This is a genomic window from Bacillus sp. JZ109, from assembly GCF_053903135.1.
In genome coordinates this window covers 3,882,501-3,937,398 of sequence record NZ_CP096388.1, presented here as the reverse complement: position 1 = coordinate 3,937,398, position 54,898 = coordinate 3,882,501, and the positions used below count along the sequence as shown (strand labels likewise).

At 41.0% G+C, this 54,898-nt stretch carries 73 protein-coding genes, 4 tRNA genes and 2 rRNA genes (2 of these 79 only partly in view); 73 read left to right on the top strand and 6 right to left on the bottom strand.

Annotation, left to right across the window (positions count from 1 at the left end):
• Positions 1-511: the 5' portion of a hypothetical protein gene (locus tag M1D94_RS20690; protein WP_456270368.1), read on the bottom strand. It extends 155 nt beyond the left edge of the window; only the first 511 of its 666 coding nucleotides appear in the window; it begins with the start codon at positions 509-511; the stop codon falls past the left edge of the window.
• A 252-nt stretch (positions 512-763) separates the two neighbouring features.
• A complete protein-coding gene (locus M1D94_RS20685; RefSeq protein WP_017696738.1) occupies positions 764-1,093 on the bottom strand; it encodes a helix-turn-helix domain-containing protein in 330 nt (109 codons plus the stop codon).
• Positions 1,094-1,253: 160 nt separating this feature from the next.
• Here M1D94_RS20685 and M1D94_RS20680 point away from each other — a divergent pair, with 160 nt between their 5' ends.
• The 45 genes from M1D94_RS20680 to M1D94_RS20460 all read left to right on the top strand — a co-directional run bounded on the left by M1D94_RS20680 (position 1,254) and on the right by M1D94_RS20460 (position 31,700).
• Complete coding sequence (locus tag M1D94_RS20680) at positions 1,254-1,487, top strand: helix-turn-helix domain-containing protein (RefSeq protein WP_017696739.1); 234 nt, start codon at positions 1,254-1,256, stop codon at positions 1,485-1,487.
• 12 nt (positions 1,488-1,499) lie between these two features.
• Positions 1,500-1,691 (top strand): helix-turn-helix domain-containing protein, encoded by a 192-nt coding sequence (locus M1D94_RS20675; protein ID WP_017696740.1) that lies wholly within the window; start codon positions 1,500-1,502, stop codon positions 1,689-1,691.
• A gap of 64 nt (positions 1,692-1,755) precedes the next feature.
• Complete coding sequence (locus tag M1D94_RS20670; RefSeq protein WP_017696741.1) at positions 1,756-2,289, top strand: helix-turn-helix domain-containing protein; 534 nt, start codon at positions 1,756-1,758, stop codon at positions 2,287-2,289.
• Positions 2,279-2,539, top strand: coding sequence for a hypothetical protein (locus M1D94_RS20665; protein WP_456270367.1), 261 nt, complete (start codon positions 2,279-2,281; stop codon positions 2,537-2,539). The genes M1D94_RS20670 and M1D94_RS20665 overlap by 11 nt, the downstream gene beginning before the upstream one ends.
• Complete coding sequence (locus tag M1D94_RS20660) at positions 2,540-2,704, top strand: hypothetical protein (protein WP_014112369.1); 165 nt, start codon at positions 2,540-2,542, stop codon at positions 2,702-2,704.
• Between the two features lie 419 nt (positions 2,705-3,123).
• Positions 3,124-3,309 carry a hypothetical protein gene (locus M1D94_RS20655; protein WP_017696744.1) on the top strand — a complete coding sequence of 62 codons (186 nt, stop codon included), beginning with the start codon at positions 3,124-3,126 and terminating at the stop codon, positions 3,307-3,309.
• A complete protein-coding gene (locus M1D94_RS20650) occupies positions 3,306-5,279 on the top strand; it encodes a hypothetical protein (protein WP_456270366.1) in 1,974 nt (657 codons plus the stop codon). The genes M1D94_RS20655 and M1D94_RS20650 overlap by 4 nt, the downstream gene beginning before the upstream one ends.
• The gene (locus M1D94_RS20645) at positions 5,279-5,503 is read left to right on the top strand and encodes a hypothetical protein (protein WP_456270365.1); all 225 of its coding nucleotides are present in this window, start codon (positions 5,279-5,281) and stop codon (positions 5,501-5,503) included. The genes M1D94_RS20650 and M1D94_RS20645 overlap by 1 nt, the downstream gene beginning before the upstream one ends.
• Positions 5,496-6,377, top strand: a complete 882-nt coding sequence (locus M1D94_RS20640; protein ID WP_131226991.1) for a recombinase RecT — start codon at positions 5,496-5,498, stop codon at positions 6,375-6,377. The genes M1D94_RS20645 and M1D94_RS20640 overlap by 8 nt, the downstream gene beginning before the upstream one ends.
• A complete protein-coding gene (locus M1D94_RS20635) occupies positions 6,374-7,075 on the top strand; it encodes an MBL fold metallo-hydrolase (RefSeq protein ID WP_456270364.1) in 702 nt (233 codons plus the stop codon). Before M1D94_RS20640 ends, M1D94_RS20635 begins: the two co-directional genes overlap by 4 nt.
• Positions 7,076-7,279: 204 nt before the next feature.
• Entirely contained in the window at positions 7,280-8,038 is a 759-nt protein-coding gene (locus M1D94_RS20630) for a hypothetical protein (RefSeq protein ID WP_144460429.1), read from the top strand.
• A 13-nt stretch (positions 8,039-8,051) separates the two neighbouring features.
• Positions 8,052-8,333 (top strand): replicative helicase loader/inhibitor, encoded by a 282-nt coding sequence (locus M1D94_RS20625; protein ID WP_087992043.1) that lies wholly within the window; start codon positions 8,052-8,054, stop codon positions 8,331-8,333.
• A complete protein-coding gene (gene dnaB, locus M1D94_RS20620) occupies positions 8,308-9,606 on the top strand; it encodes a replicative DNA helicase (protein ID WP_144460431.1) in 1,299 nt (432 codons plus the stop codon). Before M1D94_RS20625 ends, dnaB begins: the two co-directional genes overlap by 26 nt.
• 18 nt (positions 9,607-9,624) lie before the next feature.
• On the top strand, positions 9,625-9,819 hold the full coding sequence (locus M1D94_RS20615; protein WP_144460433.1) for a Fur-regulated basic protein FbpA: 195 nt from the start codon (positions 9,625-9,627) through the stop codon (positions 9,817-9,819).
• 99 nt (positions 9,820-9,918) lie between these two features.
• Positions 9,919-10,410 (top strand): crossover junction endodeoxyribonuclease RuvC, encoded by a 492-nt coding sequence (locus M1D94_RS20610; protein ID WP_144460435.1) that lies wholly within the window; start codon positions 9,919-9,921, stop codon positions 10,408-10,410.
• Between the two features lie 15 nt (positions 10,411-10,425).
• Positions 10,426-11,118: a hypothetical protein gene (locus M1D94_RS20605; protein WP_144460437.1), complete on the top strand. Its 693-nt coding sequence runs from the start codon at positions 10,426-10,428 to the stop codon at positions 11,116-11,118.
• Between the two features lie 177 nt (positions 11,119-11,295).
• Positions 11,296-11,421 (top strand): hypothetical protein, encoded by a 126-nt coding sequence (locus M1D94_RS20600; protein ID WP_265392658.1) that lies wholly within the window; start codon positions 11,296-11,298, stop codon positions 11,419-11,421.
• A gap of 69 nt (positions 11,422-11,490) precedes the next feature.
• Positions 11,491-11,694 carry an XtrA/YqaO family protein gene (locus tag M1D94_RS20595; protein ID WP_014112378.1) on the top strand — a complete coding sequence of 68 codons (204 nt, stop codon included), beginning with the start codon at positions 11,491-11,493 and terminating at the stop codon, positions 11,692-11,694.
• Between the two features lie 40 nt (positions 11,695-11,734).
• On the top strand, positions 11,735-12,013 hold the full coding sequence (locus tag M1D94_RS20590) for a hypothetical protein (RefSeq protein WP_456270363.1): 279 nt from the start codon (positions 11,735-11,737) through the stop codon (positions 12,011-12,013).
• Between the two features lie 6 nt (positions 12,014-12,019).
• Entirely contained in the window at positions 12,020-12,268 is a 249-nt protein-coding gene (locus tag M1D94_RS20585) for a hypothetical protein (protein WP_456270362.1), read from the top strand.
• A gap of 74 nt (positions 12,269-12,342) precedes the next feature.
• Entirely contained in the window at positions 12,343-13,110 is a 768-nt protein-coding gene (locus M1D94_RS20580; protein WP_456270361.1) for a putative phage abortive infection protein, read from the top strand.
• 76 nt (positions 13,111-13,186) lie between these two features.
• Positions 13,187-13,573 (top strand): ArpU family phage packaging/lysis transcriptional regulator, encoded by a 387-nt coding sequence (locus M1D94_RS20575; RefSeq protein WP_456270360.1) that lies wholly within the window; start codon positions 13,187-13,189, stop codon positions 13,571-13,573.
• A 190-nt stretch (positions 13,574-13,763) separates the two neighbouring features.
• Entirely contained in the window at positions 13,764-13,931 is a 168-nt protein-coding gene (locus M1D94_RS20570; RefSeq protein WP_326132490.1) for a hypothetical protein, read from the top strand.
• Between the two features lie 260 nt (positions 13,932-14,191).
• On the top strand, positions 14,192-14,761 hold the full coding sequence (locus M1D94_RS20565) for a hypothetical protein (protein WP_033885254.1): 570 nt from the start codon (positions 14,192-14,194) through the stop codon (positions 14,759-14,761).
• 831 nt (positions 14,762-15,592) lie between these two features.
• Complete coding sequence (locus M1D94_RS20560) at positions 15,593-16,405, top strand: hypothetical protein (protein WP_456270359.1); 813 nt, start codon at positions 15,593-15,595, stop codon at positions 16,403-16,405.
• Positions 16,406-16,454: 49 nt separating this feature from the next.
• Positions 16,455-16,976, top strand: coding sequence for a transcriptional regulator (locus tag M1D94_RS20555; RefSeq protein ID WP_456270358.1), 522 nt, complete (start codon positions 16,455-16,457; stop codon positions 16,974-16,976).
• Between the two features lie 10 nt (positions 16,977-16,986).
• The gene (locus tag M1D94_RS20550) at positions 16,987-18,006 is read left to right on the top strand and encodes a DNA cytosine methyltransferase (protein WP_456270357.1); all 1,020 of its coding nucleotides are present in this window, start codon (positions 16,987-16,989) and stop codon (positions 18,004-18,006) included.
• A 78-nt stretch (positions 18,007-18,084) separates the two neighbouring features.
• Positions 18,085-18,546, top strand: a complete 462-nt coding sequence (locus M1D94_RS20545; protein ID WP_174223687.1) for a hypothetical protein — start codon at positions 18,085-18,087, stop codon at positions 18,544-18,546.
• 176 nt (positions 18,547-18,722) lie between these two features.
• Entirely contained in the window at positions 18,723-18,971 is a 249-nt protein-coding gene (locus M1D94_RS20540; protein ID WP_456270356.1) for a hypothetical protein, read from the top strand.
• 124 nt (positions 18,972-19,095) lie between these two features.
• Positions 19,096-20,094 (top strand): hypothetical protein, encoded by a 999-nt coding sequence (locus M1D94_RS20535; protein ID WP_456270355.1) that lies wholly within the window; start codon positions 19,096-19,098, stop codon positions 20,092-20,094.
• A gap of 45 nt (positions 20,095-20,139) precedes the next feature.
• Positions 20,140-21,018, top strand: coding sequence for a phage terminase small subunit (terS, locus tag M1D94_RS20530; RefSeq protein WP_456270354.1), 879 nt, complete (start codon positions 20,140-20,142; stop codon positions 21,016-21,018).
• Positions 21,015-22,322: a PBSX family phage terminase large subunit gene (locus tag M1D94_RS20525; RefSeq protein ID WP_456270353.1), complete on the top strand. Its 1,308-nt coding sequence runs from the start codon at positions 21,015-21,017 to the stop codon at positions 22,320-22,322. The genes terS and M1D94_RS20525 overlap by 4 nt, the downstream gene beginning before the upstream one ends.
• Before the next feature lie 4 nt (positions 22,323-22,326).
• On the top strand, positions 22,327-23,859 hold the full coding sequence (locus tag M1D94_RS20520) for a phage portal protein (protein WP_456270352.1): 1,533 nt from the start codon (positions 22,327-22,329) through the stop codon (positions 23,857-23,859).
• Entirely contained in the window at positions 23,856-24,773 is a 918-nt protein-coding gene (locus tag M1D94_RS20515) for a phage head morphogenesis protein (protein WP_456270351.1), read from the top strand. Before M1D94_RS20520 ends, M1D94_RS20515 begins: the two co-directional genes overlap by 4 nt.
• Before the next feature lie 39 nt (positions 24,774-24,812).
• Positions 24,813-25,439 (top strand): DUF4145 domain-containing protein, encoded by a 627-nt coding sequence (locus M1D94_RS20510; protein ID WP_456270350.1) that lies wholly within the window; start codon positions 24,813-24,815, stop codon positions 25,437-25,439.
• Between the two features lie 46 nt (positions 25,440-25,485).
• Entirely contained in the window at positions 25,486-26,664 is a 1,179-nt protein-coding gene (locus M1D94_RS20505) for an XkdF-like putative serine protease domain-containing protein (RefSeq protein ID WP_456270349.1), read from the top strand.
• A 31-nt stretch (positions 26,665-26,695) separates the two neighbouring features.
• Positions 26,696-27,631, top strand: a complete 936-nt coding sequence (locus M1D94_RS20500) for a phage major capsid protein (protein ID WP_456270348.1) — start codon at positions 26,696-26,698, stop codon at positions 27,629-27,631.
• A gap of 10 nt (positions 27,632-27,641) precedes the next feature.
• A complete protein-coding gene (locus M1D94_RS20495; protein WP_456270347.1) occupies positions 27,642-27,959 on the top strand; it encodes a YqbF domain-containing protein in 318 nt (105 codons plus the stop codon).
• Between the two features lie 5 nt (positions 27,960-27,964).
• Positions 27,965-28,357 (top strand): protein YqbG, encoded by a 393-nt coding sequence (gene yqbG, locus M1D94_RS20490; RefSeq protein ID WP_456270346.1) that lies wholly within the window; start codon positions 27,965-27,967, stop codon positions 28,355-28,357.
• Positions 28,354-28,716 (top strand): YqbH/XkdH family protein, encoded by a 363-nt coding sequence (locus tag M1D94_RS20485; protein ID WP_225494296.1) that lies wholly within the window; start codon positions 28,354-28,356, stop codon positions 28,714-28,716. The genes yqbG and M1D94_RS20485 overlap by 4 nt, the downstream gene beginning before the upstream one ends.
• The gene (locus tag M1D94_RS20480; RefSeq protein ID WP_456270345.1) at positions 28,713-29,216 is read left to right on the top strand and encodes an HK97 gp10 family phage protein; all 504 of its coding nucleotides are present in this window, start codon (positions 28,713-28,715) and stop codon (positions 29,214-29,216) included. The genes M1D94_RS20485 and M1D94_RS20480 overlap by 4 nt, the downstream gene beginning before the upstream one ends.
• Positions 29,217-29,228: 12 nt before the next feature.
• On the top strand, positions 29,229-29,666 hold the full coding sequence (locus M1D94_RS20475; RefSeq protein WP_456270344.1) for a phage tail terminator family protein: 438 nt from the start codon (positions 29,229-29,231) through the stop codon (positions 29,664-29,666).
• A complete protein-coding gene (locus M1D94_RS20470) occupies positions 29,663-29,854 on the top strand; it encodes a hypothetical protein (RefSeq protein WP_128992160.1) in 192 nt (63 codons plus the stop codon). The genes M1D94_RS20475 and M1D94_RS20470 overlap by 4 nt, the downstream gene beginning before the upstream one ends.
• Entirely contained in the window at positions 29,855-31,255 is a 1,401-nt protein-coding gene (locus M1D94_RS20465) for a phage tail sheath family protein (RefSeq protein WP_456270343.1), read from the top strand.
• Between the two features lies 1 nt (position 31,256).
• A complete protein-coding gene (locus tag M1D94_RS20460) occupies positions 31,257-31,700 on the top strand; it encodes a phage tail tube protein (protein WP_014112406.1) in 444 nt (147 codons plus the stop codon).
• A 295-nt stretch (positions 31,701-31,995) separates the two neighbouring features.
• Here M1D94_RS20460 and M1D94_RS20455 read toward each other — a convergent pair whose 3' ends face one another.
• Positions 31,996-32,100 (bottom strand): putative holin-like toxin, encoded by a 105-nt coding sequence (locus M1D94_RS20455; RefSeq protein ID WP_187952893.1) that lies wholly within the window; start codon positions 32,098-32,100, stop codon positions 31,996-31,998.
• A 146-nt stretch (positions 32,101-32,246) separates the two neighbouring features.
• On the opposite strand from M1D94_RS20455, the gene M1D94_RS20450 reads away from it, so the two are divergent.
• From M1D94_RS20450 to M1D94_RS20365, 18 genes are all read left to right on the top strand, one after another.
• Positions 32,247-32,696, top strand: a complete 450-nt coding sequence (locus M1D94_RS20450) for a phage tail assembly chaperone (protein WP_456270342.1) — start codon at positions 32,247-32,249, stop codon at positions 32,694-32,696.
• Positions 32,697-32,737: 41 nt separating this feature from the next.
• A complete protein-coding gene (locus tag M1D94_RS20445; RefSeq protein ID WP_456270522.1) occupies positions 32,738-32,875 on the top strand; it encodes a hypothetical protein in 138 nt (45 codons plus the stop codon).
• A 2-nt stretch (positions 32,876-32,877) separates the two neighbouring features.
• The gene (locus M1D94_RS20440; RefSeq protein ID WP_456270341.1) at positions 32,878-38,214 is read left to right on the top strand and encodes a phage tail tape measure protein; all 5,337 of its coding nucleotides are present in this window, start codon (positions 32,878-32,880) and stop codon (positions 38,212-38,214) included.
• Positions 38,207-38,866 carry a LysM peptidoglycan-binding domain-containing protein gene (locus tag M1D94_RS20435; RefSeq protein ID WP_003229936.1) on the top strand — a complete coding sequence of 220 codons (660 nt, stop codon included), beginning with the start codon at positions 38,207-38,209 and terminating at the stop codon, positions 38,864-38,866. The genes M1D94_RS20440 and M1D94_RS20435 overlap by 8 nt, the downstream gene beginning before the upstream one ends.
• 12 nt (positions 38,867-38,878) lie before the next feature.
• Positions 38,879-39,859 (top strand): XkdQ/YqbQ family protein, encoded by a 981-nt coding sequence (locus M1D94_RS20430; protein ID WP_456270340.1) that lies wholly within the window; start codon positions 38,879-38,881, stop codon positions 39,857-39,859.
• The gene (locus M1D94_RS20425; protein WP_010330118.1) at positions 39,856-40,122 is read left to right on the top strand and encodes a DUF2577 family protein; all 267 of its coding nucleotides are present in this window, start codon (positions 39,856-39,858) and stop codon (positions 40,120-40,122) included. The genes M1D94_RS20430 and M1D94_RS20425 overlap by 4 nt, the downstream gene beginning before the upstream one ends.
• A 12-nt stretch (positions 40,123-40,134) precedes the next feature.
• The gene (locus M1D94_RS20420; protein WP_072182664.1) at positions 40,135-40,560 is read left to right on the top strand and encodes a DUF2634 domain-containing protein; all 426 of its coding nucleotides are present in this window, start codon (positions 40,135-40,137) and stop codon (positions 40,558-40,560) included.
• Entirely contained in the window at positions 40,553-41,599 is a 1,047-nt protein-coding gene (locus tag M1D94_RS20415) for a baseplate J/gp47 family protein (RefSeq protein WP_456270339.1), read from the top strand. Before M1D94_RS20420 ends, M1D94_RS20415 begins: the two co-directional genes overlap by 8 nt.
• Positions 41,583-42,161: a YmfQ family protein gene (locus M1D94_RS20410; protein WP_456270338.1), complete on the top strand. Its 579-nt coding sequence runs from the start codon at positions 41,583-41,585 to the stop codon at positions 42,159-42,161. The genes M1D94_RS20415 and M1D94_RS20410 overlap by 17 nt, the downstream gene beginning before the upstream one ends.
• Complete coding sequence (locus tag M1D94_RS20405; protein ID WP_186453309.1) at positions 42,158-42,430, top strand: hypothetical protein; 273 nt, start codon at positions 42,158-42,160, stop codon at positions 42,428-42,430. The genes M1D94_RS20410 and M1D94_RS20405 overlap by 4 nt, the downstream gene beginning before the upstream one ends.
• A gap of 3 nt (positions 42,431-42,433) precedes the next feature.
• Positions 42,434-43,537 carry a hypothetical protein gene (locus M1D94_RS20400; RefSeq protein WP_456270337.1) on the top strand — a complete coding sequence of 368 codons (1,104 nt, stop codon included), beginning with the start codon at positions 42,434-42,436 and terminating at the stop codon, positions 43,535-43,537.
• Between the two features lie 11 nt (positions 43,538-43,548).
• On the top strand, positions 43,549-43,878 hold the full coding sequence (locus M1D94_RS20395; RefSeq protein ID WP_440645030.1) for an XkdW family protein: 330 nt from the start codon (positions 43,549-43,551) through the stop codon (positions 43,876-43,878).
• On the top strand, positions 43,875-44,039 hold the full coding sequence (locus M1D94_RS20390; RefSeq protein WP_456270336.1) for an XkdX family protein: 165 nt from the start codon (positions 43,875-43,877) through the stop codon (positions 44,037-44,039). The genes M1D94_RS20395 and M1D94_RS20390 overlap by 4 nt, the downstream gene beginning before the upstream one ends.
• Positions 44,040-44,130: 91 nt before the next feature.
• Positions 44,131-45,024 (top strand): phage-like element PBSX protein XepA, encoded by an 894-nt coding sequence (gene xepA, locus M1D94_RS20385; RefSeq protein WP_186453306.1) that lies wholly within the window; start codon positions 44,131-44,133, stop codon positions 45,022-45,024.
• A gap of 67 nt (positions 45,025-45,091) precedes the next feature.
• Complete coding sequence (locus M1D94_RS20380; protein WP_017696800.1) at positions 45,092-45,370, top strand: hemolysin XhlA family protein; 279 nt, start codon at positions 45,092-45,094, stop codon at positions 45,368-45,370.
• Between the two features lie 15 nt (positions 45,371-45,385).
• A complete protein-coding gene (locus tag M1D94_RS20375) occupies positions 45,386-45,649 on the top strand; it encodes a phage holin (RefSeq protein ID WP_456270335.1) in 264 nt (87 codons plus the stop codon).
• 53 nt (positions 45,650-45,702) lie between these two features.
• On the top strand, positions 45,703-46,674 hold the full coding sequence (locus M1D94_RS20370; protein WP_456270334.1) for an N-acetylmuramoyl-L-alanine amidase: 972 nt from the start codon (positions 45,703-45,705) through the stop codon (positions 46,672-46,674).
• Positions 46,675-47,298: 624 nt separating this feature from the next.
• Positions 47,299-47,883 (top strand): DUF5626 family protein, encoded by a 585-nt coding sequence (locus M1D94_RS20365; RefSeq protein ID WP_181217390.1) that lies wholly within the window; start codon positions 47,299-47,301, stop codon positions 47,881-47,883.
• A gap of 28 nt (positions 47,884-47,911) precedes the next feature.
• Here the strand turns inward: M1D94_RS20365 and M1D94_RS20360 are convergent, their stop codons facing one another.
• Both M1D94_RS20360 and M1D94_RS20355 read right to left on the bottom strand, forming a co-directional pair.
• On the bottom strand, positions 47,912-48,190 hold the full coding sequence (locus tag M1D94_RS20360) for a hypothetical protein (RefSeq protein ID WP_367148158.1): 279 nt from the start codon (positions 48,188-48,190) through the stop codon (positions 47,912-47,914).
• Positions 48,191-49,906 carry a ribonuclease YeeF family protein gene (locus M1D94_RS20355; RefSeq protein ID WP_456270333.1) on the bottom strand — a complete coding sequence of 572 codons (1,716 nt, stop codon included), beginning with the start codon at positions 49,904-49,906 and terminating at the stop codon, positions 48,191-48,193.
• 211 nt (positions 49,907-50,117) lie between these two features.
• On the opposite strand from M1D94_RS20355, the gene M1D94_RS20350 reads away from it, so the two are divergent.
• Complete coding sequence (locus tag M1D94_RS20350; RefSeq protein ID WP_456270332.1) at positions 50,118-51,248, top strand: response regulator aspartate phosphatase; 1,131 nt, start codon at positions 50,118-50,120, stop codon at positions 51,246-51,248.
• Positions 51,248-51,379, top strand: coding sequence for a hypothetical protein (locus tag M1D94_RS20345; protein ID WP_282627626.1), 132 nt, complete (start codon positions 51,248-51,250; stop codon positions 51,377-51,379). The genes M1D94_RS20350 and M1D94_RS20345 overlap by 1 nt, the downstream gene beginning before the upstream one ends.
• A 42-nt stretch (positions 51,380-51,421) precedes the next feature.
• Here M1D94_RS20345 and M1D94_RS20340 read toward each other — a convergent pair whose 3' ends face one another.
• Positions 51,422-51,610, bottom strand: coding sequence for a hypothetical protein (locus tag M1D94_RS20340; RefSeq protein ID WP_186453300.1), 189 nt, complete (start codon positions 51,608-51,610; stop codon positions 51,422-51,424).
• Positions 51,611-51,716: 106 nt separating this feature from the next.
• Between M1D94_RS20340 and M1D94_RS20335 the strand changes: the two genes are divergently transcribed.
• The 8 genes from M1D94_RS20335 to M1D94_RS20300 all read left to right on the top strand — a co-directional run.
• Entirely contained in the window at positions 51,717-51,944 is a 228-nt protein-coding gene (locus M1D94_RS20335; protein ID WP_456270331.1) for a hypothetical protein, read from the top strand.
• Positions 51,937-52,149 carry a LexA family protein gene (locus M1D94_RS20330; protein WP_456270330.1) on the top strand — a complete coding sequence of 71 codons (213 nt, stop codon included), beginning with the start codon at positions 51,937-51,939 and terminating at the stop codon, positions 52,147-52,149. Before M1D94_RS20335 ends, M1D94_RS20330 begins: the two co-directional genes overlap by 8 nt.
• Positions 52,150-52,473: 324 nt before the next feature.
• Positions 52,474-52,548, top strand: a tRNA-Gly gene (locus M1D94_RS20325).
• 31 nt (positions 52,549-52,579) lie between these two features.
• Positions 52,580-52,656, top strand: a tRNA-Arg gene (locus M1D94_RS20320).
• Positions 52,657-52,683: 27 nt separating this feature from the next.
• A tRNA-Pro gene (locus M1D94_RS20315) sits at positions 52,684-52,760 on the top strand.
• A gap of 8 nt (positions 52,761-52,768) precedes the next feature.
• Positions 52,769-52,844, top strand: a tRNA-Ala gene (locus M1D94_RS20310).
• Positions 52,845-53,016: 172 nt separating this feature from the next.
• Positions 53,017-54,566 (top strand): 16S ribosomal RNA (locus M1D94_RS20305).
• 170 nt (positions 54,567-54,736) lie between these two features.
• Positions 54,737-54,898 (top strand): 23S ribosomal RNA (locus M1D94_RS20300) (it continues 2,766 nt past the right edge of the window).
• Together the 16S and 23S rRNA genes with 4 tRNA genes alongside form the textbook arrangement of a ribosomal RNA operon.

Below are 54,898 nucleotides of genomic sequence, written 5' to 3'. Positions count from 1 at the left end.
AGATATCATGTGGTCCATTCTCCATAAGGTTATTTTTATCTACTTCTATTTGTTCCTTTGTGTTTGGGATGACCATAGAAATCCCTTTCCATTTTATAAGTGCATCTCCTGTATTTTCAGCTGTAACAGTTATTTGAATGTAACTTAAAGGTTCATCAAGCTGTTTGGCGACTTTCAGTTCATACATCTGCAGAGTGTCGCTAGGAATATTTGTGCGAGTTAACACTTTTATATTGTCTATTGTCACTTTAAGAGGTGAAATATCGATATGTTTATCTGGATTCTTTATTTTATTTAATTCAACAATCTCCCCGGTATCTTCTTTGTACTTTTGACCGGGTTCAGTTAAAGAACGGTTGTTTCCTGTTTGATATGTATCTTCCTGATTTTCGTCTGCTGTGTCCTCTTTATTGTTTGCCTCGTTTGACGAATCAGAAGAGCTGCAAGCAGTTAAGTATAAACTCATCATAAACAATAATAGTAATAAGATTTTTTTTTTGGAAAACTGCAAGTAATTGTCCCCCTCAATATGAATACACTCTTTGATGATTTAACTTTTCTTTATTTTTTATTTAACTCAATGAATGTTAAACAGTTTGTTTTACAGCACGCATCCATGAAAAACCCTTGATATATCTATGTTTTCAGGGAGTGCAAAAAGTTTTATTTAACACTTAGGTTTCTTTTTGTTAAACAAATGTTTAACAAATGTTTTACCAGAAGAAGAATTAAAGAATTAAGAATTAAGAATAAAGAATAGCTGCTACTGTTCATCGAACCCTTTTTTCAAAAGATAATCCAAAAGTTCTTTTGCTTGTTCTTTAGTGATTTTTCCATCACGACCAGCAATTAGGGTTTCAGGATCATTTAAAAGCTCATCTATTTGAGAGTCGTTTGAATTTCCTTTTAACAGATAGTCTGTTGTGACATCCAAGACCTCAGCTAACTTGATTATTTCTGAATCAGTAATAGGTCGAGTGCCTTTTTCTATACGGTTCATAACAGCATAATTTAGGTCTACACGGCGGGCTAGTTCCCTTTGGGACCAACCTTTTCTTTCTCTTAATAAAACTATCCGATCACCTATATTCATTGTTTTCACCACTTTCTAAGTAAGACAAATGATAACATGTTTCCATTATGGAAATAAAAAAAGTTTCTAAATTGTAAACAAAACTTATTGACATTTCTGTTTTAGAACTGTATTATGTGGTTACAAAGTTTCTGAAACAGAAACGAAAGGAGTGAAAGATATGCAGAAACTCGATTTGGTTTTTATCAAGAAAAGACGAATCGAATTAAAAATTTCTCAGCGAGATCTAGCAATAAAGCTAGGATTAAAAACTGGTTCAAGTTATTTAAAGTATGAGCAGGGTGTTTATGCATTTAAAGCAGATCAATTGCCAACCTTAGCGCAACATTTAAAATGCAAAATCACAGATTTTTTTGCTGAAAACGTTTCTGATTTAGAAACGAACAGTGCTTAGGAGGATTTCATTATGAGCAACAAACCATTAAGCCCTCAGGAAGCTGCTAGTTTACTGAGGGTTCATAAAGAAACCATTTATTCCTTGGTTAGAAATAAGGAAATTCCGCATTTCAGAATTGGAAAGAAAATATTTTTCCGACCTGAAACCCTAAATGCTTGGATAAGCCAATTAGAACAGAACAGTGTTGATGATTCTGCTTAATATCTTTTAACTAAAGTTTACCAATATACGGTTAAAAATTTGGTAGAAAAAGGAGAGGTTCAAAGTGAAATTTGGTAGAGCACCGAAAGCATTAAAAAGCGCTCGTAAAGAGGCGGAACTTACACAACAGCAGTTATCTATGGACGATGAATTATTTCTTTCACGTGAATCTGTATCTCATCAGGAATGCGGCCGCCACAAAGTTCAGCCGGAGGTGGCCCAATATTTTGCTGAGAAACATAATGATCCACGGGCTGCCCTTGAAGCTGCTTCTGATTATACAGGCTGGGGACCCTTAATCTTGGATGGGGAAACAGCTGATTTGCACAGGGTGAACCTTCTTGTTCAATCCAAGATACAAATGACAGAAGCCCTAGATGCCCTACAAAATTCAGTTGAACATATTTCAGTTAATCCCAAAACATTGTCAGATACAAAAATGATTGAAAAATCGATTCAGGAATGTTTAGACGTCATAACAGCTTTAACTCAACTAATCGTTGTTCTCTGTAAGGAATATTCAATTTCATGGGTGAAGATGTGGGGCAAGCATAAAATGAAGCTTTTAACGAGGGGGTTAATCAAAGGTGCTTCTTGAGGACATGGTTTTAAAAATACACTCTGATTCAGCAAGGCGGGAACAAATTTTTATTGAGGAATACTCAAAGAGTTTAATCAAAGCTGTTGCCAACGGAGATATGAAAAAGGCAAATGAAACGGTTAATGAACTTCGCAAATCTGTAAAACAACTAGATCACTACATAAAATCCAAGCAAGACTTCGATCGCATTGTTGAAGTGATTCCGTCAAAAGATTTTTTTGAAAAAAAGTTAGAGGGGATGATTTGAATGAAATTTGTATTATCTGCAAGCCGTTTAATGAAAGCTTCTGAGGTTGTAAATCATTGTCGGGAAGTAAAAAGGAATCCAGCACAGATTCTTCTGGTGAATGCCGAGGCGAAGAAGGCTATTGAAAATATAAAAAAGCAGCAAGCTCCTACACTCACTGCTTAAGGAAAATATAAAACGTTATGAAAGTATTATATCGCTCTTTATTGAGCACGGCAAGCTTGTTCTTGTCGTCAGGCCAGGGGGAGATCCTTTTTATCCATCCTAACCCCCCTTTATTTTACCACCATCCTCTCTCTGGTCTGACGATGCGCACAAGCATCAGAAAGGAGGATTTTCGGTGTTTCACCTGGTTATTCCGCCAAGGAAGTGCCCTAATTGCGGAAAGGTCGAAGAACGATCTTACAAAATTTATTGCAGCAAATGTGAACACAAAATTCCTGATAGTGTTCAGGAACTACTTCAAAAAGCGAAATAAAAAAAGCTCGCTTTGCAGAGCGAGCTGTAGAAGGTGTTACAAACTTTGGTATTGATAGTGTACTGTATCACCTTCCAAAAATCAAATCTTTGGAGGTCTTTGACAAATGAATGAAGTTTTTTACACTGAGCCGTTTAGTGATCATCGTCGCGATCAAATTAATCTTACCACTGTAGGTGGATCAATTTCCTATGATCTTAAGGGGAATCCATGTTTTCACTTTCCGACAGCTGAGGCGCGAAATGAGTATCTTTCTCGCAAGTTTAAAGAGAAAGGACGTGAAGCCAAATGAAAAAGGAAATTAAACTGCTCAAATTAGAACTGCGTAATTTTAAGGGGATTAAACATTTTACTCTCGATACTCAAGGTGAGAACGTCAAGGTCTTCGGTGATAATGCAACAGGAAAAACAACATTATTTGATGCTTTTATTTGGCTCTTATTCGATAAGGACAGCCAAAATAAAAAAGATTTTCAGATTAAAACTCTAACAAAAGAAAACAAGCCTATTAGCGGATTGAATCATGAAGTCAGTGGGTTGTTTTTGATCGATGGAGCTGAATTGTCTCTGAAAAAGGTGTACTCCGAGAAGTGGACAAGAAAGCGGAGTAGTGCTGAAGCCGTATTCTCTGGGCATACCACTGACTATTTTATTAACGAAGTGCCATCAAAGAAAAAAGAGTTTAATGATCGAGTCAGCTCAATTATTGAAGAAGATAAATTTAAACTCATTACTTCTCCATCATTCTTCAATGAGCAATTGAAATGGCAAGACAGACGGAAGATTCTACTTGAGATTAGCGGCGATGTAACAGCCGAGGAAGTATTCAGTAAAAACCCTTCTGTGGCTGCCTTGGAAAGTGTCTTAAATAAACGTTCGCTTGAAGAGCATAGAAAGGTGATCGCGGGAAAACAGCGCGAGATAAACAAACAGCTCGATGCAATACCGGTAAGAATCGATGAAGTCCAGCGCACAGTCGAAGATACATCTGGGCTAGATGAACAAGAATTACATGACGAGATAAATTTTCTTCAAAAAGAAGTTGAGTCATTGGAGGAGAAACTTCGTTCAGCTCGTAATGGTGAAGCTATTTCTGAGAAGAGGAAAGTAATTCTCCAGCTGCAGAATGATCTTCAGGAAATCAAAAATGGTCATCAGGAAAAAGAATACAAAAAGATCAATGAGATTAAAGAGCAGCTATATCCTGTGAAAAGCAAGATTGATGAAATTTCAATGGAGATTAAATCGAATCAGCGGCAGTTATCACTTGAAAAAGACAATTTGGATCGATTAAATACGGAAATCGAGTCGCTGCGCCAGAGTTGGTGCGACAAGAATGAGGAGACGTTTGATCAACATCAAACTGAATGCCCTACATGCGGCCAAGAATTACCGAAAGAAAAAATTGATCAAGCCATTGAAAACTTCAATTTTCATAAAAGCCTAGCTTTAGCTGAAATCAATGAAAAAGGCAAGTCGGTTAAGAGTCAAAAAGAAAAGTCTGAGGATGCTATTCAGGAATTAGAAGCTGCAATATCTAATTTACAAGATGCCTATAAGAGTGAAGAAGAGACTTTATTATCACTTGAAAAAGAATTAGAGGGCGCGCAAAGCAATAGATCAGATATTTCAGCGGATCCAATTTATCAAAATAAACAAGCTGAAATTGAGGCCGTCCGGAATGAAATTCAACATTTAGAATCTTCCACAGATCAAGCCGTTCAATTGATTAAGGATGATATCAATAGTAAAAAACAAGAGATTCTGCTGCTTCAAAAAGATCAAGCGAAAATTGATCACGCAAGGCATGTTAATGACCGAGTAAAACAGCTTGAGCAAGAACAAAAAGAGTTAGCAGAACAATATGAACAGCTGCAACACCAACTCTTTTTGACTGAGGAATTTGTTCGCACTAAAGTGAATCTCCTCGAAGAGAAGATAAACAGCAAGTTTAAATATGCTCGCTTCAAGCTCTTCAAAGACCAGATCAACGGAGGACTTGAAGAGACGTGCGAAACCCTTTATGAAGGTGTGCCATATTCGTCCGGCTTAAACAATGCTGCACGTATTAACGTTGGGTTAGACATCATTAATACCCTTAATGATTACTACGGAATCACTGCTCCTATTTTCGTTGATAACTCTGAAGCGGTGACAAAATTGATCAACACAAATTCACAGATCCTCAGTCTGATTGTTTCCGAGAAAGATAAACAGCTTCGTGTTGAGTTTCAAGGCGAACTCGTTCAGGAGGCAATCTAATGGGAGCCTACTACATTATCGAACATGTTGAGACCAAAACTACTAAATCGTTAATTGTTGCTGACAGCGCACAGGATGCTTACAGCTGTCTTGAACGTGGCTATTATGACGAGTTTGACAGTGAAATCAAAGTTGAAACTCATGTAAGTGTCAAAGAAGCATGTACTCCAAGGGAGAAGCAACTATTATTGACTGCGCCACAAGAGGGGGATTCAAATGAATAGCCAGAATCAATTGGCAATTATTCAAAAAGATATAACTGATGATGTGAACAAAAGTTTAACCAGATTGCAGGACGATGGTTTAGTCCTGCCTTCTAACTACAACGCAAGTAATGCTTTAAAAAGTGCTTTTTTTAAACTGCAAGAAGTAAGAGATAAAAACGGAAAGCCAGCATTGGAAGTGTGTTCTAGGGAATCAATAGCTAACTCTTTGTTAGATATGGTTGTTCAAGGTTTAAGTCCAGCAAAGACACAGTGCTACTTCATAGTTTATGGAAATCAACTACAACTTAACCGTTCTTATTTTGGAACACAAGCTGTGCTTAAACGGCTGACCAATGTCAAGGATATTTGGTCAAACGTAATTTTTGATGGTGATGTATTCGATTACGAGATTGTGGGCGGGCGCGAAAAGCTACTTAAGCATGAAACCAAATTCCAGAACAGAGACAACGAAATTTTAGGGGCTTATGCAGTTATAAAAACAATAGAAGATGAAGAAATATTAACTGTTATGACGCGTAAAGAAATTGAAACTTCATGGACTCAAGCGAAAACAAAGAGCGTTCAAAACAAGTTTCCTCAGGAAATGGCCAAAAGAACTGTTATCAATCGTGCCGCAAAATCTTTTATAAACACAAGTGATGACAGCGATTTACTTGTACAGGCGATTAATAATTCAACAGAAAATGAATATGACAACGAACGTGTAGATGTAACTCCAGCCGAAGTACAGAAGCAAATTGAGGAAAACGCAAATACAGAGGTTATCGATATCGAGCCTATTCCGGATCCACAAACAGAACAGCCAGAGTCCCAACCAACAAAAAAAGATGAGAAGCCCTCAGTCTTTGAATCGGACGGACCAGATTTTTGATTGAAATTACAGCCCTGTCATCGAGTAGTAAGGGGAATTGCTATTGGGTCACCGATGGTAAGACCCCACTTCTTTTGGAATGCGGCATCAACTTTAAACAAATGCAGAAGGGGTTTCAGTATAAAATGTCTCAATTCGCTGGCTGCCTTGTTTCTCATGAGCATGGGGATCACTGCAAAGCAATTAAGGATGTTCTGAAAGCCGGCATTGATTGTTACATGTCTCCTGGGACGGCCGGAGCAATTGGCATTTCTCATCACAGAATAAAGCCTGTGCACGCTAAACAGCCGTTTAAAGTTGGTTCTTGGTCTATTATGCCCTTTGACGTGCAGCACGATGTGGCGGAGCCGTATGGCTTTCTGTTGGCTAATGAGGATGGTGACAAGCTTCTGTTTGCCACTGATACCTATTACATCAAATATAAGTTTCCAGGACTCACTCACATTATGGTGGAATGCAATTACTCGAATGAAATACTGAACGAAAACATCGAAAGCGGCCGTACACCGCCATTTATGAAAAGACGACTCTTACAGTCGCACTTCAGTTTAGAAAACGTAAAAGAGTTTTTGAAGGCAAATGACTTGAGCAGGGTTCAGGAAATTTGGCTGCTGCATCTTTCTGAATCAAACAGCGACGAGGAGCTTTTTAAAGAAGACATCATGAAATTGACTGGAAAGGTTGTTTATATACCATGACTGACAATGACTTAATTGCGGTTCCATACCCTTATTGTTATGTGTCATTGGCCAAGACAGTGGCCCCAGATATGCGTAAGGACACTCTATTAATGTACGTTTCAACCTATTTTCGAAAATATGAACCCGATCTTACTCTTGTGACAATCAAAGGGTTAAAAGCTATCTGCAGAAAGAAATAGCGATGGAAAGGAGGCGAAGCCCTTGGCTGGATGGGTGAGACTATATAAGTCAATGGTCGATCATGAGATTTTTACAGATAATGTCGGCTTTAGGTTGTTCACTTTTTTAATTACCAAAGCTGCGTTTCAGGACGGTATGAAGATTAATGATTATGAGTTGAAAAAAGGTCAGTATATCCGCTCATATTCAAAACTATGTGATGACTTAGCGATTAAAAAGGGCAGAGGTTTAACAAAATTCACAAGAGCCGCAGTAAAGGCTGCAGCTGAAAGGCTTCAGGCAAAAGGAATGATTACTGCAGAGGAAACTGAATACGGAATGCTTTGGACCGTATTAAATTATTCGAAATTCCAAGGTGCTGCTGAAGAACCTGCATATGAAAGTAAGGCTAAAGACAAGCCAAGAGCATCTCAGCTGAAGGACGAGGGCTCGACTTCTTTCCAAAAAATCGAAGATAAATTCACTTCGAGAAAAGGCTCTATATTTTTATCTGCTATAGATACAGCGGCAATTAAAAGGGTCATAGAGGCAGAGATACCTATCGATGATGTTTTGACTTGGATAGATGAAATTTTTGATCAATATAAACCTAAACATCCAGGAGACAAGATAAATTCTTTTTCTTATTGTGAACCAATTATTCGTAATAGATGGGCTGCTAAACAAAGCGAAAAACAGCCTTCTAATGTCTCAGAATTTAGGCCGCGCGGATCGATACAAGAAAAAAGCTTTGCTGCTCTTGAGGATTATGCTAGAGAGAACGGCATTAAGGTGAATTAGGAAGGTGATTACTTTGGAAAAAGCAGAAGCAATGAAATTATTGTTGCGGCTTTCCGCAGCATATCCGCGTTTTGATTTAAGCGGCGAAGTTGGGAAAGAGCGAATTGAGTTGTGGATGGACCATCTTCAAAAAATGCCGTTCGAAGCCGCAAAAACAAAGATAAATGAGCATATTGCAAATAAACCATTCCCTCCAACAATCGCGGAGATTAGCGTCAAACAACCAGAGAAAAATGAATTTTTAGAGCAACAGAAAGAGTGGGAACGAAATGCAAAACATGCTAAAAAACCTTGAAGCAGAAGAGAGCCTGTTGGGCTGTATCCTTGTTGAAGGCGAGCTGATTAAGGAAACCACTTTGGAGCCAAAGCATTTTGCAGATGAGCGACATAAACGGATTTTTAAGGCTATGCGTGATGTTGATTCCTCCGGACAGCCTGTTGAAATGGTGACAGTAGTTACAGAGTTAGGGGATACAGTCGAAGCGATCGGCGGCACCTCTTATCTTGTAGATCTAGCAAGTGCGGTTCCTTCCGTTATTAATTTTGAAACTTATCAAACATTAATCTATGAAGCTTTTAAACTTCGAGATATGCAAAAGACCGCGCTTGATTTTGCGAACAATCCAAGCGATGAGGGTATTTTGCAAGTCTATCAGAAGACCGTGGAGCTGCAGGAGATTGGAATTAAAAATAATCGTACCAAGATGGATGTTTTAACTGAAATATACAACGACATGTATCAAGAGAAAGGCGAAATAACAGGAGTGGAAACTGGGCTAGCTGATCTAGACGCTATGACCGGAGGCTGGCAGGATAGCGACTTAATTATCGTAGCTGCCCGGCCCTCCATGGGAAAAACAGCTTTCGCCTTAAATTTGGCCCAGAATGCGGCGTTAAAAGGTGGGGTTGTGGATGTTTTTTCTTTGGAGATGTCCGACCGTCAACTTGTTAACCGGATGCTCAGCAATTTAGGTTCAATCGAAGGTACAAAATGGAGAAACCCGCACAAGTATTTCAGTGAAAAAGACTATGAAAACGCGAATCGGGCCATCGGTGAATATGAAAAGTTAGACATCTATATTCACGACAAACCGTCACAGTCAGTGGCTGATATTCGTTCTGCCATTCGAAAGACCACAAAGGAACACCCGGATCAAAAGCATTTGGTTGTGATTGATTATCTTCAATTAATCCGACCTATTGGAAAATTTGAAACGAAAAACTTAGAGGTCGCAAGCATAACAGGCGAATTGAAGAACATAGCCCGGACCTTCAATGTTCCAATCATTCTGCTTTCTCAACTTTCGCGCGGTGTTGAGCAGCGGCAAGATAAGCGGCCGATGATGTCTGATCTTCGAGATTCAGGCAGCATTGAACAAGATGCCGATATCGTTAGTTTTCTCTATAGGGATGACTATTACGATAAGCAAAGCGACCTAAAAAACATAGTGGAGATCATTTTTGCAAAACAAAGAAACGGCTCGGTTGGCACTGTCATGGCTGCCTTTATTAAAGAGTACGGCCGATTCTTAAACCTTGATAGACAAATGGAAGCGAAGCTCGCTTAAAAGAAAGGAGCACATATTATGCCTTCAGAAATAACACAGACTGCCACAGACGAGCGGCGGGAATTTTTAACGAATGAGCTTATCAAGTATGGCCAGTATGAATCGGAGGACGGGCAACAGCTGTATGAACTGTCTTTGCCTGAACTGGAGCGGCTACATATTAACGTTAAATGTAAGTTTGGCCGTGAAATGTCCTTCGAGGAGGGAGATTGATGCTCGGCACGCTACGCTCCTTAACATTCATAATCATGAACGCGGATTTAATAATGACTGAAATAGAACAACTGGAAGCAGCTGACGGGAGGTAGAAAATTGAGATTCGTTGGCATTGATCCTTCAACTAAGACTGGGCTGCTTATCCAGGATTCATCCGGAAAAGTAATCGTAGAAGAAGAGATTAAAACAAAGGTGAAAGGTGATCCACAGAGATTTATGGACATTGCCGCTCAGGTCGTTAAATTTATTCGGCCAGGCGATAAGGTTTGCATAGAAGATTTCTCATACGGTTCTACGGGGCGGGCCGTAAGTATCCAATATGGCATTGGCTGGTTAATCAGGGCCAGACTCATTAATAAACAAATAGATTACATTGAAGTGCCCCCTACTGTTGTAAAAAAGTTTGCAACTGGAAAAGGTACAGCGAAAAAAGAACACATGATCATGCCTATTTTTAAGCATTGGGGCTATGAACACAAAAGCGATAACGTGCTTGATGCATATGTATTATGCCAGATTTCACGCGCTTTACACACCAAAGTAAATCTGACTAAGTATCAGCAGGAATCTTTACAAAAAATATCTTAAACGGGGGAAAGCAAAATGGCATATATCGAATTCAAAGGACTTGTAAAAAAGGTAAATCTCAAACCCAAAGGTGTTACCGAGATTGTGTTGGAACTTCCTACCCGAGACCTTGGCCAGAACGTACAAGATCTGTCAGAAATGATAGACAAGGAAGTCGAAACGCAACTTGAGAGTGAAGTGATTCAGTTTAATGTTCAATTCAATGCGAGTACAAACCGACCATTGAAAAATTATACCGTTGATCAAACCGGGATTGTAAACGTAACGGATCCGGAACCCGAACAACTCGAGGCGGATCTCGGGCTTCCTGAAGAAAAGCCGAAAATCGAAGAAAAGCCAATGGAAATTAAGAGAGAAGTCGTTGATTCTTTCATCACTGAAGGCATGGCTCCAGCTATTGAGGGATTCCCTGAAACCATTGCAGAAATCGCGAAACGCCGGATTGAAGGAGAAGCATACAGAAAGCTTGCTAATGAGCTAAATATGTCATGGGGAGCCATTGTAGACCTCATTAATGACTACAGAAAAGAAGTTGCTCCACTCGCTGAAGCTTGGTGGGATTGGAAACAGGATCAAGCTGCAGAAGCGGAGCCTATGGAAGAAGAAAAGCCGTCTGTACCTCTGGATGAAAGCAGTGAATACGATTTGCCTTCAAACGATGAAAAAGAAGAAGACAACCAGGATGAGGGCGAACACGGAGCGGCTTAATGGTTAAAAGGCAGCGGCGTTGGTATTTGCTGTTTCGCATGGAGGATGGACGAGCCGTCCACCTCTATGAGCCTTTGAGAAAATACGAGCTGCTTCAGCGGCTTAAAAATGGATGGAGGGTTATTGGTGGTCTCAAGGAGAGAGTATCTTATAAAACGTCTTACGGAAGATTTCAGGATGGTTCCAGGACACGGACCGGATCTTTCTAAGATGACAGACGAAGAACTTGAAAAGCGATTGAGATTTATAGAATCGGCGTTCAAGATGGCTTGGGAAGAAGAGGACGAGGAAGAGGATATATAAAAAACCGCAGCACAAAGCCCCGGTTTAGTTAATCTCGACAATTAATTATAACACGGGGAGTGCTGAAAAATGAACCGACCTATTGAACTTGAAAACTTACACCAACTTTCCGTTGGAGACTTGATTGAACGAAACAAAATAAAGCTAGTTATTCTTGACGGTAAGGATGGCTGCGCATATTTAGCAGATACACCTGAGTACGGCATTACAAACGTGCATACCAGAGACAATGAATATACAAGAATCCATTTTGACTATGGATTTAAGAAGTAAGCGGAGGGGGTGCCCTCTGCTGTTATTGGGAGGAGCCAATATGAGAGATAAGATTCAGAAAATCGAAAATGAATGCAGTCAGCATATGGGGCTATCTCTGGCCTCAACGGAGTGGCTGATTGATACGGTTAAGCATCAGTTGGTCGTCATCGAGGAAAACAAACGGCAGGAAGAAATAGCAGTCAATCAGTTCAAGCAGGCCCAGCAAGATATCCGACGCTTGAGCGGGGAAAGTAGTAGATATAAAAAGGCTTTACAGCAAGTTATCAAGAATCTGCAGTTCGTAATAACAGCTGCTAAAAATGAATTAGAGAGGTGAGAATAGTTGATACGAATTTATGAAAAAAATGATTCTCAGTTTAATAACCTGGCTGCTGCCTGGTCTAAAATGACTCACCTTGATAAAAACTTGTTTGAAGTGAACGCCATCATTCTGGCATCGGATCATCAAGAGAAAGAGGCGGAAAAATTAGCTGCGGCCTTGAAAGGGTCAACAGTATCGAGAACGGAAAAATTCACTTCTGTTATGCCTTGTATCATGGTTTGTTTGTTATCTGAGGTGAAAAAGGAATAATCTTATTATTTTTATAACAATCCCCTTAAAAAGGATATAATCGAAATACAAAGAGAAAAAGTGGGGGATCTCAATTGAGTGAGAATAATAAAAATGACAAATGGTATGATAACGAAAATACTTTTATGTATGCAGGATTAACAGCATGCGTGGTAGCCGTTATAACACCCTTTTTAATTTTGCTTTTTGTTTGTCTTTCGGGAAAAACAATAGACTTTGATCATTTAGGACCCGTTGGTGATTTTTTTGGAGGCATTACAGTTGGATTGTTTAATTTAGCCAGTATCCTTTTAGTTTTAGCTACAGTTAGAATTCAGGGTAAAGAATTAAGAGAGACGCGCACAGAGTTTGAAACAACAAATGAAACTCTAATAAAGCAACAATTTGATAATACATTCTTTAATATGATAAACCTTCATAATGAAATAGTAAGAACATTAGAATATAAAGATCTATCTGGAAGAGCTGTTCTAATAGATTTTCAATTTAATGTTAAATCAAGGGCTGTTGGATTGTTAAATTTAGATGATGAAATAAATCATTTTTTAAAAGTTTATGAGGATAGTTATAAATCGAGAGCTTTTGTTATAGGTCACTATCTGCGAAATATATATAGAATTGTTAAATTTATTGACCAGTCTGAGTTATCTAATGATGAAAAAAAGAATTACATTGGTATATTAAGAGCTCAACTTTCAACAGACGAGCTAATGATTCTTTTTTTTAATTCTTTAACTGATAGAGGGGAAAAATTCAAAGATCTAATAGTTAAATTTAATTTTTTTGATGATCTTTTAGATGATAATCCTGTATATAAAAGATATAAATCATTTTTAAAATAAATACACATTGCGGACACTAATCTTAGCGATAGCTATAAATTCGGTGTCCGTTTCTATTTCAAAAAGGAGGTACTATATGACTGCAGCAGAGCAATTGTCATTTTTGCCTGAAGTTAATGAAAAAGAAGTTCGGAATATTGTCATTAAAGAACTGAAAACGTATAGATCACTAAAAATTCAAGCAGAGAATAGGAAAGAGCAAAAGGAAAAGGGAGTCATCGGGTTATTCCCTCAGCTGCGGAAAAGCACCGAATATAATGAGCTGAAAGTTAAGCAAATTGATAGAGCTTTAGAGAATTGCCTAGATGAACTTCAATTACAGATCGTGAAGATGAAATACCTCTCACCCAAGCAAAGAACGGATACAGATATTTATATGGAGCTTGGCATAAAATCGGATAAGTTTTATATGTTAAAGAAGCATGCTATCAATGCTATTGCAACAGCTCTTGGAATAATCTAAGGGCTGTTTTTTTGTGCCCTTATACGTCAACTCTGTATTAAGATCTACAATTGCGAGTAATCGTTAGTAGGATAATAGCCAAGGCTTTTTACACTGGTGTACTTAATTGTTGCACGTTAAAATTGCAATAAATTGAAAGGGGGGATGGAATAATGAATCTAAATCAAATTGGATTCAAAGGGGTTTAATCATGAAAACGAATGATAAGAAGAAAGAAGTTCAACAAAAGTATAGAGAAGAAATTAAAAAGAAGAAACAAGAGCAAGAAGATGACAAAAATTATTCTAAAGAAGCAATTATTGTTGTAACCATAATTGTGGTGTTTATCTTTTTGATCTACACGCTTCAAGGATTTTAACAAAATGTTCCCTTTTTCCCCCTGTACTTTTTACCTAAATGTGTTTAATATTGGAAATAGGTAATATTACCAATAAGAAAAGAGGGAGAGATGATGAATAACTTAAATTGGTGGAAAATACTTTTACTAACCTTTCTTTGTTCCTTGATTTTTTCTGTCGTCTTTGTCACTGTTCAACGGATTGATTTAATTCTCAATCCACCGGAAGTACCTGTTAAATCGATTGAAAAAATAAAATGATTCATTTGGGGGAAAAGGGAATGAAAAAAATATTCTTTGTTGGTGCGATTGTTGCAGGGTTCTTTGTGTCTAGTGTTGGTATTAATTCTGTAAGTGCTGAAGAAATCGACCCGATAGGTGATAAAATTGGTTCAGAAGATGGACGAGCTGATGTATTAGATCCTGTCGTTGCAAAAGATGGCCCGGAAGATGGTATTAACGATCAATCTACAGTACAACCGAAGATTAAAAAGATTTCTGATGATGTAAGCCTATTCTCTGTTTTAGGAGCAGGAGAGTGGGATTACTTAGGATCTTCTACGTTTAAAACGCGTTCAAAAACATTTTATTCTGGTGGAGGAGATCTTGGGATTCAAATTTCTCAACCATACATTGGCCCTGGAATCTCATGGCAGTATAAACTTGTAGAAGAAGATCCTGTTCCTTTTGATGATACGGTTTCACGTTTTAGTTTATCTAACCAAAAAGGAACATATGAAGTTGTGTTTGATGTTCGTAGTTTTGTAGATGGGGATAATAAGAAAGCAGAATTACACCTTGAGAAATTAACAAATCCATTAACAAGTGTCTCTACTAAATGGTGGGATTAATGAAAAAGAGCAGGCCAAAGAGTCTGCTCTTTTTATCGTTATTGAATTTTAACTCATATGATACTGAAAAGGAGTGGATTCAATGGGGGGCTTTTATTTCTTTGGTAGCTTGATTTTGGTGTTTTTACTAGGTCTCAGTTTATTGTCTTTCGGGGTTTATAAACTTTGGGAACTTTTTGTTAAAACTAAAAAGTAAGGAGCTTCTTTGGAACCCGTTTTTGATTATTGTAGCCATTTAGGTTACAAGAAAAAATCAATAAAAAGCCGAGAAAATTGGGGGTAAAATTGGGGGTTTTTCAATGCTCAATTTGTCATACGATAGAAACAAGAAAACGAACGTGAATAACAGTCCAAAAAGGAGATACCTACGGACGCTGGTCTTTTGTACATGGGAATTTGTACAGCTGATTAGTGGCCGTTTTTTTATGGCCAAATCAGGAGACGCACCTTTCCTTTATCAAGTGTGCACTCGGATGTATCGAATGACTATGAAGGTCGTTAGCTTCACAGGAGGAGCGGCTGGAGTCTATGCAGTATTGCGCGCGATAGTCACGGGGAACGCAAGCGGTGAGATCCCGCTTGCAAGGAAAGTCTAACGCGGCTCTCCATTTTCTTTGCTTACCTCCTGGAGAAAATCGGCGGGCCACAAATAAATAAAAGCGAATAGCGTAAGGCGGTGTTACTTTTAAGAAAACTTTTAATATGCAAAAATGAGTAGCAAGTATATACCTCGTTTTTTGTATCTTTATGTAAAAAAACCAAATTTTATGTATATAAAACTCGCTTTAAGGATATAATATTTCTTATAACAATATTGAGAGGAGTTTTATTATGAGTATGTTTACAGAAAAAGAGGTAAAGAGAGCTGTCAGGGACTTTAAGTCTGCAGTTGAGGATATTCTGAATGCAAGATATGAAACTTGTGAGATTAGAATAAATACTCTTGTCCACCTAAGCAAAAGTAATCCAGTAATTCAATCTATCCTAGATCCTTTTTATTCAATGACACTTAATTTAGATAATATTCATAGAAATAGTTTAGACTATGGGAAGTTAAATTTACCAGCGGATATAGATATGCAAATTGCTTATCTTTTGAAGATATTTGAATTAGTTTCTAAAAAGGAAATAAACCTTGTAGAATGGGCTTTTGAAATTTACCAAGCTAGACAGTTTGACACAAATATACAACGGTTTATAACTGAAGTGGGCTATCCGTGCTTAAGGGAACTTACTTATAGGATTGAGGATTTGATTGAAGATGAAGTAGAAGGGAAAGGAGAAGTTTCCACGGCATCACTTCAAATTATTAATTATGGGAATTTATCAGCTCAGAATGGAGGTACTATTGCTGTAGGTAAAGATATTCAACAAAACATAAATTATAAAAATTTAAAAGAAGAAATCTTACAGAAGGTGAAGGAGTCTCAAGTGGTACCTTTAGATTCTCTTGTAGAGGTAGAAAGATTATCAGATGAGTTGGAAGAGGAGTTAAATCAACCTGAACCTTCTGAATCTAGATTGAAAAGTTTAGCAAAAAAAGCATATGAAATTGGAGAAAACGGCCTACTTAAAGTGCTAACAACTGTTGTTACAGATCCGCGTTGGGGCCAAGCTGCTGCACATGCCTTATTAAATATTTAAATATTAAAAAGCATTCTTTTTAGGATGCTTTTTTTATTGGAGGTAAAACATGATAATAAAATCCATTCCGGTTAAAAAAATAAACCCCGCTCCCTACAATCCCCGGATTGATCTCCAGCCAGGCGATCCCGATTATGAAAGAATAAAAGCATCTATTGAACGGTTCGGTAATGTCGAGCCGCTTGTTTGGAACGAAAGAACAGGAAACCTTGTAGGTGGCCATCAGCGGTTTAAAATACATATGGAGAATAACCCTTCAGAGCTTACTGTTTCGGTGGTAGATCTCGATGATAACGAGGAAAGAGCCTTAAATATTGCACTTAACAAAACAGGCGGCGATTGGGATGAATACAAGCTCGAACAAGTTTTAAGAGAGCTTGAAGAAAATAATTTTGATCTGTCTTTCACCGGCTTTTCAGAAGGCGAGCTTGAAAGTATTTTAGAAGATCTAACAGAGCATGCGGGGAACGGCGGGAAGGTTACCGATAATCATGAAATTGATCTTGATGATTACGAGGAGAACCAATTTGAACATACCTGTCCTAAATGCGGATTCTCTTTTAATGAGTAGGTGAGCAATAATGAACAGTTATAGATGGTATCTGTCTGATCTGAAAAATGTTGAGCAGAACGGATTGAAGGTTTTTAGTGCGTTTTCATGTGGTGGCGGTTCCTCCATGGGTTACAAGCTTGCTGGATATAACCTTCTCGGAAACTGTGAAATTGATCCGCAAATGATGAAAATCTATAGAAAGAATCACAATCCTAAATACTCGTTTTTAATGGATATCAGGAAATTCAACAAATTGGACGATCTGCCGGAGGAATTATTCGATTTGGATATTTTCGATGGTTCCCCTCCATGCAGCGTTTTTTCAATGGCCGGTGATCGTGAGGATGCTTGGGGAAAGGAAAAAGCTTTCAGAGAGGGACAGGCTAAGCAGTCGCTTGATGATTTATTTTTTGATTACCTGGATGCAGTTGAAAGACTGAAACCAAAAACTTTTGTAGCCGAGAATGTGAAAGGCATGATCATTGGCAAAGCGAAAGGATATGTGAAGCTTGTTATAGAAAGATCGAAAGAAATCGGATATGACGTTCAGGTGTTTTTGTTGAATGCTGCCACAATGGGAGTCCCGCAAAGAAGAGAGCGGGTCTTTTTTATTGGTCGGAGAAAAGATCTGAACCTGCCTCAGTTAAAGCTCTCATTTAAAGAGCGGCCTATCCCTTATAAAGAGTTTAGGAGCGGGCGTGGATCCAGATTGAAAGAGGCATCAAAATTGTATAGGAGATGGGTGAAGAGAAGGCCGTCAGATAGCAACATAGGTGACATAACGAAAAGGACAGAAGGGAAGGAATCTAATTTCAATACGATTTTAGTGAAAAACAGTCTTGTGCCGCCTACTCTTGCAAGCGGTTCTGTCTTTGTACGATATGACGAGCCTTATTACATCTCTGAACGAGACATTATTTTGATGCAATCATTTCCTCTCGATTATGATTTTATGGACGCTTCAGTGCAGTATGTTTGTGGTATGAGTGTGCCGCCTTTAATGATGAAGGGGATAGCGGAGCAGATTCACAAACAATGGTTTTCATAGTATCCAATCTTTAGTGGAAATTTGTCAATTAAAGTATTACAGTGAAATTAAACAAATTATATTAAGGGAGTAAATATCATGGAAACTGAAAAAAATAGTACAAAAAATGTTGTGAAATTTGCAACAGCTGCTATGGCTAGCGTCATGTTCCCGGTGGGACCTACGCTTGAAATAATTAAGTATTTTGATGAGCGGGCAGAGAAGATAAGCGATAAATCAAAAAATTTAAATGAACTAGAAGAACAAGTATTGCGGAAGGAGCTTGCTAATAGAATATCAGAGGCAGAGGCTAAAGCCTTTCAAGAACTCGCTATAGCCAATAGGATTGCACAAGCTCATGAAGTAGAAATTGAGGAGTATTATGATACGCAAGGTGATGGGGCTGCAGGAGTTCAATATAAGGAATCAAATCTGAACATAGGGGCCTCTGGTTCTGGTCGTAAAATTAGCAAACGAGTGTATCGATTTAAAGGTTTCCAAGAGTCTGAACTACAATCAGATGAATTGCAATCAGAAGAGAAGCAACAAACAGAGGAATAGTTAGAACAAACCGTCTTTATCAATAAGGCGGTTTTTTAATGAAAAAAGAGGGTGCTGCTAACACCCTCCCTTTCTAAACAGAGAGAAACTCCCTGTCAAAGAGCGTGATCAAGACGCGGCCGCGTTGTGGGAAACATCACGCTCTCATCTCATATTGTAATGGAGGACTAGGGAGGATGGCAATAGAAAATAGAAACGTATGTTCCCTTTCTGGTGAAGAAAAAGAAAATCTCCTTCTCCTGCATAGTGCCGAGTTGTTAGAGAACATCAGTCAATCTAAAGAGAAATACCGAAAAATTATTCAAGCGGGTATCGCCCAGTGGGTCAAAGACTTCCAAAGTGGCCATATCAAAGTGAATACTGTGGACGATTTAAAAAAGCTCATAGAGCTTGATATAGAGCTTCAGAAAGATGAAGAAATTTAGGTCAAATATTCCCTATGTAAGTTAATTAGTGCATAATAAAGAATGTTAGGAGTTTTTTGGAAAAATCATCGTGATTATTCATACCTAACTAATTATTTATTATTGCTTAAAAGGGGGAGAAATAATGAATCAGTTAATGAATAAAGAAAGATTTTTTGAAAAATATAGAATTAAAGAAGAAGAATTCGAAGGTACTGATTTAAAATGGGACGAATTAAATTCAATTTATAATGACTATATATCTTATAGGCCATTGCTTGAAAGTACGGGAAAAACTATTGCTGATATATTGCGAACGCATAGTTATGCCCATACTGTAAGAATGAGAATAAAAGAGCCAGAACATCTTATAGAGAAATTAATCAGAAAAAAAATTAGAGATAATGGATTTTCATTTGATCTGCAGGATTATAAGTCAAAAATAACAGATTTAATTGGTCTTAGGGTTCTTCATTTATATAAAGATCAGGCTATGTATATTGATGAGATGATAAGAAATAATTGGGATTTAGCAGAGCGAGTTACTATCTATTTTAGAGATGGTGACCTGGATGATACTGCGAAAGCTAAATTAGAAGCAGAAGGGAAGTTCAATGCAAAGAAACATCCTGCTGGTTATCGTTCTTGGCACTATTTAATAAAAAGCCAAATAACTAAAGAAATGACATTAGCAGAGATACAGGTTCGTACAATTTTTGAAGAGGGCTGGAGTGAGATTGACCATCAACTTCGTTATCCTTATTATACTGGCGATCAAATTTTAACAAATCAATTATTAGTGTTGAATAGATTGGCAGGTAGTGCAGATGAAATGGTAGATTCAATAAAAGAAACTTTAGAGCGGTTTCAAAAATTGAATAAAGAGAAACAAGATGAGATTGAAGAATTAAGAAATGAAATAAGACAATTGAATATAGAGAAACAACAATCAGAGTCGCTTTTAGAAAAAGTGACTAAACTAGAAAAAAACCAAAGTTATTTCACTATTCCTGATTATTCTATGAACGCCGCAAAAATTGGAAATAGTGCAACATGGGATCATTCGTTGGTGGGCTTTAATAACTCACTAAGAATATCTGATGATGGACCATTCAGTTTCAGTTTAGAAAAAGAAAAAAAATAAAACAAACTCAAACTCAATTCAGGTTGCGGAGGTGGGTGAAATGTAATGGCGAGACCGCGTGATCCAAGACGTGACGAAGCGTTCCGTTTATGGAAAGAAAGCAGGGGAACCAAGAAATTAAAAGACATCGCGGATGAATTGGGCGTCTCAAGTAGCACCGTCCGCAAGTGGAAAGCAACAGATAAATGGGAAGATGAATTCAAAAGGAGCGCTCCTAAATCGAAAAGGAGCGCTCCTTTCCGTCCTGGTGCTCCAAAAGGGAATAAAAACGCCAAAGGAAATAAGGGAGGAAAAGCACCGCCTGGCAATCAAAACGCCAAAGGGAATAGAGGCGGCGCAGCTCCTAAAGGAAATAAAAACTCTGTGCGTACTGGTGAGTATGAATCAATATTATTTGATTTCATGGATGATACAGAAAAAGAACTGTTTGGCCAGATAGAAACAGACCCGCTCTATCAAATTGATCTAACAATAAGAGAGCTGAGTCTTCGAGAGCGGCGGATGATGCAGAGAATAAGCCGCATAGAGAATGGCTTGAATGAAACGCAACGCCGCGTCCTTCAGCAATTGCGGAAGGTAAAAGACATCGTGCCGACCAAGGACCAGAAAACAGGTTTAGTAAAGCACCAGGCACTTATGAATGAGCGCCTTGTCGTTACCGAAATTGAAGAGGTATCTGAGCCGAGTGTAGATAAGATTCTTCGTTTGGAAGAAGCGATGACCCGCGTTACTGATAAGCGGTTAAAAGCCATCCGTCAGAAATACGAAATGATTCGATCCATGGATGAACAAGAATTGAAGCTACGTGGTATTTATCTTACAAATGAGACCAAGCAGGCAGAACTTGAAAGGCTCACAGCCCGTCCGGTCGATAATTCTGTTCACATTACTATTGAGCGTAAGCATAAGGATGAGGGCAAATGATTAACAAGGAAGTAAATCCACACTTTGAAGATTTTCTTTTTGACTGGAATCAAAAGTTTCAGTTTCTAGTCGGCGGTTATGGATCCTCGAAGAGTTATCATGTGGCGCTCAAGATTGTTCTTAAATTACTGGAAGAGAAGCGGACCGTTCTTGTCGTAAGGGAAGTATACGACACGCATAGGGACTCAACCTTTTCCCTCTTTGATGAAATTATCAATGACCTTGAGATAGATCATATTGTTAGGTGCGTTTCTTCGCCAATGCAGATCCGCTTTCCAAACGGTGGCCGGATCATATTTAAAGGGCTGGATAAGCCGGCCAAACTGAAATCAATCAATAACGTTTCTCTCATATGGATTGAGGAATGTTCTGAGGTGAAGTATGAGGGGTTCAAGGAGCTGCTTGGACGTCTGCGTCACCCGACATTGCCGCTTCATATGATACTTTCAACAAACCCGGTCGGAGAAGATAACTGGACATATAAGCATTTCTTCAAAGATGACCGCCAAAAACGGTTTGTGCTCGATGATAAAGAGCTATACGAAAAGCGGACTGTCGTAATTAATGACACCTATTATCACCACTCAACAGCGGACGATAATTTATTTCTTCCAGGAAGCTACGTGAAGCAACTTGATGAAATGAAAGAATACGATCCAGACCTTTACCGAATTGCTCGGAAAGGTCATTTTGGCGTGAATGGGGTTCGTGTGCTGCCGCAGTTTGAAGAGAGGCCACATGAAGAGGTTATGACAGCAATCGCTAATATTAACCGTCCGCTTAAGCGGGTAGGCATGGACTTTGGTTTTGAGGAGTCATACAACGCCGTTGTCCGGCTCGCTGTGGACCAAGAAAAGAAATACCTCTATATCTATTGGGAGTATTACAAAAATGGAATGACGGACGACCAGACGGCTGAAGAACTAAGTGAATTTGCTGAGACCAAGGAGTTAATTAAGGCTGACTCAGCGGAGCCCAAAACAATCCGATATTTTCAGCAGCAAGGATTCAACATGGTGGGCGCCCACAAATATAAAGGATCCCGCCTTCAATATACAAAGAAGATCAAGCGGTTCAAGAAAATCATATGTTCTGCTCGATGTGAGAATACGATTTATGAGCTGAAGCCGCTCACCTACGCTAAAGATAAGCTGGGCCATATCATAGAAGATGAGTTCACCATAGACCCGCATACACTTTCAGCGATATGGTACGCGCTTGATGATTACGAGGTAACCGATCTGAAAGAAGAATCAAAAGGAAGACCTAAACGGTCAAGACCACGAAGCAGAGAAAGGGGGTAAGTGAATGAGTAAATCTACAGTTAAAGCGCGAGTATTTAAAGCTGCTCCGCCTACTGAAACAACAAAACAGATTTATAAAGATGAATTTGAAGATATGTACGGAGAGAATATCATACCGCCGCCGTATAACCTTAAAGAGCTTAAACACATCGCAGAGTATTCGACGATCTTACAGCAGTGTGTCGATGCGTACAAGACCAATATAGTGGGCTTCGGCTTCGAGATGAAATACTCAAAGGATATCAATTCTGATGAAGTGGATTCTGCAGAAAAAACGGCAGCGGATAAAGAGTGGCAGCAACTTGAAGAATTCATTAAGTATATTCATTTTGATGAATCAGCTGAAACATTATTGGGTTTTAGCATAGAAGACCGGGAAAAGACCGGTAATGGATATATCGAAGTAATTCGAAATGGGAGCGGGAAACCGGCTGGCATTGAACATATGGCATCTGAATATGTCCGAGTTTGCTCATTATCAGAACCTATTGAGGTTCCATACAATTATTTTGAGTCAGGTGCGTTAAAGAAGATCCAGCGTCAAAAACGCTTCCGGAAATATGTGCAGATCGTCAATGGCAAAAGGGTATTTTTCAAAGAATACGGAGATCCTCGAATCTTGAATTCCGAAACAGGAGAATATGATGAAAAAACTCCTTTTGAAAAGCAGGCCAATGAAGTTGTGCATTTCAAAATAGGGAGCGGAGCATACGGGAAGCCTCGGTGGATTGGCCACATCGTCAATTTATACGGCGCTCGTAAGGCGGAAGAGTTAAATTTCATGTACTTCAAACAGGGCCGACACGTTCCCGCTGCTATAACTATTGAAAATGGAATGCTCTCTGAAGACTCATATAAGCAGCTGCAGGACTATATGAACGGTCTTGAGGGTGTGGAAAACGCTCATAAGTTTCTTTTGCTCGAAGCGGAAGGGATAGCCAAGGGGAAAAACATTCAAGGCGATGAAGAAATCACACCAGTTAAAGTGGAAATTAAGTCATTGGCTGAAATCCTTCAGCAAGATGCGTTATTCCTGGAATATGACCAAAAAAGTAGGGACAAGCTCCGCTCTGCCTTCCGTCTGCCGCCGCTCTATACCGGGGAAGCTCAGGACTATAACAAGGCGACAGCTGACACGGCCAGAAAGATTACTGAGGAACAGGTATTTCAGCCGGAAAGAAAATTGATCACAGGTAAGCTGAATGCTTTATTCTTAAATGATCTTGAAATTCATAAGGTTGAGCTGCAGTTGAAAGGACCAGATTTCCGGGACCCTATTGAGATTGCAAAGGTTCTGACTCCTTTTATTAATGCTGGCGCAGTATCGCCAAATGATCTGCGTGATCTTGCTGGACGTATTCTTGGTAAGACACTTGAAGAATGGCCAGAGGAAGAGTACAGCAGACCGATAGGTAAAAATACCGCGGCGTCTGCTTCTGATCCGTTGGCTGCGCTCTTTAAGTCTAAAAGGGGCACTCCTAATGTCATCGGCATACTAAAAGACATGCGGGATGTTCTGGAGGATCTAAAGCGATGAACAAAACGGATAAGCTGCTGGAAAGTTTAAATCTCTTTATTCAAAAAGCCGAGGAAGATGAGAAGAAAGATCTTATGGAGGATATACCTGACTTCCCCGGTCTTTCTAAGATACCCAACTTTGTAGAAGAATATGAAAAAGGCATTGCCAGATTGCTCAGACGCCAGCGTAAGAGGTTTTTAGATGGCATGAATGGTTTTATAGGTAAAGAATCAAAAGAGACACTGGAAGCCATTCTGGTGTTTTTTACGCAGAATCTTTTTGCTGAGGACGACTTCGAGGAAGAATTTCAGAAGCTTACCGAGGGATTTCTGCAGCAGACCGTCGAGGAGTTGGCCGAAGTGATCATGGATTCATTGGATCCCGATGTCCCATTTGAAGCTTTATCTACCAGGGCAGCGGATTGGATCAAAGGCTGGTCGGAAAAGCTGGCCAAGATCATGAAGCTGAATACTCATGAGGCAGTGGAAAACGTCCTTGCAGACGCAATAGAAAACGGCTCTTCCATCCAGGAGATTGAGCTGACGCTCAAAGACATGTCGCAGTTTGATAGGGAGCGGGCCCGGACCACAGCCATTACTGAAGTGCTTGCCGCTTCCTCTGCCGCTCAGCATGAATCATACGCACAATCGCCGGCAGTAAAGAAAAAGAAGTGGCGGCACAGCGGAGGGAAGAAGAACAACCCGCGTGAAAATCACATCGATCTTGATGGCACGGTCATTGGAGTGGATGAAGAATTTCAGATACCAGGTAGCAGCGAGGCTTGCATGTTTCCAAGGGATCCTAAACTGTCAGCAGGAGAGCGGGTTCACTGCCATTGCGTTCTGTCTCCTGTGGTTGATAAAGAGATTTTAGGGCTGTCAGCAGAGGAAAAAGAAGAGATTAGAAGAGAAGCCTTAGCAAACATGGAATAAAACTGTATAATAACCTCATTATTGTAATGGGGGTACTTTATGCTTATAGCAAATATTAATTGGCAAGAAATATCACAATTTATATCTTCTTTATTAAATTCAAAATTTATAATTACCTTACTTACCTCTTGGCCTATAGCAGTTGTCATCATTGTTCTGCTTCTTCGTAGGGGTATATTGGACAAGCTCGGTCAGTTGCATAGTTTTAACTATAAGGACGGGACAGCAAAATTTATAAAAGAAGAGATAAATAAAGCAAAAGCCTTAAACCCAAAGATTGAGCTTAGTGAAAAATCAAATGATATAGGAAAACTCGCATCGGAGGTAGCAATTTCATCTGAAAATGATGTGGATGAGGTAACCTCTGATCTGAATCATGTTGCTGAGTATTTTCCATCGGCTTTAATTAATACGTCATGGGCAATGGTAGAGAAAAGAATTGTAGAAATTTGTGAAAAATACAATATTAAATCAAAGGACCTTTATTTACGAGTAAAAGAGTTGAATAGGAGTGGATATCTTAGTAAAAATACACTAAGAACAATCATGCACTTGAACAATATTAGAAACCTAATAGTTCATGCAGCAAATTCTATAAGAAAAGAAGATACCATTGATTTTAATAAGCTATGTCGTAAAGTGCTCAGGGATCTAGAAGATATTTAAACCTCAAATCAGTTGAGGTTTTTTATTTTGAAAGGAGGTGAACAACATGCCAAGAGAATTGGTAAACGCAAAAATCACGCATGTTTCTTACGTAGACAAGGCTGCTAATCAAAAGCAGTTCTTTTTTATGAAGTCAGAAAAACAGCCTGACTTTCAAAAGGAAGTCAAGGTGATTGCAAAAGAAGCAGACGAGCAAAAACTTGTGTACGGTATCGTATATGAGCCTGATACAGTGGACGCTCACGGGGATTTCATGACAGCTGCAGAAATCGAAAAGGCCGCTCATGGCTTCCTGAAAGATGCCCGTGAAATTGATAAGCAGCATGACTTTCAGGGCGGTGTTGGGGCGGTGGTTGAATCCTACGTCGCACCTGCAGACTTTGAAATGAATGGGGAAACCATCAAAAAAGGATCGTGGGTCCTTGTGACAAAAGCCTCCGAGGAAATATGGGAGGAAATCAAGAAAGGCGAGATCACCGGTTATTCAATGGCCGGCATCGCAGATATTGCAAAACAAGAAGAAAAGCCTGTTTCTCCAGAGGACAACAACGAGAAAGGGCTTTTTAATTTGGTCAAAAACTTTTTTAATGCCAATGTGGCCAAGGGCGCGGTTCGGGATAAATATGACGAGGGGCGCCAACGCCGTGAGTTTTGGGCCGCGCAAGATGCGTTAAACTCAGCATTATTCAAATGGGACTATCCAGGAGAGATGGAAAATGATCCTGCAAAAATCAAAGAAGCCCTGCAAGACTTCGTGGATATCGCCCAGGATGTATTGATTTCAGATGACATTTTGAAAGCGATTGGACCAAAGCCTGAAGAGCTGCAAAAGGCCGGCCGAAAGTTCTCGGCTTCAAACTTACAAGAAATTAAAAGCGCTCATACCGCTCTCGGCAATTTGCTGAGTCAGGTGGAGACGGAAGGAGAAGAAGAAATGAACGCAGATGATGTAGCAAAATCCATCGAAGAAGCATTAGAGCCAATTCAGAAGCGGCTCACCGAATTAGAAAAAGATGAGGATCCTAAAAAGAAGAAAGAGGAAGAAAAAACGGCTGAGGAAGAAGAAGCTGAGAAGAAGTTGAAAAAAGCTATTACTGATGCTGTTCAACCGCTCGCTGATCGTATTGAAGCAATTGAAAAAAGCCGCGGAATTTCTAAGCAAGATGAAACAAATTCCGAAACAGAAACACAAGTTAATAAATCAATCTGGTCAGGGCTTCTTTAAACCCTGACTCTTTTCATAAGGAGGAAATGAAGTGACAAACCAAGAGGCAATTAGAAAAGCAGAAATGACGCTGTCTAGCTTAAAAAGCGGCGGTTTAATGAATCCTACACAGGCACGTGCATTTATTCGAATGGTTCAAGATACACCAACTATCCTGAAGGATTCTCGTGTTATTCAAATGGATCACGACACTCAGAAAATCGAAAAAATCGGGTTTGGCCAACGTATTTTAAGAGCAGCCCAAGAAGGAAAGGCTCTGGCTGATGATCAAAAGGCAGTACCGACAACAAGTACCGTCGACCTCAGCACAAAAGAAGTAATTGCAGAGATTGATATCACTTATGACACTCTCGAAAATAACATTGAAGGAGAAGGTCTCCAGGATACAATCATGCAAATTCTAGCGGAGCGGGCCGCCGTTGATATTGAAGAGTTGATTGTTAATGGAGATACATCTTCATCAGATCCGTTTCTGGCTCAGATAAACGGTATCCGTAAACAAGCCGCTTCCCATATTGTTGACGCGGTGGGCGAAGAACTGTCACGTCAGATATTTAAACGTGGATACAAAGCTGTTCCGCCTAAATATTTGCGTATTCCGCAGGAGTTCCGCTTCTATACTTCTCCTGGTATTGAAGTTGAGTGGAAAGATCGTGTTGCTGATCGACAAACGAGCTTAGGGGATGCAGCTGTTCAAGGTGGTCTTTCTTCAGCTTTTGGTGTTCCGGTCAAGGGAATTGCGAACATGCAGCCTTATACGATTGGTGAAGCGGATGCGACAACTGACGTTTCTGACATTATCCTAACCCATCCGAAGAATATCATTCTCGGCTTCTCTCGTAATATCAGAATTGAAGTAGACAAAGATATTAGAGCACGTAAATTTATCATTGTCCTGACAGCTAAGCTGGACAGCAAATTCGAAGAGGAAGATGCTGTGGCTAAAATCGTGAAAGTGAAAGAGTAGGTGAGAAGCTATGTATAAAGCTAAACTCATTAAAGGCAAGAACTATCACGTGATGGACAAAGTTTTTAAAATCGGAGAAGAACAGCCGGTTTCAAGAAAATTGTATCTTTACTTGAAGCAAAACGAAGTCTTCGAAGTAAATGAGGTGCAAGACAAGAAAAATGGCGGAGAAGAGCCGATACATTACACAGAAGATCAATTGAAAGGTATGCACAAACCGGATCATGAAACCATTATTTCTAATCTTGGTGGCAATCCGTCTCACTTCAAAAACGCAGACGAAAGAATTGCCTTCATCCTTAATCAGCAAGAAAACAGTGGGGAGTGAGCGGCGTGTTAATCACTCCTGCTGACCTAAAGGATTACACTGTTTTTGATTCTGTAAGGGATCGGCCTGATCCCCTTCTTACTCAGGACATCATAGAAGCTATAGCTGAAATAACCTATCAAGTTGGCCATGATTTTTCTGGCCCAGAATATGATCCGCTCCCTGAAACGGTTCGGCTGGCTTTATTAAAAATGGCGCAGTATTTCGCGTTAATTAATTCTGATGAGTCAATCACCAAAGGATATACAACCGAGAAGATCGGTGACTATTCATATTCTCTTGGAAACGGCAGCTCTATTCAAAAACCAGACGTCTACACACTAATTAAAGATTATGTTGTACCATCTGAGCCAAGTTTGGAAGGTACAAAAGTAAAAATGCGAATGAGGTCCATATGAGCTATCGATCTTTATTAACTCATCGATGCGATGTTTATCACCTGCAGGAGAAAGCGGAAAATAAAAAACAATCCTTTGGGGTGCCGGTTGAAGATGTTCAGCCGGCTTTTTCATATCCTGAAGTTCCAGATATAGCTGGCCAGCCGTGTTACTTCACAGAAAAGAACCAATCCATTGTTCAGCAGGAACCGAACACGGCCATATATCAATCATTTCTGGTCCATTTCCCAGCCTCTGCAGATATTCGATTGAACGACAGGGTGGTGTGGGAAGGCACAGCTTATAAACTACAGAAGCCGCGCAAGATCAGGAATCATCATTGGGAAGTAACAGCAGTCCGGGAGGTGGAATACTTGTGAAAATAAAGGGACTTGATCAGTTCATACAGTCATTAAACCGAGCTTCTCGAGGCGGGCTACAAAGGAAATATGAGCAGTGGCTTGAAGCTATGGGTTATGAATTTATTGATATCGTACAAGAAGAAATCATCAGGACAAAAACAGTAAATACTCGCCGCTTGCTAAATTCCTTTCAACGCGGTGACCAGGACAATATTTTTTCAATGACATCAGGCAGCTTAAAACTGGATGTCGGAACAAATCTGGAATACGCCTCCTATGTGAATGACGGGCACTTTACAATTGATCCGTCTAAAAATCAGGACCGTCGGTGGATCCCCGGCCGCTGGAAGGGTGATCGGTTCGAGTATGATCCCGCCGAAAGAAGTTCCGGAATGCTGCTTAAATTCCAATGGGTGGACGGGTCCGGCTTTTGGGATAATGCTATGGCCATCTTTGAACTAATGTTTGAGAGAAGTCTTGAGCGGAAGCTGCAGCATTGGATCGATGAAGAATTTTAAGGCGGTGCTGCCATGAATCAAGAAGTGGGCTCAATTATGGGCTACCTATACAAACTGTATCCTGTGCAAGTGTATGAAAAAGAAATACCGCAGGACTTTATTGTCCCATCTCTTTACATTCCGCCGGCTTCCACAGTCGATGGGGTGGACACAGTATCTACGTTTCAAAAATCCTATGTTTTAAACGTGAAACTCTTTCACAAAAACGCGCAGGAGGCTCATAACGAAGCGGAAAGGATTGCGGATACACTTAGAAGTAAGAGGGGATTAATTCCGCTCATACAGGAGTCTGGTGAAGATGCGGGGGATTTTATTCGCTTATCACGTATAGAAACCCGGATCTCAGATGATTATGCGAGCATTGTCCTAAATTGGACGAGTCGCTATTGGTATGAACGAGAACAGCATCCTTCTCTTGAAAACTTTGAATTTACAAGCGGGGTGAAATGATGGCCACGAAAAAGGAAAGAACAGAAAATGCTTTTTATATTAAAGATTTGCGAGAGCACAGTCGAGAGCTCTTTGGGGTAAGGCCCGAGGTGTTTGACGGTGCTCTTTTTCATTCAGAAAAAAACAGAATCACTAAATCAGAAGCGAAGAAGCTGATTGATCAGTTTCTTCAGAAGGAGGTCAAATAAATGAACGGCGGAACATTTACAGTCGGCAAGGAAAAAGAGCGTGCTGGTATTTATTTTAACTTTAAAACGACCGCAGAGGATCGGGTATCAGTAGGCGAACGCGGAACAGTTGCACTGCCGATAGCATCCAGCTGGGGAGAGGTTAAGAAATTTATTTCTATCTCTTCAATCGAGGACTTGAATAAAAAAGTGGGATTGAACACTGATGATCCTTCGTTGTTGCTTCTTCGTGAGGCAATGAAGAAGGCAAGTACAGTCTTGCTTTACCGTTTGACGGAGGGGCTGCGTGCTCAAGCAGACATTAGTGAAGGAGTAAAGGCAACCGCTCTTTATGGCGGGACTAAAGGAAATGACATCATTATCAGAATTACAGAAAACGTTATTGATTCTTCAAAAGTAGATGTCACAACCTATCTTGATCAGTCAGAAGTCGATAAGCAAACGGTATCTAAAGCTGAGGAACTGAAAGCAAATAAACTTGTCGAATTTACAGGCAAAGGGGATCTAACAGTTTCAATTCCACTAACAGGTACAGCTCCGGAAGACGTCAGTGGGGATCTTCCGGCATCTTCCGGAGTCCGCTTGTCAGGTGGAACAGACAAAACACCGACCAATGCTGATTATACAGCTTTCTTGGAAGCGGCTGAAACGGAATACTTTGACACAATCGCACTGCCTGTTGAGGATAACGAGCAATTGAAAGCGACGTTTGTCGCCTTCATCAAACGGCTGAGAGACAATCAAGGATTAAAGGTTCAAGGCGTACTCTCTAATTACAAAGGCGATCACGAAGGTATTATTAATGTCACAGGCGGGGTTCTGCTTGAAGATGGAACGGAGATCACTCCGGAAATAGCCACTGCTTGGGTCGCCGGCGCCAGCGCGGGAGCGACGTTCAATCAGTCGCTTACGTTCGTAGAATATGCGGGAGCGGTAGACGTCCTTACTCGACTGGATAACGACCAGGTAATTCAGCGGCTGGCGAACGGGGAATTCCTGTTTACTTATGATTCTCGAGACAAATCTGTTTCAGTTGAAAAGGATATTAACTCACTCACAAGCCTAACAGCAGAGAAAAATAAGATGTTCCAAAAGAACAAAATTGTCCGTGTGCTGGATGCAATCAATAATGATCTGACATCTCAATTGAAAGCACTGATTAAGTCACGTAAAGCGAGCGGCAGCGATGTTCCTGCTACAAATGACGGCCTTCAATTCGTGAAAACATTGATTACTCAATACTTGAGTGTTCTTCAAGATAAAGGGGGCATCACCAATTTTGATTCAGAGAATGACATCACAATTGCTCTCAATAGTGATCGTGACGGTTTCCTGATTGATCTTGCTGTGCAGCCAGTTGATGCAGCTGAGAAATTCTACTTTAACGTGGAGGTGAAGTAAGGTGGCTTTTAAAGCGCAGAATACGATATCTGGTAAAGAGGGACGCCTTTTCTTGGACGGTGAGGAACTGGCGTTTATTAAAACATTTGAAGCGAATGTGGAGAAAAATAAATCGGAAGTCAACGTTATGGGCCGCCGCATGACCGGTCATAAAACGACAGGAGCAAACGGAACGGGCACAGCGACATTTTATAAAGTCACATCCCGCTTTGTGCAGCTGATGCTTAATTATGTGAAAAAAGGCGAAGATCCGTATTTCACTCTGCAAGCGGTGCTGGATGATGCGTCTTCCGGTCGCGGAACTGAGCGTGTCACACTGTATGATGTGAATTTTGACTCTGCGAAAATTGCAGGGCTTGACGTTGATTCTGAGGCATTAGAGGAAGAGGTACCGTTTACCTTTGAGGACTTTGATCTTCCTGAAAAGCTAAAGGATACGTTTTAATAAACTGAATTCGTTTTGACGTGTTTAAGAATTTTGTTACTTTTTTTATCAATTTTACGTTTGATAACTGTAAAATGGAGATAAAATAATGTATACTGAATATACATTGACCAACTGTATAATACAGTTGATCAGTAAAACAGATTAAAAACTAAGATTTTTGCATAAAATAAAAAAGACCCGGCTGCCACCGGGTCGGTACAAATGAATGAGGCCCTTTCAAAATGGGTAGCTCATTAGAGGATTTACGAATAGACCAATCCCTTAGAACTTTGTCTGGCTCTCAAGGGTGGGTCTATTTTTTCTTTAGTAGAGACAACAAGGCAACGATCAACGATAGAAGGCTCACGGTGAACATACCGAAAGCAATCATTAAGTAAATCGCTTGATAAGTTGTCATGGCAGCACCCCCTTTCTAAAGGGTGTAGCCGCCCACCTTGAAAGCCGAATCATTTGCACTTAAACCATATTGTACCATAACACTCTCAAAAGCTGAGAGTGTTTTTTATTGCCTAAAGACAACCAAATTAAAAGGAGCGAATTAACATGAGCGAAAAACAAAACGAAAAAGTATATGATCTTTCATTCTTTATGCCAGGACAAACAATTGAAGCGGAAGAAGTAGAAGTGCCTATCTCAAAGCGGTTTGTTGACAAGCAAGGAAAGGTGATTCCGTTTGTATTCAAAGCTATTACCACAGAACGCATTGACGAGCTGGAGAAAGAAAACACAACTTACAAAAATGTAAAAGGCCGCGGCCGTGTGAAAGATTTGGACAGCCAACGCTTCTATGCTCGTATTGCTGTTGAAACGACTGTTTACCCGGATTTTAAATCTAAAGAGCTTCGCGAAGCTTACAAAACAGAGGATCCAGTTGAAGTTGCAAAACGCATTCTTTCTGTCGGCGGTGAATATGCAAACTGGCTGAACAAAGCCATTGAGATCAATGGCTTTGAGGATGATCCCGAAGACCTTGAAGAAGCAGCAAAAAACTAATAAAGGACGGGGATAAAGAGACCGTGTATCTTTATTACGCTATGCATGAGCTCAAATATTCCCCGTCAGAATTACAAGAACTATATGAGGCGACGAGAGAGTTCAAGGCGCTTTTATATGGTTTGATCAGTTACAAGCTTGAGCTGTTAGAAAAGGAAGCGAAGAAGGGAGGTAATTAACTATGGCTAAACTAACAGCTACGTTTGATTTACAAGATAAGATCACCCGAAAGCTACGAAAGATACAAGGGAATGCAGAGAGACTTCAGAGGGCCGCTAATGGCCCTCTTATTTTTGATGCTGAAGATCGAACAGAGCGGGTTATGAGACGAATTGACCGATCAGCAAGCCGCTTGACTGGGCGGGCTCGATCAATTGAAGTCGGTTTAGATGATAGGGTTTCAAATGGTTTGCGTTCTATACGTCAGCAAACAGAGGATCTTACTGAGGGTAGCCATGAGGTGACGGTTTCCGTTAATGATCAAGCTACACCACGGTTTCGCTTAATTCGTGGAGGTCTCTCTGATTTGAATCGCTCGCACGCTGAACCTACTGTTTCAGTTCGTGATCATGCGTCAAACCAATTAGATGAGATCCGGCGCCATGTGTCCGATGTAGACAGCGAACATGCTGAGCCTACTGTTTCTATTAAGGACAAGGCTTCAGCGGTTCTGGATGCAATTGAGGCAAAATTAGACGGCCTGAAAAACGCTACTGTCACCCTGGCAGTTGGCGGCGGACTGTCGGCTGGTGCAATTATGGGTAGCGGGAAAAGCGCTATGTCCCAAGACGCTTATGTTTCAGCGACTTCGAAAGTCAGCAAAAAAGACGCTGCTAGAATGACAGACCAGATCTATTATGACAACAAAGCGGGAGGATCCCGGGAAGAAGTCAGCTTATCTCTGAGAACCTTGTCTCAACAGACAGGAGCATCTAAAAAAGCCCTGGCTGAATTGACAGAGTCATCTAGCAAAATCGCACAGCTCATGAATGCTGATCAGGCGGAAGTGGACCGGGCCTTCAGCTCAATGTATAACAACTTGAAAATGTCCGGGAAAGACAGCGGGGATTTAATCGCTTATGTGTACCGGAACGCTGGTGACCAGGCTGACGATTTGCTGGACACGATGAATGAATACAGTTCCACTTTTAAAGACATGAAGCTCACAGGCGGTCAGATCGCTAATGCCATGATTAAAGGGACAAAGGGCGGGGCGAGAAACTTCGACAACCTCGCTGACAGTATGCGTGAATTTAACATTCGCCGTACTGAAATGTCTGATAGTCAAGTGGACGCGTTCAAATCGCTATTCGGAGCCAAAGAAACAGAGAAGATGTTCAAAGGGTTTAAAGATGGTTCAATCAGTGGCCAAGAAAGCTTATTTAAGGTTGCTGATGCCTTATCAAAAGTCAAAGACAAGACTAAGCGGGCATCTATCGCCACGGAGCTAATAGGAACGCAATATGAGGACCTGAAGCAGCCAATTTTAGATATGGCTGAAGGCATTGGCACAAGTGCAAAAACAACAGGCGAACTGGAACGCAGCTTTTCTCAGCTTAGGGATAATAACCCGATGACACCGATTAATGACGCCATGCGGGATTTTGAAAGCATATCTAAGGATATGGGAACCTCGCTGCTTACCGGTTTAGGCCCAGCCTTTGACAAGATCGACTCGTTCCTAAACAGCAAGGAAGGTCAAGAAAAACTCAAAGAGATCAAAAAGGATATTACTGATCTTGGCGAGGCCATAGGTGACAAGCTGAATGTGGCCATTGAGTGGACGGTTAATCATTGGGACGATTTAAAAACAGCCTTTAAAGTGGTGATTCCTTCTTTAATTGGATTGATTGCATATTTGAAAATCCTACGGCCGCTCTTAAAAGGCATAGGCACTGTCGGAAGTGACGCAGCGGGAGTAATTCGGAAGTTGATTCCCAACCGTACTCCCGGCGGTGACCCTAATACACGTAGCGGCAGGCGTAATGGAAAGGCTGCTCGTGGTTCAGGGAGAAGGGGCGGAAGTTCCGGATCTGCGTCGAGTCCAACAAGTCTACCACGGAGCGGTAGCTTAACATGTTGTTGCTGTAGCGGTATCGGAGGAAGTGACCGCAGCCGTAAAGGAAGAGGGAGAAATGCTTCTGGCCGACGTGGTAATCCAACCAGTGTGAACCCTTCTAATAGATCTATCACTGTGTCATCTGAAAAGCTGGAAAGACGTCGTTCAGGAAGAACGGCAGCAAACGCAGAGGGCGGTTCGAGAGCTTCAGTTAACACAACCAGATCAGAACTTCGTGCAGCAGGCCGAGCGACGGGCGGTGCCTCGAAGTTCGGGAAAGTTTTAAGTCCGCTGAAAAGTGTCGGTAAATTTGCGAAAGGTATCCCTCTTTTGGGAACTGCATTATCTGCAACCGACTTACTCGGGATGAACAAAGAAAATGCAGGTGAGAAAGTTGGTTCTTTTGCTGGGAATCTTGGCGGAGCTGCTGCAGGTGGAGTCGCGGGAGCTGCCATTGGTTCTGTTGTCCCTGTTGTCGGTACTGCGGTTGGCGGAGTTGTCGGTAGTATTGCAGGCGGCATCGGGGGTTCAGATTTAGGATCATCCATTGGCAAATGGTTTGATGATGGCGGCGCTTCTAAAGCATGGGATGGAATTCAGGACGGTGCAGGAAACGCCGTTGATTGGATCAAGGATACTTGGTCTGATTTCTCAGATTGGTTTATGGATAACGTCTGGACCCCTGTTAGTGATTGGGCCGGAGATAAGATTGATAAGATCACCGATAAATTTGAGGATGCTAAGAAATGGCTGACTGATACTTGGAATGACGTGTCATCCTGGTTTGTGGATAACGTGTGGACACCTATTTATAACACGGCAGTTCCGATTATAAATTTAGTAGTAGGTGCCTTTCTATTTGCTTGGGATGGTATCCAATCACTCTGGAAGATTGTCTCGACTTGGTTCATGGATAATGTCTGGAATCCATTAGTTGACGGTGTCACTGATGCTGCTGATTGGATTTGGACAAAAATAAATGACGCTTGGACTTGGATCTCAGACACATGGTCCACTGTCTCCACTTGGTTCATGGATAATGTGTGGACGCCGGTAAGTGATGCGGTAACTACAGCGGCATTATGGATATGGACGAAAATTAATGAAGCGTGGACATTTATTTCTGAATTATGGTCCACTGTCTCCACATGGTTCATGGATAATGTGTGGACGCCGCTAAGTAATGCGGTGACGACTGCCGCCACGTGGGTATGGACAAAGCTTAATGAAGCATGGACATTTATTTCCGAATTGTGGTCCACTGTTTCCACATGGTTCATGGATAATGTGTGGACGCCAATAAGTAGCGCGGTGACAACGGCAGCAACGTGGATTTGGACCAAACTAAACGAAGCATGGACGTGGATATCTGACAAGTGGAGTGCAGTTTCGGCTTGGTTCAGTGAAAATGTTTGGAATCCAATTGTCTCAAAAGTGGAAGATGCCAAAAAATCCATTTCGGAAAAATTTGAGTCAGCGAAAAAAGCTGTTAAAGATGCCTGGAATGGTATTTCTGAATGGTTTAGTGAGAATGTAGGAGATCCCCTTGGAAAGATAGCCGACGGAATTAAGAAGAAATTTGAAGATACCTTCTGGTGGGTCATTAAGCTAAAAGGGTTAGCTGACGCTGGAGGGGAGATCATAGGCAATATTATAGGGAGAGGAGAGGAAGCTACCGGATTAACAACAAAGAAATCTGGTAAGTCTTCATCTGGTAAAAATACTAGCGGTAGTGTAGGAATTGCCGGTCTTGTTCAGTCACAGTCATCAGGACCAACGAGTGTTTTTCCTAAACAAAAAAGCGTTCTCGAAAAGAATGCGACGGGTGGCTATATTACGAAACCAACCATTTCATGGATTGGTGAAGCGGGGAAAGAGTTTGTGATCCCTGTTGATAACAACAAGGGACGCGGTAAAATGCTTCTTTCTCAAGCCGCTTCTAAATTAGGAATGAGCGTTGTTGATGATATGGCTTCTGCTTCATCAGTAGGTGGTGAAACTGCTGTTTCTCCATTAGCTGGCGGATCAACAGTTTCCGCTACAGTATCCCCTACCGTTGACACATCAAGCCTTAATGAACAGGCCGCTTCTTTCGGTCAACAGTTCACGCAAGGGTTTGATCAAGGTATTGGCGACAATGTCGTTTCAATGGATGCTTGGAAACAGAAAAACGTTGGCCAGCCTATGAAAAATTTGATCTCCTACTCTCCGAATTACGGAAAGCAACTGGTCAATGGTTATGCTAACGGCCAGAACAGCACGGCAACCGGAACAGATGGCTTCCTGCAGACGAAAGTCAAAACACCATTCCAGAACACTGTGAATAAATCCTCTTCATGGGGAACCGGTACGATCAAAGGGTTTGCTTCCGGTCAAAATAGTTCACAAACTGGCACTGATCAGTATGTAAATACACATGTGAATAAACCGTTTATCCGCTCTAAAGAATCATCAAACGGTTGGGGAAGCGGTATGATCGGTAATTTTGTTACAGGTATGACTTCAAAGGGCAGTGAGGTCCATGAGGCAGCCAAGGAACTAGCAAAAAAAGTCGAGAAAGCTTTCCGTGAAGAGTTAGATATTCATTCACCTTCACGTGTCATGATGAGCTTGGGGCGTTTTGCCTCTGTTGGTATTGTAAAAGGTCTGGATTCTGTCGATGTGAAAAAATATGCTGAAAAACAAGCTGGATCACTGGCAGCTGCTTATTCCGGAATGGGTGCAGTAGGCGGAAACGTGAAACAGTGGCTTATGGCTGCAATGATGGCCACAAAAACACCATTAAGTTGGCTTCCAGGATTGATGACAATTGCAAAGTTTGAATCAGGAGGCAATCCTAACGCCATTAACCTGTGGGATAGTAACGCGAAGGCAGGCAATCCATCCCAAGGGCTCATGCAGACAGTACCAACTACTTTTAACGCACATAAAGCGCCAGGCATGGGTAACATTAGAAACCCGATTCATAACGCTGCTGCCGCAATCGGCTACATCAAAAGCAGATATGGCTCTATTGACAATGTACCTGGTATTAAAAGCATGAGACGCGGTGGACCGTATGTTGGTTACGCTAACGGCGGACTCATTACCAAAGAGCAGATTGCACGTGTTGGTGAAGGAAATAAACGTGAATGGATCATTCCGGAGGAGCGGGGCATACGTGGCCGCTATCTGTTGGCTCAAGCAGCTAAAGCTCTCGGAATGGAAGTCACGGATCCTGCACAAAAAGGCCAAACTGAATTATCATCTGGCCAGGTAACTGCTGCCACGACAAGCAGCCAACAAACAACTGTTACTGCTGCAGGAGGTAAAGAGGTGGTTATTCAGATTAACGGCAACCAACATTTTTACAATGATCAAGACGTGAATAGTCTGGTCTCAAAAATTAAGCAGGCCCTTGTCGCTGAGCTTGAACAGGATATTAACATCCGTACGAAGGGAGTCGTCGCGTTTGACTAGATCTGTTTATGAATTCTGGATTTCACAAGGGAAGGACAAGCTGCGGCTTCCTGTCCTTCCTGAACAAATTGATATATCCAACACAATTCAAAATGAATCAGTAAAAGTGGCCAGTTTTGGGGAGATCACTTTTATAGATAAACCGGGAGCGAAAGAGATTTCGTTCTCTTCTTTTTTTCCAAAGAAACACAGTCCGCTTGCTGAGTATAAGGGATTTCCTTCTCCTGAAAATGCTATCGCTAAGATTGAGAAATGGGCAAAAGCGAAAAAGCCGGTTCAATTTTTGATTACTGGCACGAAAATAAACTTCACCTGCAGCATTGAGGGCTTTTCTTATAGTGAGGGTCAAAAAGACATAGGTGATCGTGATTATGAAATCAAACTGAAGGAATACAAAACCGCTGCACCCCGGAAGATCAAGCAAAAGAAAAAGACGAAGAAAAAACGGCCGTCTAAATCAGCTCCTAAAACATACACGGTTAAAAAAGGGGATACCTTGTGGGACCTTGCCGGCAAATTTTATGGGGACAGCACAAAATGGCGCAAGATTTGGAACGTCAATAAAAAGGCTATGATCAAACGAAGCAAACGGAATATCAGGCAGCCAGGACACTGGATCTTTCCTGGTCAAAAATTAAAGATACCGCAATAAGCAGGTGATGACATGATAGAACTTTTCGTCATTAAAGAAACGGAATGGCTTGAGCTGGTAACTGAAAGTGTTTCCCTCGAAGGGCAACGGTATCAGGCTCCGCGATCGATCACGGCCAAAATCATTACGAAACAGGGAACCCATTCATATTACAGCGTATCTGAAGGGGATACAGTTTTATTTAAGTGGAAGGGCAAAGAACTGTTCCGGGGCATTGTGTTTTCTCGCAATCCGGAAGAACACGGGCTGACCTTTACGGCTTATGATATGCTGCAATATCTGGTCAAAAACAAGGATGTTTATGTTTTCTCTAATAAGCGTGCAGACGAGATCATAAAACGTCTGGCAAGAGACTTTCAGATTCCCACAACGTCTATTGCAAACACAGGTCATACAATTAAATCACTTGTGTTCAAAGACGATACGAGCCTTTATGACATGATTTTGAAAGCCTTGAAACAAACGAAAAGCCAAACCGGAAGGAATTATCAATTATATTCTGCGAAGGGAAAGCTTGGCCTTCGCGCTTGGCCTGATTCATCAGAAGTATGGGTGCTGGAGACGGGTGTGAACATTACCGGCTATCAATACAGCACTTCAATTAATGACACGGCCACAAAAGTAAAGCTCCGCCGGCAGAAAGACAATAAAACATACACAGCCACCGCAAGTGACAGCTCAGGCATCAGTAAATATGGTGTGCTTCAGTATGTCGAAACGGTTTCTGATAACATTAACCAGGCGCAGCTTCAGGAGCGTGCGAAAGTCAAACAAGCACAGAAAAAAGGTGTTAAAAAAGAACTCAAGAGTATTCAAGCGATTGGGATTCCGGATCTTCAGAGCGGCTTGCCTGTCTATATCTCCATTCCGGAAGTTGGGGTTAAGAAAACATACTGGATCGATACAGACAAACATGAATTTAAAGGATCCACGCATACGATGACCATTGATGTTGTGGAGAAAAACTCTATTCCTGATGGTGTTTCCTCATGAGATTAAGTGAAGCAATCAAACATTTGGCTGTCGGTGCAGTTGATTCTGAGTCACCGGTGGATATTATGCCGGCTGAAGTGGTTTCCGTTTCTCCTGTTGAAATTAAACTCAATGAAAATGAAAAGCTAATTATTCCGTCTGATTTGATTATTATTCCTAAGCGACTGCGCGCTGGAGGAGATGAAGAACTAAAGATGGGTGAGAATGTGATGGTTGTCTCCTTAAAAGGCGGACAATCATTTTTTATTCTCGACAAAATATAGGGGGTGCCTGAGTTGGCCCTTTCGCCAGAAATTGAATTTGATGATATTGAAGATGACAGCGAAGTCATAGAGACCTCGCAAACTTACAAAATAGATTTTGAAAATGGCCGTATCACAAATGAAATGATTACAGGCCTTGAAGCAATCAGGCAGTTTGTATATTTATCCCTTCATACTGAGCGATACGCCTATTCTGTTTTCAGCCATGACATTGGAAATGAGCTTCAAGACATCTTGGCAGATAATGAAACAACAGACGCATATAAGAAAATGGAGATTCCGCGGCTAATAGAGGAAGTGCTGATCTATGACGATCGTGTTTCATCTGTATCAGATTTTGAAATAGAAAAACAAGGGGATTCGTTCCATGTTTCCTTTACAGTCGAAACGGACGAGGGAAAACTGGAGATCGAGGAGGTGCTTGGTGAAGATGTTTGAAGATCAAACTTTTGAAGAAATTATGGACCGGATGCTGAACAGCATTTCAGCGGACATTGATACAAGGGAAGGGAGCGTGATTTATAACGCGTTAGCTCCTGCAGCCGCAGAATTGGCCAAGTCTTATATTTGGCTCGATACTGTGCTGGAACTTGTCTTCTCGGACACAGCACAAGGGGAATTCTTAGATCGTCGGGCTACTGAAGCCGGCATTGAGCGAACGGCTGCCACGAAAGCAGTCCGGGCAGCGGAGTTTACTGAAGGAATAACCATTCCAGTGGGTTCCCGCTTTTTTGTAGATAACCTGTATTTCCAATACACAGCTGACGGGACGTTGGAATGTGAAACAGTTGGAGAAGCAGGGAACGCAAACATATCCGGTCAGAATCTATTGTCATTAGACACTATACCTGGGCTTCAAAAGGCTATTGTAAAAGAGATTCTGATTCCTGGTCGTGAAGAAGAGGATGATGACAGTTTAAGAGCTAGATATTTTACCCGCGTTCGCCGGGAAGCTGTCAGTGCAAATAAAGAGCATTATAAACAGTGGGCGGAAGAAGTTGACGGAGTCGGAAAGGCAAAAATTTTTCCGCTATGGAACGGGGATGGCACAGTCAAAATTGTTGTGACCAATGCCAACTTGGAACCTGCTTCCGATATATTGATTTCTAAGGTTAAAAACTATATTGACCCTGAACCCGGACAAGGTGAGGGACAAGCGCCAATAGGTGCCTTTGTCACGGTGGAGAGTGCGGTTTGGAAAGAGATTGAGATATCAGCAGAGGTGCTTCCCGAGGTCAATAGCTCTATTGATCAGGTGAAGAAAGAAATCGAATCAGGTGTATTAAATCTATTTAAAAAGATGGCGTTCGAAGACAATGTTATCCGCTTATCGCAGATCAATAATATTGTCTATAATTCACCCTCAGTAAGTGATTATGCAGATATCAAAATCAACGGCGTGGCTGAAAATTTAATTCTTAGTGACGTTGAAATTCCTAAGCTTGGGAAGGTGACAATCATTGAGCAAACTCGATGAAATGACCGCTTACCTGCCGCCGTTCCTTACCAAGTTAAAGGAAATGGCTGAACTTCTTCAGGCAGAAGCTCCCGAATTTGAAAAGCAAAATAACGGCATCTTTGATCTGACAGATCAGCTATTTGTCACAACAGCAACCTGGGGACTTGAACGGTGGGAAAAAATATTGAACGTGCCTCGAGAGTCCGGTGATACGTACGAAATCCGCCGGCTGCGTCTTATCTCAAAAATGTCCAATATCCCGCCGGCAACGTATAAAGCTATTGAACAGGCATTGAACCGGTTTCTAAAGAATCCATCCGCTCAGGTCCGGCTGCTTCCTGGTGAGTACCGCTTTAATGTTGATATTGATATGGATGATATGCAGCATATGAGCGAGCTCATAGAGATACTGGAGAACATGAAACCGGCTCACTTGGCGTATACCTTGCGAGCTGCTTTAAATGAGCCGCTCCAGATAATGGATACTTTCATTCTGAATAACAGAAGATATCGAAAGGTAAGTGAGCTGATGGTGGGCTATTCCGTCACGCTCAATAATAACGAGGTGGTATTACCATGATTACGCAAGTTTATAGAGAGCGTACAGCTGCAGATTTGAAGAGTAGAATATCGAAAGTGCTGCTGAATGGGAAGGAAACAAAGATTGTGGAAATAACCATTCAGGGCGCAGTTGTTACAGTGCTTACCCATCGGGAAGAAGATATCAAACACATTGAAAGTGTTCAGATTCTTGATGAACAGAACAACGTGATTACGGAAAGAACAACAGATTTAGATGTAAGTAACAATAGAACGCTGGACTTTAGATTTACTTTTGAGGTGGTGTAATAAATGGCATATGAAGAAAAAACAGACTGGCTGCCGGATGATCCGATCAATGAGGATGATGTAAACCGTTGGGAGAAAGGCATTCATGACGCGCATAAAGATTTAGCAGCACATAAAAATAACATGAATAATCCGCACGGCACGACAAAGGCTCAAATTGGGCTTGGAAATGTAGAGAATGTGCAGCAAGCTTCAAAAGCTGAATTTAATCGACATGTTGATGATGAAACGATTCATATTACAGCATATGAAAGAGCAGAATGGAATGCCAAGGAAACCCAAGATGCTGCCCAGGAAAAAGCAGATCGTGCTGAAGAGAATGCGAAAATATACGCGGATCAGAAATTCACCAATGAGAAATTGACTGTCTTACCAGATTCAGAGGCAATACAAGATGCCCGGACTTCAGGAAGTGAATATCCTCTCGGAATTACGTTAATGGATATTGGCCAGGGCAATAAAACTGGTTATCCACTCAGCTATGGATTTGTGAAAAACGAAAAGCGTTCGAACTATCGTTTTACTCAATACTTCTATGGGACCGCAAATGAAACCGGTGATTATTACTATAATACGGGGACATGGATTCGGCACTGGTGGAATGAGTCTGGTTGGACTCAATGGGAAAAAATATCTAGTTTTGCCCATGCGAACATAGGGACGACAGGCAGACAAGCTTTGATAAGAGGAGAACTCCAGAAAATCAAATTCAACCGGATCATCAAAGACAGCCATAAATTGTTTGATACGAAAACCAACAGATTTACGGCCAGTCATTCAGGAATGTATCTGGTAGGCGCAAGTTTGTATATTGAAAACTCACTCCAATATTCAAACTTTGAGCTTTATGTTTATAAGAACGGAGCTAAATATAAATTGATGAATCGCTTCATAATTCCATCTCCAAAAGATAACAGCGATTCAATAGAGTTTCACGCGACGGTGACAGGCACAGTAACCGTTCCACTTGATGAAGGAGATTATATCGAGATTTACGTGTATGCGGGTTATTCCGGATCCAAAACCCGTTATATCATGGACAGCAATGGAGTTCTTAATTATTTCGATATTTTGGAATTAGGCGGTCGGAATTACCGAAACATTTAGGAGGAGAGCTTATGATCTTATATGATGCCATCATGTACAAGTATCCTAAGGCCGTCCCCAAAAAGGATTTTGTCTTGAGAAACGATGGGAGTGGGTCTTATATTGAAGAATGGAATTTAAGGACGCCTATTCCGACGGAAGAGGAGTTGCAGTTGTGGTGGGAAGAATCAAAAAGCAATCCACCATATGAGCCTCCTGATCAGGTCGCGTTGCTTGCACAAGAATTGTCGCAAGAAAAGCTGGCCCGCAAACAGCTTGAAGAATTAAACCAAACTTTAGGAAATGCGCTGTCTGAAATAAAGCTGCAGCTGCTTTCCTTAGAAGGAGGGAATGAAGAATGAATTATTGGGTACTGGCTTTATATTATAACTGGGCTACCCCTGAAATGGTGAAGCAGGCAATCCACTATAGAGATTGCTCGCACGAAGATTTACAGGAAGGAATAGAAAAAAATCTAATCACTGCAGAACAGTATAAAGAGATCACAGGAGAAGCCATGTAGGGCTTTTTTATTTTGCCTTAAAGGGGGTGGGTCCGATGTAACGCCCATGCTAGACCGCTAAAGACTAACAAAAGCAAGGAGGAATTTTAAAATGACGCAGTATAGTTTTCAATTTCCAACAGATGCAGCCGGTAAGCCGGGGGCAGCCAAGCCATACAGAGAAGGGAACAGAGATTTTGTGGTGCCGATGGCTGCCATTTCAGGTAATGCTGAGCTGTTGACAAATGCAGTCTTAAAAGCGACTGAAGTTTATACACAGTATGGCCAAGATCGATTAGGTCAGGTTTTAATTTCAAAAGTAAAAGGACATGCTTATTCTGATCGTGAAGGTACATTATTTATCGAAGAAAGTAACGATCAGAATACATGGACGACAGTATCTTCCTTACTGGTTAAGGCGGGGACACTTGGCGAGACTGATTGGATCCACTTAACACAACGATATTTCCGCTTCAGGTATGCAAACGGTAACCTGCAACAGTCCGATTTCTTGCTTTATCAGTCGCTTGGCGCTGGGGAAGAAGACATAAATATTAAACAAGCTGTTCCAATTAGGACAGCTGCTCCGCTCACTATGCAAATAGATAAGAGCGGCTTAACCGATGATGGGCGCTTAAAAGTTCAGACTGAAGGCTTGAATATTAGCTCATTGGACACTCAAGCAAAAACAATGGATGTTGTTTTTCATGATAAAACAGAAACAGTGGGTGAAGGTACCCCGTTCACTGTGGGATCATTTAAAACGTTGCTTATTGAGGTTTATGGGACAGCTGAGACAAGCGAATTAATATTCTGGGGTAAATCCTTATCAGGAACAAAACGAGCCCTCAGAGGGCAAAAAGTGGACGATGGCACGTTTGCCACTAGCACAAAAGGGAAGTCAGAAGCCTGGTCTTTTGATATTACCGGTTTTAAAGAAATCGTGATGGAACTTAAATCTTTGACGAATGGAAACTTTTCAGTAAGAGGGACGGCCGTCTCATAAAATCCGGCTGTCCTTTTATTGTGCCTCGGAGGAGGTGAAGAAGATGAAATAAAAGGGGGGTGTACTGATGTCACAACCGACGGAGGTACCGGATTTGCTCGCACTACAAAGAGAAATATCAGAGATTAAAAGTGAGAATAAAGCGATAGAGCAGCGCGTCAATGCCCTTGAGCGTGTCTCGGATAGACAAGATCAGCAGATCATGACGCTGAATGAAAAACTAAACAAAATAGAAGAAAATACAACATGGATCAAGCGCTCGATCACAGGCGCTATCATAACAGCGGTATGCACTGGCGTTATTGGCGGCGCAATCGCTATTTTTTATACCGTTTTGCAAAAATAAGGAGGAACATACAAAATGAAAAACTACGACAAAGGCACGGTCATTCGGACTGTGCTTCTTTTAATTGCACTTATCAACCAAACTATGTTGATGTTTGGAAAGTCACCTTTAGATATTACGGAGGACCAAGTGAATCAGCTTGCTGAAGCTCTTTACACAGCAGGGTCTGTGATCTTTACTATCGGCACGACACTCGCAGCCTGGTTCAAAAATAACTACGTGACAACCAAAGGACACAAGCAGAAAGCAATTTTAAAACGAAACAATCTAACTAAATGAGGTTGCCGGCTGGCAGCCTTTTTTAATCTAAAATGAATAGGAGAGGAAATATCATGGCCATTAAAGTGGTGAAAAATTTAGTTTCTCAAGAAAAATACACTTTGAAATGTCCGAATCCTATGGTTCCGGAATATATCACTATTCACAATACGGCAAACGATGCTTCAGCGAAGAATGAAATTTCTTATATGAAGAACAACACAAGCTCAACAAGCTATCATTTTGCGGTGGATGATAAACAGGTTATTCAAGGGCTTCCGTTGAATCGTAATGCATGGCACACAGGAGATGGAAAAGAAGGTCCAGGAAACCGCAAGTCTATCGGGGTAGAGATCTGCTACAGCAAGTCAGGAGGCGCTAAATACTACGCTGCTGAAAAATTGGCAATCAAGTTTGTGGCGCAACTGCTTAAAGAGCGCGGTTGGGGTATTGATCGTGTCCGCAAGCACCAAGATTGGAGCGGCAAATATTGCCCGCACCGTATTTTAGATGAGGGTAGATGGGATGAAGTGAAAGCCGCTATTGCTGATGAATTAAACAAAATCGGTGGAAAAAGTTCAGCGTCTTCAGGCGGTTCTTCAGGATCCGGAACAACATATACAGTGAAAAAAGGCGATACTCTTTCTGCAATTGCAAAAGAGCACGGGGCGAGTGTGGCAAATCTTCAGAGCTGGAATAACATTAAAAACCCGAATAAAATTACAGTTGGCCAAAAGTTGAAACTGAAAGGATCCAGTACATCCAGCACTAAACCAAGCAGTAAAAAAACGTCATACCCGCTGCCTTCCGGAGTTATTAAAGTGACAAGTCCGATGACGAAAGGAACGAATGTCAGACAGGTTCAAAATGCTCTAGCGGCTCTTTACTTCTATCCAGACAAAGGGGCGAAGAATAACGGTATCGACGGCGTATATGGTCCGAAAACAGCAAATGCAGTCAAACGGTTCCAGTCAGTAAATGGTCTGACTACTGATGGCGTTTATGGGCCGAAGACAAAAGCGAAAATTGAATCACTTTTAAAATAACAAAAAGCCCTCCTAACAAGGGGGCTTTTTTAAAAATTCGTTGAAGAGAGTCTGTCACCTATTTTTTAGTAGACTGATGATTTCATTGTTTTGTTCAATCTTCTTGAAAGAATTTTTTCTAATCGTGAGTAAATACCGCACTACCCACCAAATAACACTAACTCCAATAAACAAAAAGATAAAAGGTATAATCGTTGTGATCCAAGTTAGAAACATTTCCACTTTAGTTCCTCCTTTTATAAATCACTAACTCCAGCCAATAAACCTATAAGACTCAAAACAATTGTTATAGCAAGGAAAGCCCAGACTAATGCCGCGAATGGAGTGTTAATTCCCATGCCTTCTTTCCATTTGGAAATTCGACTTGTTCTGAATTTTCCTAGCTGAATACATAAAATTACGTTTAATAATACTGATATTACAAGGGCTGTTACTAAATATAAGTTCAAACCCATCAACCTTTCTTTTTAGGCTTTCTCCTAGTGTAACCTAGAAGCAGTTGTAGATTTCAAGTGTCATTATACATGTTTTTTTCGTAGGGATAAATATAGAAAAGTATGTATTTATTTGTATATTTGTGTTAATATGGCATTGTTTCGAAAAAAGTTTGATAGGAGGAGTAGCATGAAAAAGTTTGTGACAGTCGTTATTGCCACGGTTTTAGCTCTCGTTTTGTCAACAACATTTGAAAACACATCAAAGGCTGCGGAAATGCCACAGCAACCGGTTTTACCTGAGAAAGAAGTCGCATTTGACATGGATTCGACCAAACCTCAGGAGCAAAAAATTTATGACGATAATGGAAAGTATGTTGGAACTATGGGGATTATTCCAGAAAAGACTGAAGATGAATTCAGTACTATGGGTACATACCCTGTTCCGGTAGGTACAACAACCTTTAAAATCTACTGGAATACTGGAGTAATAAACCTAAGCTACCGTATCAAAGTAAGTAGACCAAAGCCGAAGAAAGTAATTTCCTACAGCAAAATCACAAAGGCATGGGATGAATGGCATTTTGTCGCGCCGCCATTTACTGTGCAAGGTGATGAGCTAAAGATAACTCGTGCACAAGAAACTTCTAAAGCTTCTGCATCTGCTCGGTATCGATTGAAATATGGTGTTATTGGACAAGGGTCTATCAACTACGATTTAAAATCAAGAGTAAGTAAACATTATTTATATACGTCTGTTTCTAGTTTTGGATAAAAAAAGGGCCCATGTTGGGCCCCTTTTTTTATATCCATCTCCAGTTTATAGCACCATCAGGATAAACAGCCGGAACAATAATGCCTCTTTTATTCCCGTTATCCGAAACGAACCAGTTTTTGTCATTTAGCCATTCTTCGTCGTATTTCGTTTCATCGAAGTCACCATCTTCGTCAATAAGGTCATTAAAAAGGTCTCGAAAGGTCTCGATGTTTTCATATGGGCTGAGAATACCGTACATCCACATACCTTCTCCGCTAACGTCGTGAATTTCGCCTAACTTTTCATCTTTATAGTAAAGGAACACTTATTTTCCCTCCTTTGATTGCAGTTTGAAATACTCGCTTGGTATCTCGTCTCTTATTAAATATTCAGTATCTCTTTTTGTCCAACTAAGAGCTCTTTTCTTCCAATAATCTGAATGCTTATCATTCTTTATTAGACGTTCAATTTTTTTGGGAGATAAAATAGCTACTCCTTTTACTTCTCCTGACTGGATGGCCTTTCGCAATGCCGGCAGATTTAATTCAATAGAATTATCACCATAATTAGTGATTATATTTTTATTCATTGTGAAACTGGTGTACGGACTATTAGACTTTTGGGCTCCTCTAAATCCGCCTAAAATATGTTCTGTTACTGTGACTTGTCTACCTTTATACATTCCTTCTTTATTTATTGGCACGAGATTTCCGGTGTCCGGATCAATATGTGATTTTCCTAAGCCATTAGCTGCTTTGGAGGAATATAAATCTTTATCCCCGCGATAGAGATTTGAAGATTTTCCGGCTCCTGCGCTTGCTTTCAATACTTTGCCGGTTCCGATTGCTCCTATAGGCCCGAGAGCAGCTAGAGCACTATTAAAGCTGTTTTCACGTCTCTCCTCAGAAATTTTATTCCCGAACATATCTCGACCGGTTATTGCTTCACTAAAACCATTCGCTGACGCAAGACCGTAGAGTCCTTTACTGGAGTTTTGAAGGGCAGGGAATGTCTTAGGTGTTTTATAGATATCAAGCGCTTTGTCTGCCTTATAGATGGCTTTGCTCGTTGAGTAGACAGCCTTTCCGCCTTTGGCTAATTTCCCGGCCCAGCCAACTATAGGGATGTATCCTGCCGCAGCCATTGCGCCAGCTGCCACCCGTTGCCCATCAGTTAATTTTTCACCGGTGACTGGATCGACGCCATCAGCAGCTCTCTTATAATCATAATATCCGGAGACTTCCCCCGTAAAATTACAAACGACATCCCAGGTCTTTTCATACCACGGCCTATTTGCGAGCTCCTCTTGTTCCTTCGCAATTCTTCTTTGTTCGGCCTGCTGATCTTTAAAGGAAATATAGTCAGTAGTTTGTTTTTTTACATCCTCGGTCATTTTATGAATTTCACTCTCTCTATAAGCTTTTGCATTATAGTGGATAGGGGAGGCGTTTTTACCTTTTGCTGTAGCGTTCATGAGTGCTTGATAATCAGCCTGAATCATTTGTTCATTTGCTTCTGAGAGTGCATATTCAGATGTTAAATTTTCATCGACTTCATGAATTTTTTTGATGGTCTTGGTACGTTTTTTGTCGGCTGAAGAGAGTTCGTCTTTAAAAGTTTCTGTGGAGAATAAATCTAGTGGTAGTATATCGTTGATGTCATTTAGAATGTCTTTTATTGCTTTTTTCTGTTCTGACATGATGGATCTTGATTTAGTATAAGCGTTGGCCAGCTCGTGTTCTAAAAAAGATTCTTCTATGTAGGCATCGGATAAGCTTGCGTCTTCCAGGATGCCAATAATACTCGTGAGAAATGCAATTTTCATGTCGATCAAATCAATCCATTGGTCAGTGATCCCTGCTTGATCTTCATAAAATGCCTTTATGTTATTGGCGCCTTTACCTGAAAACTCACTGTCATCAAGATCAGCCACTGATTTGAAGGCATTCTTTAATTTGACCATTTGGTTCCTTGTATCTTTGTATTCCTTTGCACGGTTTTCAGCTTCAGAAAGCAATGATTTAGCTTCAAATACCTTCATGATCATATCCTTTCTTGTTAAGCTTTTTGGTTCAACAACTAACAAAATTTTACCATATAAGGAGAGTGAGAAATACAAAATATCCTTTTATTTGAAAGGTGATCGATTAAAAGAATGAACCGAAGAATAAGTTTGCGGTTTTTTTGCGGCATAAACACTTTTTGGAAATGTTACAATATTACAAAAATAGACATAAGAGGGAGGGGTATGTATGGACCAAGTTTTACCGTCATCCCGAGTGGGAGTCAAGATCAATGAATGGTATAAAATGATTCGTCAATTCAGTGTTCCTGATGCAGAAATCTTAAAGGCGGAAGTGGAGCAAGATATAGAGGAAATGGAAGAGGATCAAGATTTACTTGTTTATTATTCATTGATGTGTTTCCGTCATCAATTGATGTTAGATTCATTGGAGCCAGAAGACAGATATCGGGATCGTCCCACAGTCGATGAACTACTTGAAAAAATAGAAAAACCGCAAAAAAGACTTACAGGCCTTTTAAAATATTACTCATTATTTTTCCGAGGGATGTATGAATTTGATCATAAAGAATACGTGGAAGCGATAAGTTATTATCGTAAAGCTGAGGAAGAATTGACTGCAGTTTCAGATGAAATGGAACAAGCTGAATTTCATTATAAAATAGCAGATGCCTACTATCAAATTGATCAGCATTTTGTTTCCCTGAATCATTTAAAAAAAGCTAAGCATTTGTTTGAAAAAAATCGATTGTATAAGGTAAAAGTGATCGGATGCAATATGATGTTTGGAGCTAATATGTACGATATGTACCGGCTGACAGAGGCGGAATCATATTACCGAGAAGCTTTAAGTGTCGCTGAGGGAATGAGTGAGAAAAAGGCAAAAAGGATCATTGGAGTGATCTTTCATAATTTAGGCTTAGTTTATTTAAGGACCCAAAACCTAAGTGCAGCTGAAGAGCATTTCAAAAAAGCAATAGACATGAAAGAACATCTTGATACAGTGTATGGAGTAAGATCATTATATATGATGGCAAATGTACTTTACCAAAGCAACAAACCTAAGGAAGCACGTTTCTTTTATGAAACAGCTTTAAAACGGGCTGAAGATTCTAATGAAGAAGAATACATGGCAAAATTAAAGATCATTAATTCAATATATGAAGAATATAATGAAACAGAAGTAAATCGAAGCTTAGACTATTTGGAAAAGAAACGCCTGTGGTCTGATTTTGCAGAATTGACAGAAAAATTGGGTGACTTTCATTATGAGCAAAGAAACTATGCAGAGGGAAGAAGCTTCTTAAAGAGAACTATACATGCACAAACACAAATACTTAAGGTTACGGAGGCTATATAATGAAAAAAATTTTAATCAGCTCCGCTTTAATCGGTATTCTTTTTGCAGGTTTATTAAATGTGGAAAATGTATATGCTGCCATGAATGATTCTGGAACTTTCCATGTAGCCGAAAAAGCTATTAATATCTAAGTGATATTACCCTGTTAAACCCCATCTTTTAAGGTGGGGTTTTTAAACAATCCACTTATTCTTTTTCTTATCCCAATTTAACAAACGCTGCCTCATAAGATTCTTAACGGCTTCCCGTATAGCTCGTTCATCCTTCCCGGTTTTTCTCTTCAATTGATCCAACGAGGGATTTTTTCCGAAGTGGGTCATATTAAAAATAATCCGATACACTTTTTGTTCAAAATCATTCAATTCAATTGCCTCCTTGAGTAAATAATACCAGAACGAACATTCGCTTTTCAACTTGAAATAGAACTAATGTTCGCATAAAATAATGGTAAAGAAGGAGGAGGAAAGCATGGAATCGATTTTAAAACGTTCATTAACTGAGAAAACACCATTAGATATGATATATATGAGAAATGACGGTCTCATTACAAAGAGATCAATTATTGTTCGGCAGATTAATCAGAGTTACATACGCGCTTATTGTTTCAGCACCCGTCAAACAAAGACGTTTACGATCGAGAATATCCTTGCTGTTTCTCCTGCAGCAACTAAAAGAGGGGTCAGGAATTATGCGTAAAATCACAGAGAGACAATTAGAGGCGTTGAAGGCAATTGAAAAACATATAAAGGAAAAGGGGTTTCCTCCATCATATAGAGAACTAATGAAAGAATTAAGTTTGAAATCAACAAGCTCAGTAAAAGGCCTTTTGGTTGCATTAAGAAGAAAAGAATATGTAACTTGGGAAGAAGGATTGCCAAGAACATTGAAAGTTGTTAAATGAAAGCCATCTTATAATAGATGGTTTTTTATTTTGCACTCATTTAATGAATTATTTGTTCGGGGTTAATTTCAGGTGTCCGCCACCCAGGGTGGCAGAAAGGTGGCGAACACGATTATTCGCCACCTTTCTAAATTTGTCTAAACCGTATTGACATTTATCAAAACCCTGCTATAATTACTTTTGTTCTAAGAAACCGGATATAAACTTTCAAGATGCTCTTCCATGGTAAGGAAGAGGTCAGCGGTTCGAGCCCGCTTGGAAGCTTTATTAAATGTATTATTACCAAGGTTTCTCATAAGGAGAAAGCTTTTTTTATTGCGATATGCGGAAGTAGTTCAGTGGTAGAACACCACCTTGCCAAGGTGGGGGTCGCGGGTTCGAATCCCGTCTTCCGCTCCATTTATCCCAACGGGATATTGTAAATTGAATTGCGCCCGTAGCTCAATTGGATAGAGCGTTTGACTACGGATCAAAAGGTTAGGGGTTCGACTCCTCTCGGGCGCGCCATATCTTTTAATAGAATAGATAGGGAATCGGGAAGTAGCTCAGCTTGGTAGAGCACATGGTTTGGGACCATGGGGTCGCAGGTTCGAATCCTGTCTTCCCGACCATTTTTTATGGGGCCTTAGCTCAGCTGGGAGAGCGCCTGCTTTGCACGCAGGAGGTCAGCGGTTCGATCCCGCTAGGCTCCACCAAAAGTTTTTAAAAAAAGTTGTTGACTTTGAAGAAGTGACGTTGTATACTAATAAAGTTGCTTTAACAAAGCGGACAAACAAAATGATCTTTGAAAACTAAACAAGACAAAACGTACCTGTTAATTCAGTTTTTAAAAATCGCACAGCGATGTGCGTAGTCAGTCAAACTACTTTATCGGAGAGTTTGATCCTGGCTCAGGACGAACGCTGGCGGCGTGCCTAATACATGCAAGTCGAGCGGACAGATGGGAGCTTGCTCCCTGATGTTAGCGGCGGACGGGTGAGTAACACGTGGGTAACCTGCCTGTAAGACTGGGATAACTCCGGGAAACCGGGGCTAATACCGGATGGTTGTTTGAACCGCATGGTTCAAACATAAAAGGTGGCTTCGGCTACCACTTACAGATGGACCCGCGGCGCATTAGCTAGTTGGTGAGGTAACGGCTCACCAAGGCAACGATGCGTAGCCGACCTGAGAGGGTGATCGGCCACACTGGGACTGAGACACGGCCCAGACTCCTACGGGAGGCAGCAGTAGGGAATCTTCCGCAATGGACGAAAGTCTGACGGAGCAACGCCGCGTGAGTGATGAAGGTTTTCGGATCGTAAAGCTCTGTTGTTAGGGAAGAACAAGTACCGTTCGAATAGGGCGGTACCTTGACGGTACCTAACCAGAAAGCCACGGCTAACTACGTGCCAGCAGCCGCGGTAATACGTAGGTGGCAAGCGTTGTCCGGAATTATTGGGCGTAAAGGGCTCGCAGGCGGTTTCTTAAGTCTGATGTGAAAGCCCCCGGCTCAACCGGGGAGGGTCATTGGAAACTGGGGAACTTGAGTGCAGAAGAGGAGAGTGGAATTCCACGTGTAGCGGTGAAATGCGTAGAGATGTGGAGGAACACCAGTGGCGAAGGCGACTCTCTGGTCTGTAACTGACGCTGAGGAGCGAAAGCGTGGGGAGCGAACAGGATTAGATACCCTGGTAGTCCACGCCGTAAACGATGAGTGCTAAGTGTTAGGGGGTTTCCGCCCCTTAGTGCTGCAGCTAACGCATTAAGCACTCCGCCTGGGGAGTACGGTCGCAAGACTGAAACTCAAAGGAATTGACGGGGGCCCGCACAAGCGGTGGAGCATGTGGTTTAATTCGAAGCAACGCGAAGAACCTTACCAGGTCTTGACATCCTCTGACAATCCTAGAGATAGGACGTCCCCTTCGGGGGCAGAGTGACAGGTGGTGCATGGTTGTCGTCAGCTCGTGTCGTGAGATGTTGGGTTAAGTCCCGCAACGAGCGCAACCCTTGATCTTAGTTGCCAGCATTTAGTTGGGCACTCTAAGGTGACTGCCGGTGACAAACCGGAGGAAGGTGGGGATGACGTCAAATCATCATGCCCCTTATGACCTGGGCTACACACGTGCTACAATGGACAGAACAAAGGGCAGCGAAACCGCGAGGTTAAGCCAATCCCACAAATCTGTTCTCAGTTCGGATCGCAGTCTGCAACTCGACTGCGTGAAGCTGGAATCGCTAGTAATCGCGGATCAGCATGCCGCGGTGAATACGTTCCCGGGCCTTGTACACACCGCCCGTCACACCACGAGAGTTTGTAACACCCGAAGTCGGTGAGGTAACCTTTTAGGAGCCAGCCGCCGAAGGTGGGACAGATGATTGGGGTGAAGTCGTAACAAGGTAGCCGTATCGGAAGGTGCGGCTGGATCACCTCCTTTCTAAGGATATTATACGGAATATAAGACCTTGGGTCTTATAAACAGAACGTTCCCTGTCTTGTTTAGTTTTGAAGGATCATTCCTTCGAAACGTGTTCTTTGAAAACTAGATAACAGTAGACATCACATTCAATTAGTAATACAAGATATCACATAGTGATTCTTTTTAACGGTTAAGTTAGAAAGGGCGCACGGTGGATGCCTTGGCACTAGGAGCCGATGAAGGACGGGACGAACACCGATATGCTTCGGGGAGCTGTAAGCAAGCTTTGATCCGGAGATTTCCGAATGGGGAAACCCACCACTCGTAATGGAGTGGTATCCATATCTGAA

Excerpts from the sequence above, each read along its gene's own strand:
- M1D94_RS20565 (WP_033885254.1), top strand. The coding sequence starts at position 14,192 with ATGAAAAAAATATTCTTTGTTGGTGCGATTGTTGCAGGGTTCTTTGTG.
- terS (WP_456270354.1), top strand. The coding sequence starts at position 20,140 with ATGGCGAGACCGCGTGATCCAAGACGTGACGAAGCGTTCCGTTTATGG.
- M1D94_RS20375 (WP_456270335.1), top strand. The coding sequence starts at position 45,386 with ATGAAAAACTACGACAAAGGCACGGTCATTCGGACTGTGCTTCTTTTA.
- M1D94_RS20440 (WP_456270341.1), top strand. The coding sequence starts at position 32,878 with ATGGCTAAACTAACAGCTACGTTTGATTTACAAGATAAGATCACCCGA.
- M1D94_RS20570 (WP_326132490.1), top strand. The coding sequence starts at position 13,764 with ATGAAAACGAATGATAAGAAGAAAGAAGTTCAACAAAAGTATAGAGAA.
- xepA (WP_186453306.1), top strand. The coding sequence starts at position 44,131 with ATGACGCAGTATAGTTTTCAATTTCCAACAGATGCAGCCGGTAAGCCG.
- M1D94_RS20650 (WP_456270366.1), top strand. The coding sequence starts at position 3,306 with ATGAAAAAGGAAATTAAACTGCTCAAATTAGAACTGCGTAATTTTAAG.
- M1D94_RS20475 (WP_456270344.1), top strand. The coding sequence starts at position 29,229 with ATGAATCAAGAAGTGGGCTCAATTATGGGCTACCTATACAAACTGTAT.
- M1D94_RS20645 (WP_456270365.1), top strand. The coding sequence starts at position 5,279 with ATGGGAGCCTACTACATTATCGAACATGTTGAGACCAAAACTACTAAA.
- M1D94_RS20345 (WP_282627626.1), top strand. The coding sequence starts at position 51,248 with ATGAAAAAAATTTTAATCAGCTCCGCTTTAATCGGTATTCTTTTTGCA.
- M1D94_RS20470 (WP_128992160.1), top strand. The coding sequence starts at position 29,663 with ATGATGGCCACGAAAAAGGAAAGAACAGAAAATGCTTTTTATATTAAA.
- M1D94_RS20495 (WP_456270347.1), top strand. The coding sequence starts at position 27,642 with ATGTATAAAGCTAAACTCATTAAAGGCAAGAACTATCACGTGATGGAC.
- M1D94_RS20555 (WP_456270358.1), top strand. The coding sequence starts at position 16,455 with ATGATAATAAAATCCATTCCGGTTAAAAAAATAAACCCCGCTCCCTAC.
- M1D94_RS20510 (WP_456270350.1), top strand. The coding sequence starts at position 24,813 with ATGCTTATAGCAAATATTAATTGGCAAGAAATATCACAATTTATATCT.
- M1D94_RS20680 (WP_017696739.1), top strand. The coding sequence starts at position 1,254 with ATGCAGAAACTCGATTTGGTTTTTATCAAGAAAAGACGAATCGAATTA.
- M1D94_RS20335 (WP_456270331.1), top strand. The coding sequence starts at position 51,717 with ATGGAATCGATTTTAAAACGTTCATTAACTGAGAAAACACCATTAGAT.
- M1D94_RS20655 (WP_017696744.1), top strand. The coding sequence starts at position 3,124 with ATGAATGAAGTTTTTTACACTGAGCCGTTTAGTGATCATCGTCGCGAT.
- M1D94_RS20370 (WP_456270334.1), top strand. The coding sequence starts at position 45,703 with ATGGCCATTAAAGTGGTGAAAAATTTAGTTTCTCAAGAAAAATACACT.
- M1D94_RS20380 (WP_017696800.1), top strand. The coding sequence starts at position 45,092 with ATGTCACAACCGACGGAGGTACCGGATTTGCTCGCACTACAAAGAGAA.
- M1D94_RS20485 (WP_225494296.1), top strand. The coding sequence starts at position 28,354 with ATGAGCTATCGATCTTTATTAACTCATCGATGCGATGTTTATCACCTG.
- M1D94_RS20430 (WP_456270340.1), top strand. The coding sequence starts at position 38,879 with ATGATAGAACTTTTCGTCATTAAAGAAACGGAATGGCTTGAGCTGGTA.
- M1D94_RS20415 (WP_456270339.1), top strand. The coding sequence starts at position 40,553 with ATGTTTGAAGATCAAACTTTTGAAGAAATTATGGACCGGATGCTGAAC.
- M1D94_RS20685 (WP_017696738.1), bottom strand. The coding sequence starts at position 1,093 with ATGAATATAGGTGATCGGATAGTTTTATTAAGAGAAAGAAAAGGTTGG.
- M1D94_RS20675 (WP_017696740.1), top strand. The coding sequence starts at position 1,500 with ATGAGCAACAAACCATTAAGCCCTCAGGAAGCTGCTAGTTTACTGAGG.
- M1D94_RS20605 (WP_144460437.1), top strand. The coding sequence starts at position 10,426 with ATGGCATATATCGAATTCAAAGGACTTGTAAAAAAGGTAAATCTCAAA.
- M1D94_RS20525 (WP_456270353.1), top strand. The coding sequence starts at position 21,015 with ATGATTAACAAGGAAGTAAATCCACACTTTGAAGATTTTCTTTTTGAC.
- M1D94_RS20450 (WP_456270342.1), top strand. The coding sequence starts at position 32,247 with ATGAGCGAAAAACAAAACGAAAAAGTATATGATCTTTCATTCTTTATG.
- M1D94_RS20660 (WP_014112369.1), top strand. The coding sequence starts at position 2,540 with ATGAAATTTGTATTATCTGCAAGCCGTTTAATGAAAGCTTCTGAGGTT.
- M1D94_RS20395 (WP_440645030.1), top strand. The coding sequence starts at position 43,549 with ATGATCTTATATGATGCCATCATGTACAAGTATCCTAAGGCCGTCCCC.
- M1D94_RS20425 (WP_010330118.1), top strand. The coding sequence starts at position 39,856 with ATGAGATTAAGTGAAGCAATCAAACATTTGGCTGTCGGTGCAGTTGAT.
- M1D94_RS20595 (WP_014112378.1), top strand. The coding sequence starts at position 11,491 with ATGAACCGACCTATTGAACTTGAAAACTTACACCAACTTTCCGTTGGA.
- M1D94_RS20455 (WP_187952893.1), bottom strand. The coding sequence starts at position 32,100 with ATGACAACTTATCAAGCGATTTACTTAATGATTGCTTTCGGTATGTTC.
- M1D94_RS20405 (WP_186453309.1), top strand. The coding sequence starts at position 42,158 with ATGATTACGCAAGTTTATAGAGAGCGTACAGCTGCAGATTTGAAGAGT.
- M1D94_RS20355 (WP_456270333.1), bottom strand. The coding sequence starts at position 49,906 with ATGAAGGTATTTGAAGCTAAATCATTGCTTTCTGAAGCTGAAAACCGT.
- M1D94_RS20640 (WP_131226991.1), top strand. The coding sequence starts at position 5,496 with ATGAATAGCCAGAATCAATTGGCAATTATTCAAAAAGATATAACTGAT.
- M1D94_RS20590 (WP_456270363.1), top strand. The coding sequence starts at position 11,735 with ATGAGAGATAAGATTCAGAAAATCGAAAATGAATGCAGTCAGCATATG.
- dnaB (WP_144460431.1), top strand. The coding sequence starts at position 8,308 with ATGCAAAACATGCTAAAAAACCTTGAAGCAGAAGAGAGCCTGTTGGGC.
- M1D94_RS20330 (WP_456270330.1), top strand. The coding sequence starts at position 51,937 with ATGCGTAAAATCACAGAGAGACAATTAGAGGCGTTGAAGGCAATTGAA.
- M1D94_RS20540 (WP_456270356.1), top strand. The coding sequence starts at position 18,723 with ATGGCAATAGAAAATAGAAACGTATGTTCCCTTTCTGGTGAAGAAAAA.
- M1D94_RS20465 (WP_456270343.1), top strand. The coding sequence starts at position 29,855 with ATGAACGGCGGAACATTTACAGTCGGCAAGGAAAAAGAGCGTGCTGGT.
- M1D94_RS20550 (WP_456270357.1), top strand. The coding sequence starts at position 16,987 with ATGAACAGTTATAGATGGTATCTGTCTGATCTGAAAAATGTTGAGCAG.
- M1D94_RS20575 (WP_456270360.1), top strand. The coding sequence starts at position 13,187 with ATGACTGCAGCAGAGCAATTGTCATTTTTGCCTGAAGTTAATGAAAAA.
- M1D94_RS20520 (WP_456270352.1), top strand. The coding sequence starts at position 22,327 with ATGAGTAAATCTACAGTTAAAGCGCGAGTATTTAAAGCTGCTCCGCCT.
- M1D94_RS20545 (WP_174223687.1), top strand. The coding sequence starts at position 18,085 with ATGGAAACTGAAAAAAATAGTACAAAAAATGTTGTGAAATTTGCAACA.
- M1D94_RS20535 (WP_456270355.1), top strand. The coding sequence starts at position 19,096 with ATGAATCAGTTAATGAATAAAGAAAGATTTTTTGAAAAATATAGAATT.
- M1D94_RS20445 (WP_456270522.1), top strand. The coding sequence starts at position 32,738 with ATGCATGAGCTCAAATATTCCCCGTCAGAATTACAAGAACTATATGAG.
- M1D94_RS20600 (WP_265392658.1), top strand. The coding sequence starts at position 11,296 with ATGGTTCCAGGACACGGACCGGATCTTTCTAAGATGACAGACGAAGAA.
- M1D94_RS20390 (WP_456270336.1), top strand. The coding sequence starts at position 43,875 with ATGAATTATTGGGTACTGGCTTTATATTATAACTGGGCTACCCCTGAA.
- M1D94_RS20365 (WP_181217390.1), top strand. The coding sequence starts at position 47,299 with ATGAAAAAGTTTGTGACAGTCGTTATTGCCACGGTTTTAGCTCTCGTT.
- M1D94_RS20615 (WP_144460433.1), top strand. The coding sequence starts at position 9,625 with ATGCCTTCAGAAATAACACAGACTGCCACAGACGAGCGGCGGGAATTT.
- M1D94_RS20350 (WP_456270332.1), top strand. The coding sequence starts at position 50,118 with ATGGACCAAGTTTTACCGTCATCCCGAGTGGGAGTCAAGATCAATGAA.
- M1D94_RS20400 (WP_456270337.1), top strand. The coding sequence starts at position 42,434 with ATGGCATATGAAGAAAAAACAGACTGGCTGCCGGATGATCCGATCAAT.
- M1D94_RS20505 (WP_456270349.1), top strand. The coding sequence starts at position 25,486 with ATGCCAAGAGAATTGGTAAACGCAAAAATCACGCATGTTTCTTACGTA.
- M1D94_RS20560 (WP_456270359.1), top strand. The coding sequence starts at position 15,593 with ATGAGTATGTTTACAGAAAAAGAGGTAAAGAGAGCTGTCAGGGACTTT.
- M1D94_RS20515 (WP_456270351.1), top strand. The coding sequence starts at position 23,856 with ATGAACAAAACGGATAAGCTGCTGGAAAGTTTAAATCTCTTTATTCAA.